Here is a 57,671-nt window from a genome sequence, read left to right on the forward strand (position 1 = left end):
TGCCAACTCGCGTTTGCTCTTTGGGCGGACCAGCTACAACCGTCCGACGCGCTTTATCAATGAAATTAGCTCAGATTTGTTAGCCTACCAAGGATTGGCCCGTCCAGTCAACACTAGTTTTAAGGCATCTTATAGCAATGGTGGCGGAACGACCTTTGGAAAAGGCATGAGTCTGTCACAAGCCCTTCAAGAGCGCAAGAGACAAGCAGCACCAAGTGCTCTCACGTCATCAAGCCTCCCCTTTGGCAATAGTAACCGAGATGCTGCTAAAGAAAGCGTCGCTTGGTCCATTGGCGACATTGCCATTCACAAGAAGTGGGGTGAAGGGACTGTCCTAGAAGTCTCTGGTAGTGGTAGTACCCAAGAGCTCAAGATCAACTTCCCAGAAGTGGGTCTAAAGAAACTCTTGGCCAGTGTCGCGCCAATTGAGAAGAAATAAGTGGAGACCAGTAAGCTAAGTCCACTGTTTCAGATTATAAACAAGCAACATCTTTTCAGAAATCTAAAGTTATTACTGAATGAGACTATTGAAAAAATATTTTGGAACTAGTGCAAAATAGATTGAGACTTTTCGCCGTGAGGAAAGCATCAGAAACGCATTAGTTTCTGGTGCTCGGTAGATTTGAGACGTAAGGCTCAAATCTAAGGTATGGAATCCCAAAGGGAGTCGCTACCGTCCGTCCTCACTTAAGGAAAGTCTCTATAGAGAAATGAATATTCAGTTAAAACCAGCAAGCTTCGTTTGCTGGTTTTGATTTTACTGGTGGCATGATATAATATACTAAGAATAGAGAAAGAGGCATGCTATGAACGAAATCAAGTGCCCCAACTGTGGGGAAGTTTTTACAGTCAATGAAAGTCAATACAGCGAACTCTTGTCACAGGTACGGACAGCAGAGTTTGACAAGGAAATTCATGAGCGAATTCGGCAAGAGTTGGCTTTGGCTGAGCAAAAGGCCCTTAATGAGCAGCAAGAGAAGTTAGCAAAGAAGGATCAAGAAATTGCTCAGTTACAAAACCAGATTCAACAGTTTGATACTGAAAAAGAATTAGCCAAAAAAGAGGTGGAGCAAACGGCAAGCCAAAGTCTGCTAGAGAAAGAAAAAGAAGTGCAAGCACTGGAGAATCAGTTGGCTACCTTGCGCTTGGAGCATGAGAATCAGCTTCAAAAAACACTGTCTGATCTAGAGAAAGAAAGAGATCAGGTCAAAAATCAGCTCCTATTACAAGAAAAAGAAAACGAGCTTTCTCTGACTTCTGTTAAGCAAAACTATGAAGCCCAACTTAAGGCAGCAAATGAGCAAGTAGAGTTCTATAAGAACTTCAAGGCCCAACAGTCGACCAAGGCCATCGGGGAAAGTCTGGAACAGTATGCGGAGAGTGAGTTTAACAAGGTGCGTAGCTTTGCCTTCCCAAATGCCTACTTTGAAAAGGACAACAAGGTCTCTGCGCGTGGGTCTAAAGGCGACTTTATCTTCCGCGAGTGCGATGAAAATGGGGTAGAGATTATCTCCATTATGTTCGAGATGAAGAATGAAGCTGACGGGACAGAGAAGAAGCACAAGAATGCCGATTTCTACAAAGAGTTGGACAAGGACCGTCGAGAAAAGAACTGTGAATATGCGGTTTTAGTGACTATGCTTGAGGCAGATAACGACTACTTCAACACAGGGATTGTCGATGTCAGCCATGAGTATGAGAAGATGTATGTCGTCCGTCCTCAGTTCTTTATCCAGATCATTGGGCTCCTGCGGAATGCGGCCCTTAATTCCCTTAAATACAAGCAGGAATTGGCGCTTGTCCGTGAACAAAATATCGACATCACCCACTTTGAAGAAGACCTGGATGCCTTCAAAGTAGCCTTTGCTAAGAACTACAATTCGGCTTCTGTCAACTTTGGCAAGGCCATCGATGAAATCGACAAAGCCATCAAGCGGATGGAAGAAGTCAAGAAATTCTTGACCACATCAGAAAATCAACTCCGACTTGCCAATAATAAATTGGATGATGTTTCCGTTAAAAAATTGACTCGGAAGAATCCAACCATGAAGGCCAAATTTGATGCCTTGAAGGAAGACTAGGAGGATCCTATGCAGATACGAAAAGCAACCATAAAAGATGCTGAAGCACTACTGGCTCTATACGAAGACTTGGGCTATCCAACGACCGCTTCTAAGCTGTCTCGACGTTTAGAAATGATTCTTTCTCAACCACATTATGGCTGTCTTCTAGCTGAAAGAAACGGAGAAATTTTAGCTTTCTTAGGTTATGCAAAGCTCTTCTTTTTTGAAGCAGATGGATCTTACTATCGTATTTTAGCTTTGTCAGTTGCAAAAGAAACAAGACGACAAGGAATTGCTAGTAGGCTAATCGATGAATTGAAAAAACAAGCGGTAAAAGAAGGAGTTGAGGCACTGGCTTTAAATAGTGGATTAACCGCTGAACGAAATGCTGCACATCAGTTTTATCAGGCAGTTGGATTTGAAAAAGTGACTGCTGGCTTTGCCTTGCATTTAAAAACTCAACATAAGTAAATCATGAAAAAATAGTAGAGGGAACGAAGTAATGTCTTCAACAAAAGGGAAAACCTTATATTTTAACGAAAAGAGCATGGACTATGTGACCTTTGGTAAAGGAAAGAAGTCTCTCGTTATCATACCAGGGTTGGGGGATGGGCTTCAGACCGTTAAAGGAAAGGCACAGCTCTTTTCTCTCTCGTATCGTCTACTTGCTAAGCGATATAAGATCTATGTTTTTTCTCGAATCAATGAGTTGAGACAGGGCTATACGACGCGGGATATGGCAGCAGATGTAGCAGAAGCAATGGAGACACTAAACCTAGATACCGCTTATGTTATGGGGATTTCACAAGGTGGAATGATTGCCCAATGGTTGGTGGCGGATTTCCCTGAAAAGGTTCAAAAGCTCATCTTAGCTGTGACCACTGCAAAACCTAGTCAACTTGCTAGAGAACGAATTGAACATTGGCAACAACTTAGTCAATCTGGAAATTTTAAGCATCTCATGCTGGATATTGCAAAGCATTCCTATACGCAAAAGAGCTATCAAAAGTGGCGGTTGCTTTATAATATTATGGGTCGCTTGGGGCGAATCAAAGATGAAAATAGAATAGCCATTCAGTCTCAGTCTTGCCTGGAACATAATAGCCGTGAGGTCTTAAAGGAAATTCAGTGTCCAACCTTTGTCCTTGGTGCGCTTGAAGATGATGTGATTGGTGTGGACGGATCCAAGGAACTGGCAAAAGCGATTTCGGGTTGTCAGCTCCTTATTCTGAAGCATTCTGGGCATGCTCTTTATGAAGAAAATAAAGCATTTCAAGAGGCTGTCTGTGGATTCTTAAACTAAAAAACGCTGGAAAAATTTCCAGCGTTTTTATTTAAATCGCAAAGAGATCGTTTAGGTTTTCTGCCATGGTTGGGTGGGTAAAGATTTGTTTTGCGATGTAAGTATAAGGGATCTTGTTGTCCATCGCCATGGTAATCAGGTTGATGATTTCGCCTGCAGCTTCTCCAAAGAGCGTCACTCCAAGAATTTCTTTGGTTTCTGGGTTAACCACGGCTTTGAAGGCACCTCGAAGGTCTGCATTGACGTGTCCGCGTGGCATAGCAGCAACTGGCAATTCTTTAACAGCAACTGGAAGTTCTTTGTCACGTGCTTCTTGCTCGGTCAAGCCGACTTGGGCAAGTGGAGGAGCAATAAAGAGTGTTGTCGCATAATTTCTACGAGTTTCGAGATTGTAGCTACCATCGCCTGTGAGGTAGTTGAAGACAATGCGGAAGTCATCGAGTGACATGTAGGTGAATTGAGGGCCACCATTGACATCTCCAACTGCAAAGACACCAGGGACGCTGGTTTCCAAATAACGGTTGACTTGGATCGCTCCACGATCAGTGACTTGGATGTCTGTGTTTTCAAGACCAAGTCCAGCTGTGTTTGGCTTACGACCTGTTGCGTAGAGAAGGATATCGAACTCAAAGTCTCCCTTATCTGTGACAACCGTTAAGCTGTTTTGGCCATCTTTGATTTCTTGGGTATGAATGCCTTGCAAGAATTGAATACCGTCTTCTTCAAGGTAGCCTTTTGCAAGAGCTGCAATACTTGGCTCGATCCGTGGCAAGAATGTTTCAGAAGCATCCAATACCGTTACTTGGCTGCCCAAGGTATTATAGAGATGAGCAAATTCCAATCCGATTGGTCCACCACCAAGGACACCCAAGCGTTTAGGTAGGTTTTCCAAACGTTGAATGCCGGTTGAATCCACGGCAAATTTACTTTCAGCCAAACCTGGAATCGGAAGGACATTTGGCACAGCACCAGTATTAATAATAATGGTTTCAGCTGTCAATTCTTCCTTTTCATCTCCAGCTTGAATTTCGATGACCTTGTTAGAAACGAAACGAGCCGTCGCGTCGATAATGTCTACGCCAGTTCCAGCAATGGTTGCGTAGTTCTTGCCGTTGAGACGAGTCGTCACTGCATTTTTCTCATTCATAGCTTGCTCAAAATCCAAGCCTTTTTCTGCTGCAACAATCAAGGTCTTGGTTGGAATACAAGCGATATTGATACAAGTACCACCGTACATAGATTTGCTCTTTTCAATCAGAGCGACTTTTTTTCCTTGGCTTGATAATTTCGCTGCGAGTGTTTTACCAGCTTTACCAAATCCAATCACAATAACATCATACATTAACATATGTTACACCTTCTTTCGCTTTCTATTGTATCAAACCCATTTTAAAAAGTCTGAAATCTGCTACGGGATTTTTTGGAAGCTCATGGGGAGGGAGAAAGAGGGACAAGAAGTCTTGTTTCATGATATAATAAAGGGTCGGTGTCCCGGATGGTCACACAAGAGTTAGAAAGAGCAAATCAGATGGACGGAATTATCAATGTTAAAAAAGAAGCAGGCATGACCTCACATGATGTGGTCTTTAAACTGCGAAAAATCTTAGGAACTAAGAAGATCGGCCATGGGGGAACGCTGGATCCAGATGTGGTCGGGGTGCTTCCGATTGCCGTAGGAAAAGCGACCCGGATGGTCGAATTTATGCAAGATGAGGGTAAAATCTACGAGGGAGAAATCACTTTGGGATTTTCTACCACGACGGAAGATGCCAGTGGTTTTAAAAAGGAGACTTTCAATCTGCCATGGAAAATATGTCCAAATATAATTTGAAAAAAATTTGGGGCAGATTAAGAGACTATACATTTTTAATATCAAGCTTTGAACTATTAGAAGTGTCTATCCATCTTCAAGATGTGCAAGATATTGCTTTCTTTGAGAACAGTTGTCCAATGCGCCAGATTCGAAAGATGGTAAGGCAAAACTCGTTGCTCAAGCCATAAAAGATATTGTATTTAATCAAGAAGTGAACGACTACTTCGATACTACCGAATCAGAAAGTAAGCTAGCTCGAATCATGTTCTCTTATTATGGAGCACTCAATGCTCAATTAAAAGGAGATGAAGCTCGTGCTCGAAGTTTGTTTGAAAGCATAGCCCATGAAAATCCAGAGCTTTTTATGTTCAGGAAGCGCAGAAATATTTAGAAGGAGAAAACTGATGTCGGAACGTAGAGCTTCACCGATTGGAAGTGTTGTTCGTGTGAGAGAAGGTGTGGAGTCACTCATGATAATAAATTGCTGTCCAGATATTAAAAAAGCAGAGGCAAAAATGAAACTAGGACCATTTGGATTGGGCTTATCAATAGGGGAGTAAAGCATGGAAATACAACTACAATTACGAGGAAACTCAGAGGGATTTATCCTTCAGTCGAAACTACCTGATGAAGAACATTGGACTGAGAGGATTGAAATCGTTCAAGAAGAGGAAGGTTATCGTCTATATGCAAAAGATGTAGAAATTCTTGTCTTGAAAGCATCAGAATACATTTCTAAAAGAAAAAGAATAGTCGCAAGAGGGTTAAATAAGGATTTGATTTATTTTGAAGAAGAAAGATTTGATCATTTATGGGAACAAGCATATTGGCATGGAGTTTTTCAATTCAATTTAAACAACTATGAAATGAAGTGTGTAGGTTCAGGTAGTAAAGGAGATATTCTACCTGTGACAAAAGATGGCATTCCGATTGCCGTTTATGCTGCAAGTAATATTGCAATTGCTGGAAAGAGAAACTTTTCTCTCTATACTGAAAATATTGACGAAATTGACAGTTTACTGATGTTTTATATAGTTGATTATATTAGGGGATATGACTTTTTAGATATTGATTCTTTATCTGCAAGATATCGTTACTTTTATCAATTCAGTGACCGCTCAGCTCTAACGAAGGAACATTTAGATATGCTTCCAGAGGGGAGAAGACCTTCCAAGTTAGAGGCGTTTATCATTTATTTTTTATCAGCTTTGCTTGTTGTGGTTGTCAGTTTGGTATCATTACGCTCTTGGTTCTTATTATTAGTAATTCTTCTGATACATTCTATTTATAATATCATAAAGAATTGGAGAAATAGAGATGAATAGTAGGGTATTTACCTATAGATTTATTATTGATGCTACATTAAAAGGAATCTTAAAAAAGGTACCAATAGCCTAATTAAAGGCATGAGAGGATGGTTTAATGATACTGGAACGAATTAAAAAAATTTATTAACCACATGATGAGAAAGGAAAATAGAAAGCAAGACATGGACGGAATTATTAATATAAAAAAAGAAGCGGGCATGACTTCGCATGATGTGGTCTTTAAACTTCGGAAAATCTTAGGCACCAAGAAGATTGGCCATGGAGGAACTTTGGATCCGGATGTGGTGGGCGTTTTACCCATTGCTGTAGGGAAGGCGACTCGTATGGTCGAGTTCATGCAGGATGAGGGCAAGGTCTACGAGGGGGAAATCACTCTGGGATATTCAACAACGACCGAGGATGCTAGTGGGGAAGTTGTCGCAGAGACTCCTGTTTTGTCTCCACTGGATGAAAAGCTTGTTGATGAAGCCATTGCTAGTCTGACAGGGCCTATCACCCAGATTCCACCAATGTACTCAGCAGTCAAGGTCAATGGGCGTAAGCTCTATGAATATGCGCGTGCTGGTCAGGAGGTCGAACGTCCAGAACGTCAGGTGACCATTTATAGTTTTGAAAGAACCAGTCCCATTTGCTACGAGGATAAACTTGCGCGTTTTACTTTCCGAGTAAAATGTAGCAAGGGAACCTATATCCGTACCTTATCGGTTGACTTGGGAGAGAAGCTTGGTTACTCCGCCCATATGTCTCATCTGACCCGAACCAGTGCTGCCGGTTTGTCACTGGATAATGCCTTGACCCTGGAAGAGCTTGCTGAAAAGGTAAGGCAAGGAGATTTGAGCTTCCTTCATCCACTTGAGATTGGTACCGGGGATCTGGAAAAAGTAGAGCTGACAGTTGAAGAGGTTGGCGAAGTCCAAGTGGGACGCTTTATTCCAGTTGAGAGCGAAGCCAGAGAGTTAGCTGCTTTTTACCAAGAGAAGTTGGTAGCCATTTTGGAAAAAAGGGAAGAACTTTACAAACCTCGCAAGGTTTTTCTGACAGAAAGTGTGTTACAATAAATTTATGAACATTTGTTATGTATCTAGTGAAAAAGAAATAAAAGCTCAAGCAGATACTGTTCTTGTCTTGGGCTATTTTGACGGTCTTCATCGAGGGCATCAGGAGCTCTTTCGGACAGCCCGCACTATTGCCGATGAGCAAGGACTTCGAGTAGCTCTTTTGACCTTTCCAGAATCTCCCAAATTGGCTTTTGCCCGTTACCAACCAGAATTACTCCTCCACCTCCAAAATCCAGAGGAGCGTTTTAAACGAATGGAAGAACTTGGAGTCGATGATCTTTATCTCATTGATTTCACCAGTGATTTTGCGGCTCATACGGCTGAAGAATTCGTTACTACCTACCTAACAAGACTTCGAGCTCGTGTCTTAGTGGCAGGCTTTGATTATAGCTTTGGTAGCGATAAGAAAGTAGCTAGTGATTTGGGAACCTATTTTAAAGGCCAAGTCATCGTAGTTCCACCTGTCCTAGACCAGGGCAAAAAAATCAGCTCGACCCGTATTCGCCAGGCCATTGCCTCTGGCCAAGTGAAAGAAGCAGCTGATCTTTTAGGCTATCCCTTATCCAACCGTGGTATCGTAGTCCATGGTGATGCACGGGGGCGAACCATTGGTTTTCCAACAGCAAATCTGGCACCGATCGATCGCACCCATCTCCCTCAGGATGGTGTTTATGTCGTCGAAGTAGAGGTGCTAGGGAAACGTCATCGGGGGATGGCCTCTGTAGGGAAAAACTCGACCTTTGATGGGACGGAACTTCGCTTTGAAGCCAATATCTTTGATTTTTCAAAAGATATTTATGGACATACGATTCGGATTTTTTGGTTAGACAAGATTCGAGAAATGGTCAAATTTGATAGTGTAGAAGCACTCGTCGAGCAACTGCGCCAGGATGAGATCATGGCTCGTAAATGGACAAATTAATTTTTGTTAGAAATTCTCCCTTAAGGGGAGAATTTTCTTTGTCTAAATTAAAAAATCACTATGCAAGCATGGAATAATTTTGTATAATAGAGTCAGCTAAGTGTGTCCAAAAAAAGAAGAGAAGAACATGATTACATTATTTTTGTCTCCGAGTTGTACATCCTGTCGCAAGGCCAGAGCTTGGTTAGAAAAACATGAGGTTCCTTTTAAGGAACACAATATTATGACGAGTCCTCTAACAACTGAGGAGTTGCGTAATATTTTAGCTCTAACTGAGAACGGTACAGACGATATTATTTCAACTCGTTCTAAAATTTTTCAGAAGTTAAATGTTGATGTAGAGGATTTATCGATTTCTGCTTTAATCAAGTTGATTGAGGAGAATCCTAGTCTTTTGCGTCGCCCAATTATTCTAGACAAGAAACGGATGCAAATTGGTTTTAATGAGGATGAAATTCGCGCATTTCTCCCTCGAGGATATCGTAAGGAAGAGTTAAGATCTGCTACATTAAGAGCGGAGATCCATTAATATGAATAAAAATTATAGTTACCCACTCGATTTATCGTGGAGCACTGAAGAGCTTGCTTCGGTGCTTTCTTTTTTTAATCAGGTTGAACAAGCCTATGAACAAAAGGCAGATGCTCGTATCTACCTAGAAGCCTATAAGGCCTTTAAGAAAGTTGTCCCAAGTATTGGCGAAGAAAAGCGTCTGGGAAAGGAGTTTGAAGAGGTCAGTGGCTACTCACTTTACCGCGCAACCAAAGCCGCGAAAGAAAAAGGGGAAGGATGGTTTTCGATTGATCAATAAATTAGAATTTGCTAAGACCATTGTCAAAGAAGCAGGAAGCTATCTAAGAGAACACTTACATGACCAGCTAGCGATTACTGTCAAAACAAATCCGACGGATTTGGTGACTCAGATGGATCAGGAAGTGCAAGCAACCCTGGTCCGTAAGATTTTGGAAGCTTATCCAGAAGATCAAATTTTTGCTGAAGAAGATGAACTTCGTGCTCCTATTCACTCCGGTAAGGTTTGGGTGATTGATCCCATTGATGGGACCAATAATTTTGTGACCCAAAAAGAAGATTTTGCTGTTATGGTTGCCTATTTTGAAGAAGGTCTTGGTCAGTTTGGCTTGATCTATGATGTCATGCGCGACCATCTCTTTTTTGGTGGAAAGGATTTTGGAGTCTTTTGCAATGACAAAGAACTAAAACCGTTTCAAAATAGGCCTATTGGGGACTTATTAGTGGCTTCTAATGTCGGCATGCTCAAGTCCAACGCTTGGGGCATGGCGGATCTGGGAGCAGAGTGCTTGGGGATTCGGGTCTACGGGAGCGCTGGTATCAGCTTTACCAAGATTCTATCTGGTGGCATTTTAGGCTACTTTAGCTATATTTGGCCATGGGACTATGCAGCAGCAGCTATTATGGGTGAGTGCCTCGGATACTCAGTCTTGACCTTGGAAGGGAAAGAACCTAGCTATGAGACCTTGGATCCTATCATGATGGTCCCAACTTGTAAACTAGATGAGATTCAACCTTTTTTGACGAAAGGAAAAGACGCATGACCTTTCCTCAAGGATTTAAAGAAAAGTATACCCAACTACTTGGAGAGGAGGCTGAGGCCTTCTTTCAAACCTTTGACGAGCCGGCCGTATCTGCCTATCGGACTAATCCATTGAAGGCGGAGCAAATCAGTGGCGATGACCCTATTCCAGGCATGCCTTGGAGTTACTATGGCAAGGTGTCGGGTAAATCCGTTGCCCATGTCACTGGACTGGTCTATTCGCAAGAACCGGCTGCCCAAATGGTAGCCCAAGTAGCTCATCCAAAACCAGGTATGAAGGTCTTGGATCTTGCGGCAGCACCGGGTGGCAAGACGACCCACTTGCTCTCTTATTTAGACAATCAAGGACTCCTCGTTTCCAATGAAATCCACAAGGGCCGCTCTAAGATTTTGGTCGAGAATGTCGAACGCTTTGGAGCCCGTAATGTCGTGGTGACCAATGAATCAGCCGATCGCTTGGCTAAGGTTTTCCCAGCCTATTTTGATTTGATTGTTTTGGATGCTCCGTGTTCTGGTGAAGGCATGTTCCGGAAGCAGCCAGATGCTATGGACTATTGGCATCCTGATTATCCAGCCCAATGTGCTGGTCTCCAGAGAGAAATCTTAACAGATGCTATCAAGATGCTGGCACCAGGTGGACAGCTAGTTTATTCGACCTGTACCTGGGCACCGGAAGAGAATGAAGAGATTGTCTCTTGGCTCTTAGAAGAATATGAGTTGGAATTGCTACCGATTGAAAAAATCAATGGCATGGTAGAGGGGATCGGCTATCCTGAAACAGCCCGGATGTATCCCCATCGTTTCAAAGGGGAAGGGCAATTTGTTGCTAAATTCCTTTATCACGGAAAGCCTGAAGTTAAGAAGATCAAGGAAGGACGTTCCAATCTAACAGCTGAGCAGAAGAAACTGTGGCAAGCTTTTGCCAAGGATTGCTTGGCTATTGACTTGGAGGGCCTCTACCAATGTTTTGGAGACCAGCTTTATCTCTTGCCGGTTGGACTTCCTGATTTGAAAAAGGTCAAGATTGCTCGCAATGGATTGCACCTTGGAACCTTTAAGAAAAATCGCTTTGAACCTAGCTTTGCTTTGGGCCTAGCTCTGAAACCAGATCAAGTGAAGAAATCGGTCAGCTTGTCGGATCCAGACTTTATGAAGTACGTGGCTGGAGAGACTATTCAGCTAGATCAAGACTACCCAAATGGTTGGTATCAGGTCTTAGCTGGAGGAAATGGTTTAGGTTTTGCAAAAGTGACTGGACGGACCTTAAAAAATTTCTTTCCTAAAGGTTTGAGATTTAGATAAATTATTAGGAAATGCCGTCTTTCTATGTTATAGTGGAAATAGAGTGATTCTTGCTAGAATACTAGAAGATAACAAGTGTTTAGAGATAAGATTTAAACGATATTTGATTATGATTCAAGGAGACTTACATTGAATAAATGCAAAAAGCTAGTCCTTGGGCTAGCAACAGTAGCACTTGCAGCTTCTCTTTCTGCCTGTGCGTCTTGGATTGACCGTGGAGAAGCGATTACAGCTGTTGGATCAACAGCCCTACAACCGCTCGTTGAAGGGGTGGTAGATCGTTATATTGAAGAGCATCCCGGTAAGATTGTCAATGTCCAAGGGGGTGGATCTGGTACAGGTCTTTCTCAGGTCCAATCAGGAGCTGTCGACATTGGAAATAGTGACCTTTTTGCAGAGGAAAAAGATGGCATCGATGCTTCTAGCTTGGTAGACCATCAAGTAGCAGTAGCAGGAACATCCATCATTGCGAACAAGGGGATTTCCGTAGACGATTTAACTACTGAACAATTGCGTAAGATTTTTACTGGTGAATATACCAACTGGAAGCAATTGGGTGGTGAGGACTTGGAAATTACCATTGTGAACCGTGCAGTAGGATCTGGTAGCCGTGCTGTATTCGATGACATCATCATGGACGGCAAAGATCCTAAACAGGCTCAGGAACAGGATTCCAACGGAATGGTGAAGAACATTGTTTCCCAGACTCCAGGTGCCATTTCTTATCTGGCCTTTACCTACGTGGATGATAGTGTCAAAACCATGAAGTTAAATGGCTATGAACCAACTAAGGAAAACGTAGTGAATAATAACTGGCCAATTTGGTCCTATGAACACATGTATACCAAGGGTGAGCCAAGTAAACTGGCAAAGAAATTCTTGGATTATATGATGACAGATGAGGTCCAGCAGGAAATCGTTGGTAAGATGGGCTATATCCCAATCAATGATATGAAAGTCAGCCGTGATCTTGACGGTAACATTACGAAGAAATAAGAAGAATTAGGTAAAACATGAACGAAGTAGCAAAAAAAATGCTCTCAAAGTCCAATAATTCTCGTTTGGAAAAATTTGGTAAAACCATTACTTTCTGCTGTATGAGTTTGATTGTCTTTGTTGTAGCTTTGATTTTGATTTTTGTAGCCCAAAAGGGATTATCGACCTTCTTTGTCAACAAGGTTAATGTCTTTAGTTTCCTTTTTGGATCCACTTGGAATCCGTCAGGGAAAGAATTTGGGGCTTTGCCAATGATCTTGGGTTCCTTCATTGTAACCCTTTTGTCTGCCTTGGTGGCGACGCCTTTTGCCATCGGTGCGGCAGTCTTTATGACAGAGGTTTCTCCAAAGGGAGCTCGTCTCTTACAACCAGCCATTGAGTTGTTGGTAGGGATCCCTTCTGTTGTTTACGGATTTATTGGTTTGCAAGTGGTGGTTCCATTTGTTCGTTCCATCTTTGGTGGGACAGGGTTTGGAATCTTGTCAGGGGTCTTTGTCCTCTTTGTCATGATACTTCCAACTGTGACCTTTATGACAACAGACAGCTTACGGGCAGTACCTCGTCACTATCGGGAAGCAAGTATGGCTATGGGAGCGACTCGTTGGCAAACCATCTGGCATGTCACCTTAAAGGCCGCTCGCTCCGGTATTTTTACGGCAGTTGTCTTTGGAATGGCGCGTGCCTTCGGTGAAGCCTTGGCTATTCAGATGGTAGTCGGAAACTCAGCGGTTGTTCCAACATCTTTAACGACTCCAGCTTCCACCTTAACCTCTATTTTGACTATGGGAATCGGAAATACCGTTATGGGAACAGTTAACAACAACGTTCTCTGGTCACTTGCTTTGGTGCTCTTGCTGATGAGTTTGGCATTCAACAGCGTTATCAAATTGATCACGAAAGAAAGAGGTAAGAAGAACTATGCACGCTAAAAAAATAGATAAGATAGCGACAGGGGTTCTCTATGCAATTGCTGGAATTATTGTCACTATTCTTGCTTCTTTGATACTCTATATTCTGGTTAGAGGGTTGCCGCATGTGTCTTGGACCTTCTTGACCAGCAAATCCTCTTCTTACCAAGCAGGTGGAGGGATTGGGATTCAGCTCTATAATTCCTTCTTCCTCTTAGTCATTACCTTGATTATTTCCTTCCCACTTTCATTAGGGGCAGGGATCTACTTATCAGAGTATGCCAAGAAGGGCCCATTGACCAATTTGGTTCGGACCTGTATTGAAATCTTGTCCTCTCTCCCATCGGTCGTAGTTGGTCTCTTTGGCTACTTGGTCTTTGTAGTGCAGTTCCAATATGGCTTCTCGATTATTTCTGGAGCCTTGGCCTTGACGGTCTTTAACTTGCCACAGATGACACGAAACATTGAAGATAGTTTGCAAAATGTCCACCATACACAAAGAGAAGCCGGCCTTGCGCTTGGAATTTCTCGTTGGGAAACCGTGATTCACGTGGTGGTACCTGAAGCCTTGCCAAGTATTATTACGGGTGTCGTACTAGCTTCTGGGCGGATCTTTGGGGAAGCAGCTGCCTTGATTTATACTGCTGGTCAGTCTGCCCCGGCCTTGGATTGGAGCAACTGGAACCTCTTTAGTGTCACCAGTCCGATCTCTATTTTCCGTCAAGCAGAAACACTAGCGGTCCACATTTGGAAGGTCAATAGTGAAGGAACCATTCCAGATGCGATTGAAGTATCTGCTGGATCGGCTGCAGTCTTGTTGATCTTCATTTTGATTTTCAACTTCGGAGCGCGTAAGCTTGGTACTTACCTCCATAAGAAATTAACCTCAGCATAAAAGGAGAAGAAATGTCAAAGTACAATTGGGATGAGAAACATATCATTACTTTTCCTGAAGAAAAAGTGGTCCTTTCGACCAAAGACTTGCATGTCTACTATGGTTCAAATGAATCCATCAAAGGCGTGGATATGCAATTTGAGAAGAATAAAATCACAGCTTTGATCGGTCCTTCTGGATCTGGGAAATCCACCTATCTCAGAAGTTTGAACCGGATGAACGATACCATTGATATTGCGCGTGTGACTGGGGAGATCTGGTATGAAGGGATTGACGTCAACCGTCCAGATATCAATGTCTATGAAATGAGAAAGCATATCGGAATGGTCTTCCAACGACCAAATCCGTTTGCCAAGTCCATCTACCGCAATATTACCTTCCCCCACGAGCGGGCAGGTGTCAAAGACAAGAAGGTCTTGGACGAAATCGTAGAAAAATCTTTGAAGCAAGCAGCTCTTTGGGATCAGGTCAAGGATGATTTGCACAAGTCTGCTTTGACGCTTTCAGGTGGTCAACAGCAACGCCTTTGTATTGCCCGGGCTATCTCTGTCAAACCGAAGATTTTGCTCATGGATGAGCCGGCTTCAGCCTTAGACCCTATCGCGACTGCTCAGTTGGAAGAAAGCATGCTAGAGTTGAAGAAGGACTATACTATTATCATCGTGACCCACAGCATGCAACAGGCAGCTCGTGCTAGCGATTATACAGGATTCTTCTATCTAGGTGATTTGATCGAGTATGATAAAACAGCCAACATTTTCCAAAATGCAAAACTGCAATCAACCAACGATTATGTATCTGGTCACTTTGGATAGGATTTGGCAACATTGAAATAACATAAGGATGAAAACATGACAGAACCAATTTTGCAAGTCAAGGACTTGTCGGTTTATTACAATAAGAAAAAGGCACTGAATAGTGTGTCACTGGATTTCACCCCTAAAGAAATCACGGCTTTAATCGGCCCGTCTGGATCTGGGAAGTCTACCTTGCTCAAAGCCATCAACCGGATGGGAGATTTGAACCATGAGGTGACAACAACAGGAACAGTCATTTACAATGGTCACAATATCTATAGTCCTCGGACAGATACAGTAGAACTTCGTAAGGAAATCGGGATGGTCTTCCAACAGCCCAACCCCTTCCCTATGTCTATCTATGACAATGTCACATACGGACTCATGATCAATGGGGTCAAGGACAAGCAAGTCTTGGATGAAGCAGTCGAAACTTCCTTGAAAAATGCCTCTATCTGGGATGAGGTCAAGGATCGTCTCCATGATTCAGCGATTGGGCTTTCAGGGGGGCAACAACAACGGGTTTGTGTGGCGCGTGTATTGGCAACCAGTCCAAAGATTATCCTCTTGGATGAGCCAACCTCAGCTTTGGACCCGATTTCTGCTGGAAAGATTGAAGAAACACTTTATGGTTTGAAGGATCGTTATACCATGCTCTTGGTGACGCGGTCTATGCAGCAAGCTAGTCGGATCTCGGATAGAACGGCCTTTTTCTTGGATGGGGACCTCATCGAGTATGATGACACCTCAAAAATCTTCTTGAACCCTGCTCGTAAGGAAACAGAAGATTATGTATCAGGGAAGTTTGGATAAGAAAGGGAAAGTAAATGTTACGTGTACAATTTGAAGAAGATTTAGAAAAGCTTCATAACCAGTTTTATGCCATGGGAAATGAAGTCTTGACCCAGATCAACCGCACGGTTCGAGCTTTTGTCACTCATGATCGTGATCTGGCACGTCAGGTTATCGAAGATGATGCAGAGATTAATGAGTATGAAGTGAAGTTGGAGCGCAAATCCTTTGAGATGATTGCCCTTCAACAACCAGTTTCTCAGGACCTTCGGATGGTGATGACAGTCTTAAAAGCTGTATCTGACGTGGAGCGTATGGGAGACCATGCGGTATCTATCGCTCGTGCAACCATCCGTATGAAGGGAGAACTTCGTAGTAAGGTTGTAGAAGAAGAAATCAGCAAAATGGGTCGAGAAGTCAAAGACTTTGTTGAAGCAACCTTGGAGCTCTACCTAAAAGGGGATGTTGAAACGGCCTATGAAGTAGCAACTCGCGATGAAAAGATTAATGAGTATTATGATCGTATTCAAGAGTTGGCAACGGAAGAAATCAAGCATAATCCTGACTTGATTATCACTGGACGTGATTACTTCCAAGTCATCAACTACTTGGAGCGTATTGGTGATTACGCTAAAAATATCTGTGAGTGGGTTGTCTACTTCGAAACTGGAAAAATTGTGGAATTATAAGAAAAGAAAGTCTGAGGTCATGATCTCAGACTTTTGTCTTTTTGTAGATCTGGTTTTGCCCCCTCTTACCTTACAGTTAGTAGGATTTATGTTAGAATAGAAGGTGAGAAAAAATGAAGAAGGAGTTACTTATGCAAGCAGTTGCACATTTTATTGATACATTTGTACCTGAGCACTATGATCTACTCTTAGATTTGAACCGCTCTAGTAAAACTTTCTCAGGGAAAGTGATCATTAGCGGAGAAGCAAAAGAGACTCGCATCTCTCTTCACCAAAAGGATTTGACCATCGAAACAGTAGAAGTAGCAGGTCAAGCCCGTCCATTTTCGGTGGATGATGACAATGAAGCAGTCTATGTCGAATTAGAAGGGACAGGTCAAGTAACGATTACCTTGACCTATTCTGGTAAGATCACAGACAATATGACAGGAATTTATCCTTCTTACTACACAGTAGATGGTGTAAAGAAGGAAGTGATCTCTACTCAGTTTGAGAGCCACTTTGCACGTGAAGCCTTCCCAAGTGTGGATGAGCCAGAAGCCAAAGCGACCTTTGATTTGGCTGTGAAATTTGACCAAGAAGAGGGAGAAATCGTTCTTTCTAACATGCCAGAAATCGATGTGGAAAACCGTAAAGAAACAGGGATTTGGAAGTTTGATACGACTCCACGTATGTCTTCTTATCTCTTGGCCTTTGCGGCTGGAGACCTTCAAGGTGTGACAGCTAAGACCAAGAATGGAACCCTAGTCGGTGTCTACTCTACCAAAGCTCACCCATTAGAAAACTTGGACTTCTCATTGGATATTGCCGTTCGTGCCATTGAGTTTTATGAAGACTATTATGGCGTGAAGTATCCAATCCCTCAATCTCTTCATATCGCTCTTCCAGACTTCTCTTCAGGAGCGATGGAAAACTGGGGCTTGGTAACCTACCGTGAAGTTTATCTCCTTGTAGATGAAAACTCGACAGCCCAAAGCCGTCAAACAGTAGCCTTGGTGGTGGCTCACGAATTGGCTCACCAATGGTTCGGAAACCTCGTGACCATGAAATGGTGGGATGATCTCTGGTTGAATGAAAGCTTCGCCAACATGATGGAATATGTCAGCTTGGATGCCATCGAACCAAGCTGGAATATCTTTGAAGACTTCCAAACAACTGGTGTGCCTGCTGCCTTGAAACGCGATGCTACAGATGGCGTTCAATCCGTCCATGTGGAAGTCAAACACCCTGACGAGATTAACACCCTCTTTGACCCAGCCATCGTTTACGCTAAGGGTAGCCGTCTCATGCACATGCTTCGCCGTTGGTTAGGCGATGATGCCTTCCGTAAAGGGTTGAAGATTTACTTTGAAAAACACCAATACGGCAACACCATCGGTCGTGACCTTTGGGATGCTCTTGGGCAAGCTTCAGGTCGTGATGTCGCATCCTTTATGGATTCTTGGTTGGAGCAACCAGGATACCCTGTTGTCTCAGCTTCTGTAGAGAACGACACCTTGATCATCCGTCAAGAGCAGTTCTTCATCGGAGAAAGAGAAGAAAAAGGCCGTAAGTGGGTTGTTCCATTGAATAGCAACTGGACAGGTATTCCAGATACCTTGGAAACTGAAGTCTTAGAAATTCCAAACTACAGTGCCTTGAAAGCAGCTAACAACGGAGCTCTTCGCTTCAATACAGAAAATACAGCTCATTATATCAGTGACTACCGTGGGGAATTGTTAGAAGACATCCTTGCTGAACTTGCTAACTTGGATAGCACTTCGAAACTACAAGTGGTTCAAGAACGCCGTCTCTTAGCGGAAAGTGGTCAAATTTCTTATGCAAGCCTCTTGCCAGTGATTGAACATTTGACAGAAGAAAGTTCCTACTTGGTCGTTTCTGCTGTTTCGAGCGTCTTGAGCGGAATCAGTCTCTTTGTGGATGAAGGAACTGAAACAGAAGTAGCCTTCCATGAGTTGTTGAAACGGATGAACCGTTACAACTTCGAACGCTTGGGACTGGAAGCTAAGCCTGGTGAAACAGAAGAAGACGAAAAAGTTCGTCAGCTAATGATTGCTAATATGATTAAGGCCAATGATGAAGCTGCACAAGCACAAGCGAGCGCTATCTTTGAAGCGCACGCAGCTGATCTAGAAAAACTTCCAGCTGCCATTCGCTTGCAAATCTTGGTCAACCAAATCAAACACCAGGAAACCAAGGCGCTTAGCCAACAATATCTGGATACCTATGTGAAGACAGTTGATGGAAACTTTAAACGCCAGTTGGCGGCTGCCCTTTCTTATACCAAGGATGAGGAAACTTTGGAAGCTCTATTGAAGGAGTGGAAGAACAAGGATGTGGTGAAACCTCAGGACTTGGCTATGAGCTGGTACTTCAATTTCTTGCACCATGACTTTACCCAAGGAAGAACCTGGACTTGGGCGCGTGAAAACTGGAATTGGATCAAGAAAGCACTCGGTGGTGATATGAGCTTTGATAAGTTTGTCATCTACCCAGCTAATTGTTTCAAGACCCGTGAACGGTTGAATGAATACAAGGCCTTCTTTGAGCCTCAATTGGATGATATGGCGATCAGCCGTAATATCAAGATGGGAATTAAAGAGATCGCGGCTCGTATCGATCTTATCGAGCGGGAGAAAGCAGCGGTTGAAACAGCCCTTCTAGCAACTAAATAAAGAAAAAAAAGCTCCTAGAGAGGAACCTACAGGTTTGTAGGCCTCTCTAAGAGTTTTTATTTTGCTTTTTTGAAATATGGGAGATGTTTGAGATTGCGATAGAGAATAACTGCGAAAACCGTTGTCAACGTGATCTTAATCAAATCTGGTAATACAAAAGGTAGGACGACCAGTTTTACGGTGAGATCCAAACTCTGGTGGGTAATGAGCATAAAACCTAAGGCACCCCCAATAAAGAGGACGACTTCCCCCAAGGCGTTAGCTAGGAAGATACGAATGGGCTGTCCCTTTTGGCCAGCGAGGCTAGAGGTAACCAAAGCACGAAGGGGAAAGAAGAAAAGGAATCCAGCAGTGGGACCGTAGAAGGAGCTGATGCCTCCGTGACCACCTGCAAAGACGGGGAGGCCAATGGCACCTAAGAGGAGGTAAATGAGAACAGAAAGGGTGGCTTCTTTTGGACGGTAGATGCTGGCGATCAATCCAATCGCTAAAGTCTGAAGCGTGATAGGAATGGGTCCAAGTGGGATTGTAAAAGGAGATAGGGCAGCAATCAGAGCTGCTCCAAGAGCAATTAATGTCATTGATTCTATTTTTTTCAAAACAGTAAACCTCGCTTTATTTTTATGGTAACTATTCTACAAAAAAGAATGCAAGCCTGTCAAGTCCTCTATTCAGCTGTGACAATTGTCTCCATCCTCATTTTAGGAAAGTTTAAGAAAAAATTTAGTCACGATTAAGGAAGAATCGGTAAACTATCCCTATCTAAACAAAGGCCTTGTTTAAATAATTTAAGGAATGGAAAGAATGCAAGCTTCGAATGAACAAAAGCAAGAAAGAACTGAAAAAATGATTGTCGTTAAGAAAAGTCCTAAGTGGTGGGCAACTGCCGCAGCAACAGGAGGACTTGTCGTAGGAATGACTGGTGGATTTGGCTTGGGAATGTTGGCGACAGCCAATACGACTCCCCAACGCCAACAAGCAGCAGTAGCTACACAAAATAGTAACCAGCCTGCCCAAAACCATCAAGGACAAAATAGCCATGGGAACGATCAAAATGGACCTTCTAACTCACAAGGTTTTGATGGCCAAAATGGTGGTCCAGGGCAAGGAGAAATGAACGGTCAACCACCTCAAGGAGGGGGCTCGCAAGGTGGTCAAGGACAAGATGGATTTGGTGGAGGACCAGGCGGTATGCCACCGCAAGATGGCCAAAACGGTGGACCAGGACAAGGAGACATGAATGGCCAACCACCACAAAATGGAGGCCCTCAAGGTCAACAAGACAAGCAACAAAATAGTAAATCGAGTAAAAAGTCCTCCAAGAAATCCTCTTCGAAAAAATCGTCTAGCAATACAAACAATTCATCAAAGGATGAGACAGGGACAGCAGGCTAAGAAAAAAGTTGAAATCGCTATCTGAATGCTACTGAATGAAGCCTGGTCATGTTATAATAGAGTAGAAAATACTCGTCATCCCTGTATGGAAGAATGAGAAGGAGAAAGTACACATGATTAAGATTTTATTAGTAGAAGACGACCTCGGTTTGTCTAATTCAGTATTTGATTTTTTAGATGACTTTGCAGATGTCATGCAAGTCTTTGATGGAGACGAAGGTCTTTATGAGGCTGAAAGTGGCATCTATGACCTCATTTTGCTAGACCTCATGCTCCCTGAAAAAGATGGTTTCCAAGTTCTGAAAGAATTGAGAGATAAGGGTGTCTCCACTCCAGTATTGATTATGACAGCCAAAGAGAGTTTGGACGATAAGGGCCATGGGTTTGAGTTAGGGGCAGATGACTATCTGACCAAGCCATTCTACCTAGAAGAACTCAAGATGCGGATCCAAGCATTGTTGAAGCGCTCTGGTAAGGTCAATGAAAATACCCTTTCTTATGGGAATGTAACCGTTAATCTTTCGACAAACTCTACGCTTGTTGAAGGGAAAGAAGTGGAGCTATTAGGGAAAGAATTTGATCTTTTGGTCTATTTCCTTCAAAATCAAAATGTTATCCTGCCCAAGACACAAATCTTTGATCGACTTTGGGGATTTGATAGCGATACGACTATCTCGGTTGTTGAAGTGTATGTTTCTAAGATTCGTAAGAAGTTAAAAGGAACAGAATTTGCAAAAAATCTCCAAACATTGCGTAGCGTGGGGTACATTCTGAAAGATGCTCAATAAAATTAAAAAAACTGTCAATGCGGATGACTTTTCTTATTTCATCCGCTATTTCGGACTCTTTACCTTGATTTTCTCAACCATGACCTTGATTATTATTCAAGTAATGCGGTCAAGTCTGTATACAACGGTTGATGAAAATTTAAAGATACTGAGTAAAGATCGTTATTCCATCATTAGCTTGGCCAATCGTACCGGAAATGGGATGGGAAGAGACGAACCAGATGATGACCGACCAGAAGATAATGAACCTGATCCCGAGGATGGCCCTAGACCATCGGTCACTTCCAATAGTACAGCCATCCTCTTGAATGATAATTTTGAAAATGTGACGACGGACAATGGTTTTCTGGATTTAAAAACAGTGACCTTTAGTCGCAGCTATTTAAACAAGATCAAGCAGATTCAAATCACCAACCATTATAAGCAAAAAGAAAGCTACCGGGCTTATTTGGTGGATATTGACCCCGATGATTATATCGATGGGGTGAAATATGCCGTGATCATGACCAATATCAGCCAGTTGGAGCAGACCAGTGAAAAACACGAGAGCCAAATCGCCTTGGTCATGATTTGCTTCTGGGGCATTTCCCTCTTTGCAAGTATCTTCCTGGCTAAAATGAGTGTGAAACCTCTCTTAGAGAGCATGAACCGGCAGAAGGCTTTTGTCGAAAATGCTTCTCATGAATTGCGGACACCTTTAGCCGTTTTGCAAAATCGTTTGGAAACCCTGTTCCGAAAGCCAGAGGCAACAATTATGGAATCCAGTGAGAATATCGCCTCCTCTTTGGATGAGGTTCGCAATATGCGCTTACTGACGACCAATCTCTTAAACTTAGCCCGTCGGGATGATGGGATTAAACCTGAGTTTTGTGAAATCCCTCCCTCTTTTTTCGACCAAACCTTTGCCAATTATGAAATCATTGCCGAGGAAAATGATAAAATTTTCGAGTATGAGAATCATGTCGAAAGGAGTCTGGTGTCTGACAAGGTCCTACTGAAACAGCTGATGACCATTTTGTATGACAATGCCCTCAAATACACAGAGGAAGAAGGAAAGATACGGTTTGTCGCCCAATTCAAGGATCGCTATCTCTATCTTCGGGTAGAGGATAATGGACCAGGGATTGCAGACGAAGATAAAAAGCGGATATTTGATCGATTCTACCGAGTGGATAAGGCGCGTACGCGTCAAAAGGGTGGTTTTGGGTTAGGACTGTCCTTAGCCAAGCAAATCGTAGAAGCCTTTAATGGCACCATTACTGTTCGAGATAACAAGCCGAAAGGTGCTATTTTCGAGGTTAAACTAGCAACCAAGTCAGATAGTAAAAAGAAATCAACTTCTAAATCAACGAAAAACAAGTAAAGCTGAGGAATCTTTAACTTAGATGAAGCAAAAGACTTCTAAAACTTTCCAAAGGTGAGAAGGGACGTCAGCGAACTTCTACGAAGTTCCATGACTTAGTTTTGAACCTAAGGTTTCAAAACTCCCCTGTGCTTGAAACATAACTGTTTCAAGCACTTTTCTCACGGCGGAAAGTTTCAGAACCTACATGGATGGCGCTCATAATAAGGAGTTGTTCTTATTTTTTAGAATGACTTGGATTATTTTATATAACATAAGTTTTTTGATAATTTAGGCTGAGGAATCCTCAGCTTTTTTAGCTATTTCAAATAATCGCTATTTTTGCCTGACTAGTGTATAATAGAAAAAAAGAAAGAGGTGTCGTATGGCTTCAAAAATGTTACACACTTGTTTGCGAGTGGAGAATTTAGAAAAATCAATTGCCTTTTATGCAGATGCGTTTGGCTTTAAGGAATTGCGTCGCAAAGATTTTCCTGAATACAAATTTACGATTGTTTATCTTGGTTTAGAAGGGGATGACTATGAGTTAGAATTAACTTACAACTATGATCATGGTCCTTACGTCATTGGAGATGGCTTTGCCCATGTTGCCTTGAGTACGCCAGACCTTGAAGCCCTTCATGCGGAGCATAAGGAAAAAGGTTACCAAGTAACAGATCCTAAAGGCTTGCCAGGAACGCTTCCAAACTATTACTTTATTGTGGACCCAGATGGCTACAAAGTAGAAGTGATTCGTGAAAAGTCCTTATAATCAGCATCATAAAACTTGTGACAAAGAGCAGATGTGACTACACCTGTTCTTTTTTTCTGCTTGAAAGTTGCCGGCTCAAAGTGACAGGAGATAGGACTGAGCTACTTTAATTTCCCTACTATATTTTAGGCTTTATTTTCTAGATTCTAGAGTTTTCTACTGTTTTTTGGTGATAAAATTGCTATAATAAGAGTATGAAGAAATCCTACTTGAAAATACTTATTCTCATCATTCTGAATCTCCTTTTTATCGGGGGGATTTATCTTGCTTATCAGAAGATTGAGGAAGCACGCGCTATCAAAAATTATAATCAACAGTTTTCCAAAGCAATCCAGGAAGAAGAAGCAGTTGAAAAAGACAAAGATACCATTCTTCAAAAAGGAATGGTCGGTCAATCTTATGTTGCTGCCTACTACCCGAATAATAACGAAGAACCCATCGCAGTAGTCAAAGAGAGAATTTTGGCTGACGTAGGCTCTCTTCCCCAAGAAGAGAAGAAGAATCAGCAAGCAAAAGAGCTATTGTTCTATCATACCGAACGCTCAGAAGACCCATTTGTCGGGGTTCACCCTTATCAGGTGAAGAAGACCCAGTACAAGTGGAAAAACGGCAAGTTCATCAAAGATGGGATCGACAAACTTCCCCTCCTTTATCTAACGGATGAGGGGACGGTCTTCCAATTCTCCCAATTGTTTACGGATGCTGATCTAGCCAAAGAAACCCTCTTAACTGAGTTGCGCTCTCAGCTGGTTTTCCTACAGTTAGGGGAAGATCGAATTGAAGAGCTGATGCAAGCTGTCTCAGCAAGTGATATGGCAAGCTGGCAGTTCACCTACAATCAAGGGGTTCTTTCTATCACCCTTCCAGTTACTATTGAGGGCATGGAAACCTTCGATATGCCCCTTTCGAAGCTCTATGATGTGATTGATTCTGCTCGCCTGAATCCTGGAGATCGTGATGCTTATGAGGCCTACCAAACCCAACGTCACGCTAAAATGGTTGCCTTGACTTTTGATGATGGTCCAGATCCATCGACGACTCCTCAAGCCCTGGATATCCTCAACAAGTACCATGTTAAAGCGACTTTCTTTATGCTTGGGAAGAATGTCTCTGCCTATCCAGAAGTGGCTAAACGGGTCCGTCAGGAAGGACATGAAATCGGGATCCATACTTGGAACCACCCTGTCTTAACTAAGTTGCCTTTGGAGTCAGCTCAAAAAGAAATCATGGATACCAAAGAAGTGATTCAAAAGGTGACTGGAGTGCAAACGAAGATTACTCGTCCTCCTTATGGTTCGATTAATAGTGCCATTCAATATGCAGTGGATCAAGCCTTTATCATGTGGGATGTGGACACCTTGGATTGGAAGAGTCATAACACCGAAGCGATCTTAGCAGAGGTGAAAAAACAAGTCAAACCAGGATCAATTATCCTGATGCATGATATTCACCAAACTTCGATTAATGCTCTCCCAGCTGTGATCCAATACCTTCAATCGCAAGGCTACACTATCGTCACGGTTGATGAACTCTTAAACCACCAAGTGGAAAGTCATCGCCTCTATTACAATCGGAATTAAAAAAATCGTTCGTAGAAATACGAACGATTTTGAATATAGACAAACTATTGTTTTACATAAAAAAACTGGATGATTATCAAAAAATGACTTTTATTTTTTAGTCATTTAAGAATATGAATAACTTTCCGCTGTGAGAAAAGTGCCTGAAACACTATTGATTCAGGCACTCGGGAGTTTTGAGACCTTAGGCTCAAAACTAAGTCATGGAACTTCTTCGAAGTTCGCTGACGTCCGTACTCACCGAAGGAAAGTTTTAAAAATGACTTTATCTTCAATCTGAATCGTTCGTAATGTTACGAACGATTTTCTTATTCTTCCCCTATATAGAGTTGAGCTCCCTTGAGGATTAAAGGACGAACAGGGGTTAATTTTTTCAAACTTTTTAATTCTTCTGGATGGCTAACCAAGGTGATGACATAGCCTTCTTTGCCCATGCGTCCGGTACGCCCAGATCGGTGGATGTAGGTTTCGGCATCTCTTGGGACTTCATAGTTGACGACACATTCTAGTGAGTCGATATCGATTCCCCGCGCTACCAAATCTGTTGCCAGAAGGAGTGTCAGCTGATGATCCTTAAAGCGTTCCAGAATGACTTTCCGGAATTTGACGTTGACGTCACTAGCAAGTGAGACAGCGCTAACTTCTCGGTACTGGAGTTTTTCTTCAGCGCTCCCTAGGTCGGACAAGCTATTGAAGAAAACGAGGCCACGAAAGTCTTCGACATTGGAGAGTTTTCTGAGGAGTTCGACCTTTTCTCGCTTGTCCACTTCCATATAGAAGTGCTGGATATTGTCCAAGCTTTGCCCTTCTACCTGAATGGTCAGGGTATTGGGCTCGATTTGCTCTGCATCAAACTTAGTCGTTGCACTCATATAGATAAATTGATGATCTCGCGGCGCGTAGTGGCAAATCTTGTCGACAAAGTGATACTGAGAGTCGCTGAAAAGTTGGTCAAATTCGTCCAGGATGATGGTATCGACATTCATCATCTTGATTTTCTTGAGCTTGATCAACTCAAAAATACGGCCTGGAGTTCCGATGAGAATTTCGGGTCCTTTTTTGAGACGTTCGATTTGCCGTTTTTGACTAGAGCCAGAAAGGAAAAGTTGAGCACTGAGTCCAAGAGGCTCTGCCCATTGTTTAGTGACATCAAAGATTTGTCCGGCCAACTCTGTATTGGGGGAGAGGATCAGCAATTGTTGCGCTTTTTTAGGTTTTAGCTTGAGAAGACTAGGGAAGAGATAGGCCAGAGTCTTCCCAGTTCCTGTCGGGCTGACTCCAAGTACGTTCTCCCCTTGGGTGATCGGCTCAAAGAGGCGTTCTTGGATTTCAGTGAGTTGCTCAAAGCCGAGGGTTTTGAGTTGCTCTTGCCAGAGCGGTGGGAATGCTAGTGTCATATTAGTTTTCGTCCTTAAAGTGTATTCCAGCATCTTGGCGCATAGCGTAGAGAGCTTGGTGGACCATCTGTCCGGTTTGAAGCCAAGTCTGGTAAAGTATCTGGTCGCCCTCTGTCATCATGCTAGCAAAGGCCTGGGCTTCTTCTAGCATGTTATGAGGGGCGGGAGTGATTGGAAGCTGGTAGCTGTTTCCAGAATGATCTTGAAAAACTACCTCGTTAACGGCTTCAATGCCACTCAGAAAGAGGGTACCGTCTGTCGTATAGATTTCCGCAGGAAGATTACTGGTCACATCTTTGCCGGCTTGAATGCCAATGACAAAGTCAGAATAAACTAAGCTACCCTGACCGTTCAAATCGATTGAATTCGGCAATTGCCGCGCCCGATAGGTTACTGATTTAGGTTGACCAAAGAGGCCGATTGCAAAGTAGAGAGGGTAGACACCCAAATCCATAAGGGCTCCACCTGCAAACTGGTCGGAGAAAATATTGGGAGTATTCCCCTTCAAGAGCTCGGGCATCTTAGAAGAATATTTGGCATAGGTCATGTGGCCACCCAAGATGGTCTTGTCTTTGAGAAAGTCTTGGGTGGTCGCAAAGGCTTTTTCATGATAGTTGCGAGCGGCTTCAAAGACATAGACCTGGTGTTCGTTAGCTAATTTGACCAGCTCTTTCCATTCCTTGGGAGTGGTGACAGCTGGTTTTTCAAGGATGACATGTTTCTTAGCCAAGAGGGCTAACTTTGCCTGAGGATGGTGGAGTGAATTGGGACTAGCAATGTAGATGACATCTAGGTCACTATCTAAAAAGGCAATCAGGTCATCATAGAGGGCCACTTGTCCATAAGGTTGGGTGAAACTACGAGCTTTCTCCAAGGTCCGTGAATAGACCGCTCTTAACTCATACTGGTCTGTTTCTTTAGCTGCAGCAAGGAAGGAGTGGGAAATGGCACTGGTGCCGATGATACCGAGTTTCAGCATGGCAGCTCCTTTCAATCAGGTATTTACTGGTTTCATTATATCATGTTTCATCCTAAAAAGATGGAATGGGCTTTTCTAATTGGGATGGAGGATAGGAGGGAAGTTCTTCTTGGAAGGTTGATGAAAATCCTTAGAAAAAAGGTTTAAGTCGTGGTCAAGAGACCGCTTTTGTGATAGAATAAATAAGATTATAGAAAATGGAGAAGAAGATGCGAAACAGACCAATTATTATCGGTGTAACAGGTGGTTCTGGTGGGGGGAAAACCAGTGTTTCTCGTGCAATTTTGTCCCACTTTCCAGATGAAAAGATTGCTATGATTGAGCACGATTCTTATTACAAGGATCAAAGCCATTTAACCTTTGAAGAGCGGATTCAGACCAACTATGACCATCCTTTTGCCTTTGATACAGACCTCATGATTGAGCAAATCAATGAGTTGTTGGCTGGCCGTCCAGTTGATATTCCTACTTATGACTACGCAGAGCACACGCGTAGTTCTAAGACCTATCGTCAAGAGCCTCAGGATGTCTTTATCGTTGAGGGGATTTTGGTCTTGGAGGACAAGCGTCTTCGTGACTTGATGGATATCAAGATTTTCGTTGATACCGACGATGATGTGCGGATCATTCGCCGGATCAAGCGAGATATGGAAGAGCGCGGTCGGAGTTTGGACAGCGTCATCGAGCAGTACTTGGGAGTGGTGAAGCCGATGTACCATCAGTTTATCGAGCCAACCAAGCGTTATGCGGATGTTATCATTCCAGAAGGCGTGACCAATACTGTAGCCATTGATTTGATTACGACCAAGATTGAGAAGATTTTGAGCGAATCACGTGAAGGATAAGATAACAAGTGAGAGAGGTTAGGAAGTAGTGTCCCAGCCTCTTTTCCATGACAAATAGGGAGAAATATGAAAAAGTTAAGAAGGGAGTTTCACTCCAGAAGTAAGGCCTTTGCCTGCCTACTGACCATGTGTGCAGGCTTTTCAGATGCCTACACCTTTATCGAAAGAGGAGGGACCTTGGCCGCGGGCCAAACGGGAAACGTGGTCTTTCTATCTGTTGGTTTAATTGGCCATGAAATCGCGGATGTGGAGGTCAAACTAGCCACCATGTTGGCCTTTATGATCGGGATTTTCTTGATGACCGTCTTTCAACGCTTCTTTAGTCATTCGGTTTGGCGGCTCAGTACCTTGGTGCCCTTGGTCCTGACGACCTTGGTGGCTGGCTTTCTGCCAAAAGAAGTGCCCAATGTTCTGATTGTGCCTTTCTTTGGACTGAGCTTGGGGATTGTAGCCATTTCCTTTGGAGAAGTCGATGGCTATGCTTACAACCATTCTTTTATGACAGGGAATCTCAAGAAGACCATGGTCGCATATGGAAATTTTGTACGGGAGCGGAAGATGGAGTTTTTCTGGGAGTCTCTCTTTATGACTTCTTTGATTGGGAGCTTTGTCGGAGGGGCTATTCTTTCGACCTTCCTCATCCAATATTATGGACTTCGGACCATTTGGTTTGTTTCCCTTGTTCTGACCATCTTTCTGACATATCGGGCTATTCAATATGTTCGGAGAGACGCTTAAATGAATTTTTACAAAGTCAGAGACCTTGCTCCCTGGCTTTTTTATTGAGAACATTTGCTTGGTACTTCTGATGTCTAGTCGGGTTTTTATCAAGGCTTGCTCCGTGGTAAATACTTAATTTTCTAGCCAAAGTTTGGTATAATAAAGGTTATGAATACGCAAGAAAAAGAATCAAATTACAAACTCTTACTAGCCCAGTTAGAAGCTCTTTTAGAAGGAGAGAGCAATGCCTTAGCCAATTTAGCCAATGCCAGTGCTCTGCTCAATCAAGCTCTACCTCATTCAGTCTTTGCAGGTTTTTACCTCTATGATCAAAAAGAGTTGATTTTAGGCCCCTTTCAAGGACAGGTATCTTGTGTCCGTATCGCTCTAGGAAAAGGTGTCTGTGGAGAAGCAGCGGAGAAAAGAGAGACGCTGGTCATCGAGGATGTGACCCAGCATGCCAATTATATCTCTTGTGACAGTCGGGCCATGAGTGAGATTGTGGTCCCTATGGTCTTGAAGGACCAGTTGCTGGGAGTGTTGGATCTAGATTCGGACCGGGTGGGAGATTATGACGACCTGGATCGCCTTTATTTGGAACGTTTTGTAGCCATCTTGCTCGAAAAAACAAATTGGAATTTTAGGATGTTTGGAGTAGTAGACTAATGTATCAAGCCCTCTATCGTAAATACCGAAGCCAGACCTTTGGCCAGCTTGTAGGGCAGGAGGTTATTGCGACGACCCTACGACAAGCTGTCGAACAGGGAAAAATTAGCCATGCCTATCTCTTTTCTGGCCCTCGTGGGACGGGGAAGACCAGTGTGGCGAAAATCTTTGCCAAGGCCATGAACTGCCCCAATCAAAAAGGGGGAGAGCCTTGTAACGAATGCTATATCTGTGAAGCCATTACTAATGGCAGTTTAGAGGATGTCATCGAGATTGACGCTGCTTCTAATAATGGGGTGGATGAGATCCGCGATATCCGCGATAAATCGACCTATGCGCCTAGCCTGGCCCCTCATAAGGTCTATATTATCGACGAGGTCCACATGCTCTCGACGGGAGCCTTTAATGCCCTTCTCAAGACCTTGGAAGAACCGACAGAAAATGTGGTCTTTATCCTAGCAACAACGGAATTGCATAAGATTCCAGCAACCATCCTTTCGCGGGTTCAACGCTTTGAGTTCAAATCCATCAAGACGCCAGCCATTCAAAACCACCTAAAAGCTGTTTTGGATAAAGAAGGCATTGATTACGAAGAAGAAGCTGTAGCCATTATTGCCCGTCGGGCAGAAGGTGGGATGCGGGATGCCTTGTCCATTTTGGACCAGGCCCTCAGCCTGACAGCTGGTGCCCAATTGACCACTGCGACGGCAGAAGAAATCACAGGCTCCATCAGTCAGGAAGCTTTGGATCTCTATGTGGCAGCCTTGTCGGCACAAGATGCAACAGCTGCCTTGGACCAGTTGAACCTCATTTTTGATAATGGGAAAAATATGGCCCGCTTTGTGACAGATCTCTTACAGTATTTACGGGATCTTCTAATCGTTCAGACAGGTGGAGAAAATCTCCATGTCAGTGAACGATTTAACCAGAATCTAGCCATTCCGCAAGCCACCCTCTTTGCTTGGATTGATCTTGCGACAAGGAGCTTAGCGGATATTAAAAACAGCCTGCAGCCCAAGATCTATACAGAGATGATGACCATTCGCTTGGCAGAATACAAGGGTGAGGGCTCTTCAGCTAGTCAAACGGCTCTTCCAGCAGATTTCTTGGCACAAATGGACCAACTCAAAAGAGAAGTGGAGTTACTGAAAAGTCAATTAGCTCAAGTAGGGAGCGGGGCTCCTGTAGCCAAGTCGGCTCCAGCCCGTCCTCAGAAGTCCAGCAAGGGCTATCGAGTGGATCGCAATAAGGTTCAAGCCATCTTACAAGAAGCGGTTGAAAATCCAGATTTAGCCCGTAACAATCTCATCCGCCTGCAAAATGCTTGGGGGGAAATTATTGAAAGCTTAGCAGGGGCAGATAAGGCCTTGCTGGTTGGTTCTCAACCGGTTGCAGCCAATGAACGCCATGCGATTCTTGCTTTTGAGTCTGCCTTTAATGCCGAACAGACAATGAAGCGAGATAACCTCAATACCATGTTTGGCAATATTTTAAGCAATGCAGCCGGATTCTCACCTGAAATTTTGGCCATTTCCATGGAGGAGTGGACCCAGGTCCGGGCGGAATTCTCGAAGAAAGCGCGTGGTCACAAGGAAGAAGTCGAGGTAGCAGAAGATTCTGTCATTCCGGAAGGTTTCGATTTCCTCTCTGACAAAATTACTGTTCAGGAAGACTAGGATGTGCTTTTTCCAGAAAATCGTGGTAGAATATCAATATGAATAAACGTCAATTTTGGACTATGGCTATCTTTACAGCCTTTGAAACCTATTTTTTCAATGATGCAGTGATGAGAGAAAGCTACCTGGCAGCTATCTTCTGGGCTCTCTTAATACTGAGAAATTTGCAAGTCAGCTATATCTTAGGGAAATTGGTCGAAAGTATCGATCAACAGCTCAATCAGAAAAAACGAGATAAGTATAAAAAATAAGCACCGAGAGGTGCTTATTTTTTTGAGCTGTTGGTCTGTTTTACAGGTCCCACTGTTTGAGGGAAATTTCGCCACTGTTGAGCCAGCGTTCTTGGCCGTCCTCCAGTTGGACTAGAAGTTGTCCACTGTCTGAGATATCCTTAGCCAGGCCTTGGTAGCTGGTCTGATTTTGTTCGAAGCGGACTTCCTTACCTAGGACCAGTGAGCGTTGTTTGTAGAGGTAGATCAACTCCTCTTCTGGAGTGGTGAAAAATTCCTTCCAAATCTCAGCAATCAGTTCATTGCGACTAATGGGAGGCTGGGAGTCAAAGAGGGAACCAGCCTTGTCTTTCAGTTCCGTAGGAAAATTGGTGATGGCAAAATTGAGACCCACACCAATGATGACATCTGTGATAAGGCCTGTTTCGATGGAGCTGATAGCTTCAGTCAGAATGCCTCCGACTTTTTTCCCCTTGTAGTAGATGTCATTGACCCACTTGATATCGACATCCAATAAGGCTAGATTTTTCAGAGCCTTGTAGATAGCAGCCGAGACCATGAGGGTATAGGCGGGAGCTTGATCGAAAGGGAGGTTGGGTTTAAGGTGGAGAGACATGTAGATTCCCCCTTGAGAAGGACAGAAGTAGTCACGCCCAAAACGACCCTTACCAGCTGTTTGGAAAGGAGCCAGATACAGGGTAGCGGATTGGCCACCCGCTTCCATGGCATTCTTAGCGTCTAACTGGGTGGATTGGCACTGGGGATTATAGGTGACTGTCAATGGACTAAGCTCCTCGATGACTTGGGGGATTAGGAGGTCTCCAGCAAGGATCTTGTAGCCTCGATTTTTAACAGACTCAATCTCGATGCCTTCTTTTTCTAGACGCTGGATGGCCTTCCAGATAGAGGTGCGAGACAGGCCCATTTCCTGGGCTAGTTGCTCGCCGTTGACATAATCCTGGGCTTGGGCCAAAGTTTGGTATAAAATTTCGTGTGTTTTCATAGTTTCTTATTTTCGAAAAGGATGGAAGATCATCCATTCTTGGTACTTTCTCTTAAGGTGAGTTTGGTTCCTAGCATGGTGAGGGTCGGTATTTCTCTCGGTGCTAGGACTTGCTTATTGAGGACGTCCATAGCGGTACGTCCCATTTCTTCTGTAAAAACAGTGATGGTCGAGAGGGGAGGAAAGACTTGCTTGGCTAAACTGGTATCATTAAAGGAGATGAGTTGGATGTCATCAGGGACCTTGATGCCGGCTTCTTGAAAGGCGCGGAGAGCCCCAATGGCCAAACTATCACTGGCAACAAAATAGGCATCTGGAAAGGGTGAGCCAGACTGAAGCTTAGAGGAAATGAGGTCATAGCCTGATTGAGCTGTAAAACTACCTGTGAGGATGAGTTCAGGGTGGTAAATGTTTCTTTCAATACAATAGTTTCGATAGGCTCTTCGCCGAGGATCGGGTATACTTTCCAATAGGTCAGTCGTTTTTTCCTCACCGGTTAGGAGACCGATCGTTGTACACCCTTGTTTTCGTAAATAGTGAAGGGCAGTCTGTACAGCATTTTCAAATTCAGTCGTGACACAAGGATGTCCTTGGTTAAGAGTGTTACTATCGACAAAAACCAGAGGTTTGGTCAACCTTTCTAGATCGACAATCTGAACTCTACTAAACTTTCCAATACAAAGGACCCCAACAACTTCCTCCCCTAATCGAAAGGGAATATCATTGAAATAGCGGAGGATGCCATAGTCGAGGTCCTGTGCTCTTTTTTCAATGCCTAAACGGATGTTGTAGTAGTAAAGGTCGTCCAGCTCTCCCTCTTCACTTTTCCATTGGATGATGACAATTTGTTGTTTTTCTTTCTTAAAGTTCCCACTTTTCTGATGTCTGGTGTAGCCTAGTTCGTCAGCAACGGTCAAAATTCTGTGGCGGGTTTCCTCCGTTACAGAAAGACTAGTATCTTGATTCAGCACACGTGAGACAGTGGCGATGGATACGTTAGCGAGACTGGCAATATCCTTTAATGTAGCCATAAGTTTTCTCCTTCTGTCTTCTAGTATATCATAGCTTTGGCCTGGTTAGTGAATTTTACTAAAATTTTAGTAAAATAATTGATTTACTTGATGAAAAGGGTTACACTAAAGATAAATAACTATATAAGTGAGGTAATCTCAATGAATACTCAAGAACTTCGGAACGCTTTTCAAACAGTCTTTGGAGCAGAAGCGGATCATACTTTTTTCTCACCAGGTCGGATCAATCTTATTGGTGAGCACACAGACTATAACGGGGGTCATGTCTTCCCTGCAGCTATCACCCTTGGTACCTACGGAGCAGCTCGCAAACGCGAGGACAAGCTTCTTCGTTTCTTCTCTGCTAACTTTGAAGACAAGGGCATCATTGAAGTTCCTCTTGAAAACCTTCAGTTTGAAGAGGAACACAACTGGACCAACTATCCAAAAGGCGTTCTTCATTTCTTGCAAGAAGCTGGTCACACCATTGATGTGGGGATGGATGTCTATGTCTACGGTAATATTCCAAATGGATCTGGTCTCTCTTCTTCAGCCTCACTAGAGATGCTGACGGGCGTCATTGCAGAAACCATCTACGGTTTGACAGTGGATCGAGTGGACTTGGTTAAAATTGGAAAACAAACAGAAAACCACTTTATCGGAGTCAACTCGGGCATCATGGACCAGTTCGCTATTGGGATGGGAGCTGACCAACGGGCCATTTATCTGGATACCAACACCTTGGAATATGACTTGGTGCCACTTGATTTGAAAGACAATGTCGTCGTGATTATGAATACCAACAAACGTCGGGAATTGATTGATTCAAAATACAATGAACGCCGTGCGGAATGTGAAACAGCTGTCTCAGAATTGCAAGCTAAACTAGACATCCAAACATTGGGTGAATTGAATGTCTGGGATTTTGATACCTATAGCTACTTGATCAAGGATGAAAATCGCATCAAACGAGCTCGCCATGCTGTCCTCGAAAACCAACGGACTCTCCAAGCTCGTAAGGCTCTGGAAGAAGGAGACTTGGAAGCTTTTGGACGATTCATGAATGCTTCCCACGTATCCTTAGAACACGATTATGAGGTAACTGGACTTGAGTTGGACACCTTGGTGCATACAGCTTGGGAACAAGAAGGGGTGCTTGGTGCTCGTATGACGGGAGCCGGCTTTGGTGGGTGTGCCATCGCCCTTGTCAACAAGGATAAGGTCCAAGACTTTGAAGAAGCTGTCGGCAAACGCTATGAGGAAATCGTTGGCTATGCGCCAAGTTTCTACATTGCAGAGGTTGCTGCGGGGACACGGGTGCTTGATTAAAAAGGAGATAGGATGACAGAACTGGTATTAGATGCATTTGTCACAGCCGTCATTGCGGCAAGTGACTATGAAGAGATGGATCGGATTTATCTAAAAAACCGCGTTAGGAGTCGCATTGGAGAAGAAGGGCTAGACCTACCAGCTCATCAGGCTGACTTGATCGCACTCAAAGATCAGCTGGTGGAAATCGCTGTTGCGAATAGCAAAATCCAAGATAGCATGGCCGCAAAGGACAGTTTGGGAGCGGAGTTGATGGATTGGATTACCCCCAGTCCTAGTCAGGTCAACCGCTATTTCTGGGAGACTTACCCTCAGTCCAAGGAAGACGCGATTGCTGATTTCTACGCCCTCTCTAAGCGCAATGATTACATCAAGGTCAAGGCAATTGCGCAAAATATCGCTTTTGAGGCAGAAACTCCCTATGGCTCCCTTGAAATCACCATCAATCTGTCAAAACCTGAAAAAGATCCTAAAGACATCGCAGCGGCGAAGCTGGCTAAAGCTAGTCATTATCCGGCCTGCCAACTGTGCTTTGAAAATGAAGGCTATCAAGGTCGCCTAGACCATCCTGCCCGTGCCAATCATCGGATCATCCGCTTTGACATGGACGGTCATGATTGGGGATTTCAATATTCCCCTTATGCCTACTTCAATGAACACTGCATTTTCCTCGATAGCCAGCATGTTCCTATGGCCATTAGCCGCAAGACCTTTGAGCGACTCTTGACCATTGTAGAGACTTTTCCAGGCTATTTTGCGGGGTCTAATGCAGATCTGCCCATTGTAGGGGGGTCTATCCTGACTCATGACCACTACCAAGGCGGACGGCACACATTCCCTATGGAGGTAGCAGGACTTGACCAAGCCTTTACTATTCCTGGATTTGAAGGGGTTCAAGTGGGCATCGTTCGTTGGCCAATGTCAGTCTTGCGTCTGAAGTCTGAAAATAAGGGAGAGCTGATTGACTTGGCGGACCATATCTTAGAAAGCTGGCGGAGTTACTCGGATCCAGCTGTGCAGATCTTGGCCTCTTCGAATGGGGAGGCCCACCATACCATTACGCCGATTGCACGGATTCGCGAGAGCAAGTTTGAGTTGGACTTGGTCCTTCGGGATAATCAGACTTCAGATGAGCATCCCGATGGCATTTACCACCCACACGCGGACGTCCAACATATCAAGAAGGAAAATATAGGTCTGATCGAAGTCATGGGCTTGGCGATTCTTCCACCACGTCTGAAAGAAGAACTCAAACTGGTCCAGCATTACCTCCTTGGTCAAGTAAATGGGGTAGCCAAGTACCATCAAGAATGGGCAGACGACTTGAAAACTCAGCACCCTGACCTTAGCTCAGAAGAAGAATCTCAGGAAGTGGTTCGCGTATCTGTTGGTAATATTTTTGCGCGTGTCCTTGAGGATGCTGGTGTTTACAAGCGGACAGAAGAAGGACAGGTTGCCTTTAGACGCTTTGTAACTAGTCTTGGGAAAAGCAAATCCTAAGAAATTTTGCTACAATAGAAGAAGTGAAATGAACGAGAAAGAGGGAGAGGGAAAAAATGGCAATTTTAGTATTGGGAGGAGCTGGCTATATTGGTTCCCATATGGTGGACCGCTTGGTCAATGAAGGACAGGAAAAAGTCGTCGTGGTCGATAGCTTAGTCACAGGCCACCGTGCAGCGGTGCATCCAGATGCCGTCTTTTACCAAGGAGACCTGGCGGATAAAGACTTTATGCGCACTGTTTTTAAGGAGCATGCAGATATTGATGCGGTCATCCACTTTGCGGCCTACTCACTGGTCGCTGAATCCATGGCAGATCCATTGAAATATTTTGACAACAATACAGCAGGCATGGTCAAACTCTTGGAAGTCATGCATGAATGTGGGGTGCACTACATCGTCTTTTCTTCAACTGCTGCAACCTACGGCATTCCAGAAGAAATTCCGATTCTTGAAACCACTCCGCAAAAACCAATCAACCCTTATGGCGAAAGCAAGCTCATGATGGAAACCATCATGCGTTGGGCTGATCAAGCCTACGGCATCAAGTATGTACCCCTTCGTTACTTTAATGTTGCGGGTGCTAATCCAGACGGATCCATCGGGGAAGACCATGGACCAGAGACCCATCTCTTACCGATCGTCTTACAAGTGGCCCAAGGAAAACGCGAGAAGATCTCTATTTTTGGAGATGACTACCAGACACCAGATGGCACCAATGTTCGGGACTATGTCCATCCATTTGACTTGGCGGATGCCCATCTTTTAGCAGTGGAGTATCTGCGAAAAGGGAATGAATCGACTGCATTTAACCTGGGCTCGTCAACTGGATTCTCCAATCTTCAAATCGTAGAAGCAGCCAGAAAGGTGACGGGACATCCAATTCCACTTGAGCTGGCTAATCGTAGACCAGGAGATCCTGATACCCTGATCGCATCATCTGAGAAGGCGCGTGCCATCCTCGGTTGGCAACCAAAATTTGACAATATCGAAACCATTATCCAAACAGCCTGGGCTTGGCATTCCAGCCACCCAGACGGCTACAATGATCGATAAGAAGAAAACTCAAGTCAGTTGGCTTGAGTTTTTGTGTATGGGAATATGCTATAATGAAGTAAATAGAAGGATGCACACAACTAATGTAACCTAATGGGTCAACAAGGATAGTAGGAGCAACAATGACAAAATATTTGGTGCAAAAATTTCTCTGGTTTCGAGAGCGTGGATTCGTACAAATCACCCAGAAGACCTTGGTCTCTCTCTTTCCATTTTTACTTTTTTCAGCAATTGTTCGAGTGATTTCCCAGTCCTTCTTTTCAGATAGAGGATATATAAATATGCTTTTTTCTGTCTCGGATTGGTTCCCAGGGTTTCAGCTCACGGGTCAGGTCTTGTCCAATCTATCGAATTTTACAGGAGGTTTGGCTGGCCCTTTAGCAACCTATTTTGCAGGGAAATACACAGCTGGACATTATGGAAGAAGCACAGGTACGGCTGGTGTGACAGCTCTTTTAGTCAGTTTTATTGTTAGTTCCCAGGGATTATTGCTGGGATCATTTCGTGATGGACAATTGTCTCACATCAATCTACCTGCGACGACCAATATTGTGTTAGCGATTTTTTTAGGTTATCTAATTGGCCAGATTTTTCGCCTATCCAAAGCCAGTGACGACCAAATCGTGAATAAAGACTTCATTTATCAACCCAAGACTGTGCGTCCGATTTTCTTGTCTCTGCTCTTAGGAGTCAGTTTAAATGGCCTCTTAGTTCTGAGCAATCAGTACCGTGTTTTTCAAACACTTGGGCAGTTCTTCAGTTCTCTAACTGTCAGCAGTCATCATCTCTTGTCGACCTTTGTCATGGGACTCTTTAGTGGTCTATCTGCTTGGGTAGGCAATAGTCAAGCCTTTGCCTTAAACTCGATTGCGGATGACAGTTTTGCTTTGGAAAATCTGACTTATGCTGTTACCAATCATACAACGACAGGAATTCCTTATCTTTATACCTTGACCAATTTGTACCGCAGTTATGGCATGGTGGCAGGAGTAGGTGCAGTCCTAGCATTCTTGGTTGCGATCTTATTGGTTTCACGAAGTCAAAAGGACAAGAAGGTTAGTTTTCTTAGTATCTTTCCAAGCCTCTTTAACAATGGCGCCCCTTTTATGGTAGGAATCCCGGTTCTTCTCAACCTGCTATATGTGATTCCTTTCTTATTGATTCCCTTGGTGAATATGGCAATTGTAGCTCTGGCTTTGTGCTTTAAACTGATGCCAGCAGCTGTCTATCCAGTGCCAGATGGGACACCTAGCCTTCTCTATGCCTTTATTGGGACAGGAGGAAGCATGAGGGCTTTAGCTGTGAGTCTCTTTTGCTTTGCCCTAGATGTGGCCCTCTATATTCCCTTTGTCCGCATGGGCAACCAAGTTCGGAAAGATTTGCTAGAAGAAGGAGGAAGCCATGAAAATCTCTAAAAAAACAGTGCTTGTCTTCACCTTGGTCTGCCTTTTCTTGATTGGCTTGGCTGTGCCTTCTTATAGCTGGACTCGAAAAAATGTCCAGAAAATCGAAAAATTCTATAATTCAAAACTATCGCCAATTATTATGATTCCTGGAAGTTCCGCGACGGAAAATCGTTTTGATGGCTTGGTGGCCAAGCTCAACCAAGATCGGCAAGGGACCAAGCACAGCTTGCTCAAGGTTAAGATCTGGAATGATGGTAGGATGACTTATAGTGGGAGTATTGATACCAAAGACAATGAACCGATTATCGTCATTGGTTTTGAAAACAACAAGGATGGCTACAGCAATATTAAAAAACAAGCCAAGATGGTTAACCAAGCCTTTGAAGCTCTACAATCGAAATACAACTTCAATAACTTTAAAGGATTAGGTCACTCAAATGGAGGCTTGATCTACACAGCCTTTATTGAAAATTATTTAGGGGATTATGATGTGGATCTTAAGACGCTCATGACTATTGGGACCCCTTATAACTTTACCGAGATCAATATCAAAAATAAATCAGAGATGTTGGCGGACTTTATCAAGGCTAGAGAAGCTATCCCAACAACCCTTCATATGTATTCAGTAGCAGGCACTATCACCTATGACTCGGATGAGTTGGTTCCGGATGCTAGTGTGTCAGCTGGGAAGTACATCTATCAAAACCAAGCGGAGACCTACACGGAGATTACCGTTACGGGAGAGGATGCCCAGCATTCGGATCTTCCAACCAATGATGAAGTGGTCGCCTTGATCAAGCAGCATATCGAAAGTCAGGACAATCCGGGTCGTCGAGAGCAAAAGGACCCAAATTAGATCAAAATGAAATGGAATAAGAAGGTTTTACACAAATCATCAGGTGTAGCCTTCTTTTTTGGTATAATATAAAGAGAAAAGAACAAATGTCAAGGATGACACAAAAGGAGAAACTTATGAAACGAAAAGAGAAATTAGGAGCATTTATTCTACTACTAGCAGGACTTATTACGGTTGGTTGTAGCAAACGGACTCCTCGACATTCTAGTCAGTTGAAAAACAGCTCGGAAACATCGTCGATATCATCTTCCGGTAAAAAAGTTACTAAAAAAGAGGTGAAAAAGGATTACAAGAAGTTGTACCAGCCTATATTTGAGGATTACCAAAAGATTTTGACCTCGCCAAAGGATACAGCAAGCATCGCAAGTCTTTCTCAAAAATTACATGCCACAGAGCGTCCAATCAATAGTTGGGCAATCGAGAATGCAGTTAACCAAGCAGATGAAATGCGTTATGCCTTTGCAGATTTAAATAACGATGGGATAGAGGAACTTCTGATTGCGGACCTAAATTTGAGTGGCAAATATTTCTTAACCGGTCTTTACTATTTGCAAGCTGGGAAACCTATCCTTTTGGCAGAAGGGTTCGTGGCAGGTCATGGTGGAGCAAGAAATGCTACGCTTGTCTATAAAGGAGGAGAAGTCCTAGAGCTTAGCTGGTCTTCAGGAACGGGTCAAGGTTATGGAACTCTTTATCAGCTTAATGCTAAGCAAGAGCAAGTAACTATCCTCCAAGAAAAAGAGATTCAAATACAAGCAAATGATATTGCTGCTGATTTTGGAAAAAATGCATCGGATCAAATTGACTTAAGAGGCCTTGATTGGCAGGAATTTGAAGTTCCTGGTCGCACAACTAAATCAGAAACACAACTAAAAGCTCCTTGGAACGCTAACAAATCAGCGAAATTGGAAGCTTTTATAAAGGACTGGGGAGAAAAACTAGGACAACCCAATTACCAAAAGGGAATCGCAGGAGGAGACGTTGGGGCCGATCATCTCTATATTCTTGGGGATGGACCAAGTGAGAAAATGAATGCCGAGTATACGGATACAGGTCTAGGAAATGCCCAGTACCTAATTGTAGAGCGTTATAGCAATTGGGACAAATACCCGGATGTTCATAGTTACTTTTTCGCTATCACCAATACGGGAGAGCCTATCGTCTTTCATTCAGATACAACTAATGGAGGACAAATGTATCTTAAACCGACAGAAAATGCTGAACTCCAGGCAGAGTTCAAACGCTTAGTGGAAGAAGAGTAAACAATAAAACGTAAGTGAGTTTGGGCTATCCCAAACTCTTTTTCTTATATATAATATCAAATCAAAATCGTTGACAGATGTAATATCTAGTATTACAATGTTATGATATGATTACACTCTTATAAAAAGTGAGATAAGGATCTTAGCTTTTAAGGAGATGGTGAGGAAGAACATGATTGAATACAAACATGTAGCCTTGCGCTACACGGATAAGAACATTTTAAAAGATGTCAATCTCCGTATTGAAGATGGAGAATTCATGGTGCTAGTGGGTCCTTCAGGATCTGGAAAGACCACCATGATCAAGATGATTAACCGTCTCTTGGAACCGACTGATGGCAATATATACATGAATGGAAAACGGATCAAGGACTATGATGAACGGGAGTTACGTCTTTCTACTGGTTATGTTTTGCAGGCCATTGCTCTCTTTCCAAATCTAACGGTTGCTGAAAATATTGCACTGATTCCTGAGATGAAGGGCTGGAGTAAGGAGCAAATCACCTCTAAAACAGAAGAACTCTTGGACAAGGTGGGTCTGCCTGCTGCAGAGTATGCAAAGCGCATGCCTAGTGAGTTATCGGGTGGGGAGCAACAACGGATTGGCATTGTGCGAGCTATCATTGGGGAACCAAAAATTCTATTGATGGACGAGCCTTTTTCAGCCTTGGATGCCATCTCTCGCAAGCAGTTGCAGGCTCTTACCAAAGAATTGCACAAAGAATACGGTATGACCACTATTTTTGTGACCCATGACACAGATGAGGCTTTGAAACTAGGCGACCGGATTGCAGTGCTGCAAGAAGGAGAGATTGTACAAGTAGCGGATTCTAAAACCATCCTAGCCCAGCCAGTCAACGACTTTGTCGCAGATCTATTTGGAGGTGCTCACCATGTCTAAACTACATACAACCTTTCAAGAACGCCTTGGAGACTGGCTCACTGCACTGGGACAACATTTGCAACTGTCGTTACTGACCTTGCTCCTTGCGATTTTTCTGGCGGTCCCTCTAGCTATTTATTTAAGTACACGAAAGAGAGCCAGCAACTGGGTTTTACAGGTAGCTGGGATCTTCCAGACTATTCCTTCCATGGCCCTTTTGGGGCTCTTCATTCCCATCATGGGGATCGGAACACTTCCGGCCTTGACAGCTCTCGTCATCTATGCCATTTTCCCCATCCTTCAAAATACCATCACCGGTTTGCAGGGGATTGACCCAAGCCTTGAAGAAGCGGGAATATCCTTTGGGATGACCAAGTGGGAGCGACTCAAGAAGTTTGAGATTCCCTTGGCCATGCCTGTCATCATGTCTGGGATCCGGACAGCAGCTGTGATGATTATCGGGACGGCTACCCTAGCTGCCTTGATTGGAGCAGGGGGACTCGGTTCCTTTATCCTTCTAGGGATCGATCGCAATAATGCCAGTCTAATTTTGATTGGTGCCCTGTCCTCTGCCTTCTTAGCCATCGCCTTTAATCTTCTTCTCAAATGGATGGAAAAGGCCAAATTGCGGACCATCTTTGCGGCTTTTGCGGTAATGGTTATCGGATTGGGAGTATCTTATACGCCGAGTCTTCTTGCCAAACCGGAAAAAGAAAACCTGGTCATTGCTGGGAAGTTGGGTCCTGAACCGGAAATTCTAGCCAATATGTACAAGATTTTGATCGAAGAAAAGACAGACATGACAGTGACTGTTAAACCAAATTTTGGCAAAACCACTTTCCTATATGAAGCTCTGAAAAAAGGGGATATTGCAATCTATCCAGAGTTTACAGGGACCGTGACCGAAAGTCTCCTCAAGCCGACGCCGCAAGTCAACCATGATCCAGAAGCAGTCTATCAAGCAGCCCGAGATGGGATCAAGAAACAAGACAACCTGGCCTTGCTCAAACCCATGGCTTATCAAAATACCTATGCTGTCGCAGTGCCCAAGAAAATTGCCCAAGAGTATGGCCTCAAGACCATTTCAGATTTGAAAAAGGTGGAAGGACATCTCAAGGCAGGATTTACCTTGGAGTTTAATGACCGAGAGGATGGGAACAAGGGCTTGCAGAAAGTTTACGGACTCCATCTACAAGTCTCCACCATGGAACCAGCCCTTCGCTACCAGGCTATCCAGTCTGGTGATATCCAGATCACAGATGCTTATTCAACGGATGCCGAGCTTGCTCGCTATGACCTCGTGGTCCTCCAAGATGACAAGCAACTCTTCCCGCCATATCAAGGGGCACCACTCATGAAAGCTGAATTACTCGAAAAACATCCGGAGTTGGAAGCTGTTCTTAATAAACTAGCTGGAAAAATCACAGCAGAGCAAATGAGCCAGATGAACTACCAAGTCGGAGTAGAAGGCAAGTCAGCTAATCAAGTGGCGCGTGACTTTTTGACTCAGGAAGGGATGATTGAGAAATAAAGTCACTTAAACTAGAAATATAAGTCACGTTATTTAAGTTACTTTCTAATTTTATCTCCATGAACCGGATCAATTGAGTTGTTGAAGGTTAGCAAGAAGGACTAGAATTAATGATTTACAAACCACTAGAGGTTGGGCATGTTGCCCACCTCTTTTTGTGATGTACTAGAGTAGTTTTTGAGACTTGTAGGGGCAATATCCTCTAGCCTTGAGGAGCTTTTAATACCCGAACGTTTTCAAGAAAAATTCAGAAAATTCTTGACTTCTGATGAAATCGGTGTATGATTAGTTGTGAACTGTTGAACAATCATTTTCAATATAGTTCCTGATGTCGACTAAGGGATCTGTGAAAGGGGAGGCAGTTTAAAACAAAAATCTATAGAGCGTTGCGTCCGAAAGTCTAAATAGACACGGCTCTTTAAAAACAAAAGGAGAAAAAATGAATACTTATTTCCAAAAGAAACTCGCAAATGCCAAATTGACTCTTGGTGAGATGTCAGGTGGTTATCACAGGATGGTTGCCGGGATGAAGAAGCTTGGCTTTCTTGGGAGCTTAAAAGCAATCTGGGAGGACCTCTTTGCCCATCGAAGTCTTGGAGCCTGGATCTACCTCCTGGTTTTGGGGAGTTTCCCACTGTGGTTGGAGCTTATATACGAGCACCGCATAGTAGATTGGACTGGGATGATTTGTAGTTTAACAGGGATTATCTGTGTGATCTTCGTATCGGAAGGTCGGGCTAGTAACTATCTCTTCGGTTTGATCAATTCTATTATCTATCTGATATTGGCCCTACAAAAAGGCTTTTACGGTGAGGTTTTGACAACCCTATACTTCACAGTCATGCAGCCGATTGGCCTTTTGGTATGGATTTATCAAGCTCAATTCAAAAAAGAACAACAAGAATTTGTTGCCCGTAAATTAGATAAGGTCGGATGGACCAAGTATCTATCTATTAGCGTGCTTTGGTGGTTAGTTTTCGGGCTTATTTATCAGTCAATTGGGGCCAATCGTCCGTATCGGGATTCCATTACGGATGCAACAAATGGGGTCGGCCAACTCTTAATGACAGCTGTTTACCGTGAACAGTGGATTTTCTGGGCAGCGACCAACGTTTTCTCTATCTACCTTTGGTGGGGAGAGAGCCTTCAAATTCAAGGGAAATACTTTATCTACTTAATCAATAGTCTGGTTGGTTGGTACCAATGGAGCAAGGCGGCTAAGAAAGCTTAATAACTGTTTGAATTAATTTATCAAGAGGACCGAGAGGTCCTCTTTGTTTGAAAAATCGAGCTCTTTTTGTGATATACTAGAGTAGTTTTTGAGACTTGAAAATAATGTGTTTTCTAGTTCAAATTTATAAAAAGAAGAGGAGAGAACATGGATATCTTTCTTAAGAGCATATCGGGGATCCTGGTCATTCTGGGGATGATATTAGTGGGCTTTGTCATAGGTGAAAAAGGCTGGTTTGATGACAAGTCACGTGGCTTGATCGCAAAATTAGTTACTCAAATCGCTCTGCCCTGCTATATGCTTTATACCATTACACAGCGCTTCACGTCGGGAGATCTGCTTAAAATGTTTCCGGCATTGCGGTTTCCGGCCCTGTCTATGGTTATTTTGCTTGGCATTGCAACAGCAGTAGCTAAGATCTTTGCAGTGAGACAGGCCCGTCGTGGCCTCTTTATTTCCATGTTCTTTAACTCCAATACGATTTTTGTGGGGCTCCCCATTAACCAAGCCCTCTTCGGGGATGCTAGTATTTCTTATGTTTTGATCTATTACATGTGTAATACGACCTTTTTCTGGACTTTGGGGACCTACTTGATCCAGCGGGATGGCGAAGTAGAAGCTCGGTTTGATCTCAAAAATAGTGTGAAAAAAGTTCTTTCACCTCCTCTGATAGGCTTCATCTTGGGACTAGTCATGGTGATGCTGCAGATAAAGCTCCCTGCATTTCTAGCCAGTGATTTGCAGTATCTGGGCAATTTAACAACCCCCTTATCCATGATTTTCATCGGTTTGTCGGTATCTCATGTAGGCGTGAAGCAGTTGGTGCTTGGAAAAGATCAGCTACTGATTCTATTAGGGCGATTCCTGGTTGCTCCTCTCTTGATGGCGACCATTGTTTACTGGTTCCCTCTTCCAAGCTTGATGAAGCAAGTCTTTATCATCCAGTCAGCTATGCCAGTGATGACCAATGCCCCAGTCGTTGCCAGACTCTACGGAGCCGATAGTGATTACGCAGCAGTCATGGTGACAGAGACGACCCTTGTTACCATGGTGGTCATTCCGATACTCATGGTGTTGATGGCTTGATCGTTTAAAAAAAGTGAAGCAAAAGTCTTGCTTTTATTTTTATTTGTGTTATACTTGTTCTCGTATTAGATACAAGTTATCTAAAGGAGTTTATATGGATACAAAATTTTCAGTAGCTTTACATATCCTAACCATGATTAGTGAGAGCAAGGATACCTTAAGTTCTCAAGCACTAGCAACTAGCGTTGGCACCAATGCGAGTTACATTCGAAAGGTAATCGCCTTATTGAAAAATGCTGGACTAATCCAGTCTCATCAAGGAAAAACGGGCTACCAAATCAGTAAGTCCCCAAAGGAAGTGACCTTACTTGAAGTTTATTTTGCAACACAAGAAGTCAGCCACATCAGCTTATTTCCCGTTCACCAAAATAGCAATCCTGATTGCCCAGTAGGGAAACATATCCAGGCTGCCGTCTCACCACTATTTGCAAGCGCTGAAGCTCAACTTGAGAAGGAACTAGCCCAGCAAACCTTAGAAGATGTCATTAACAATCTTTATAAAGATGCCAAACAAAAACGAAACTGATTTGCATGCAGATCAGTTTTAAAAAGACTATACTTGTATCTTTGTCAGATACAACAAAAAAATAGAAAAGAGAAGACAATGAAAGCTGCACAACATACATCATACAACAAAAAGAATATCACACTGAAGAACACAGAAATCGAAAAACCAAGTATCACAGACAAAGAAGTTTTGATCAAAGTCACCGCTGCTGGTGTTAATCCTCTGGATAACATGATTTCCCGAGGAGAAGTCAAGATGATCGTCCCTTATAAACTACCACAAACTGCAGGTAATGAAGTGGTCGGTATCATTGAAGAGACCGGTATACAAGTCAAAAATCTCAAAGTCGGAGACCGAGTTTTTGGACGTTTACCACTTGATCATATTGGGGCCTTTGCAGAATACGTAGCTGTCGATAGCCAAGCCTTAGCCAAGGTTCCAGACTATCTGTCAGACGAGGAAGCTGCTGCTGTGCCTTTGACTGCCTTGACTATTATGCAAGCCTTAGAACTCATGGGTGCTCAAGCTGGCAAAACCATCTTTATCTCTGGTGGTACAGGCGGTGTCGGCGGTATGGCCATTCCGATTGCTAAGGCTAAAGGTTTGACAGTCATTACCAATGGGGCTGGAGATAGCGCTGAGCGTGTATTGAAGCTAGGAGCAGACCGCTTTATCGATTACAAAACAGAGGATTATACAAAAACTGTTAGCCAGGTTGATTATGTCCTCGATACCCTTGGGGGTGCTGAGACTGAAAAACAAATGTCTATCATGAAAAAAGGTGGTCAGCTTGTTTCCCTCCGTGCTATGCCAAATGGTGACTTTGCCAAACGGATGAACCTGCCAAAATGGAAACAGATCCTACTTGGACTAGCCGGTCGCAAATTTGATAAGATGGCTGACAAATACGGCGTTCACTACCATTTTATCTTTGTAGAAAGCAATGGTGCTCAATTACAAGAGGTAGCAGACCTCTTTAGCAAATTGGAAATCAAACCATCTATCGATACAGTCTATCCATTTGAAGAAGTGAATCGCGCCTTAGACAAGGTCGCTAATGGTCGCTCACGTGGAAAAACAGTCCTCAGCCTTAAGAAATAAAAAGGAAAATACAATGTCATATCTTACAACTAAAAATCAATACATCACTGTCGACGGGAACAAAATCGCCTATCGCGAACTCAGCAAAGGCAAATCAAAATTACCTCTTCTGATGCTGGTCCATTTGACAGCAACCCTCGACAACTGGGATCCAAAACTCTTGGACTTGATTGCTGAAAAGCACCATGTGATTGTGGTCGACCTTCCTGGTGTCGGAACCAGTCAAGGAAAAGTGGCCCCAACCATTCCTGGAATGGCTGATCAGACAATTGCCTTTATAGAAGCTCTTGGTTACGATAAAATCAATCTCCTAGGTCTTTCTATGGGAGGTATGATTGCCCAAGAAATGGGCCGAATCAAGCCTAATTTGGTCAACCGTCTCATCTTGGCAGGAACAGGACCTCGAGGAGGAAAAGAGGTCGATAAGGTCACAGGGAAAACATTTAACTATATGTTTAAAGCTGGACTCGAGCGCATCGATCCTAAACGCTATATCTTCTATAACCATGATGAACAAGGAAAAAACGAAGCCTTGAAAGTTCTCGGACGAATGGGAATCCGAACCAAGGAATTTGCGGACAAAGACATGAGTGTGCCTGGTTTCTTGACTCAACTCAAAGCCATTAAACGTTGGGGGAAAGATTCTCAAGACGACCTAGGATTTATCACCCAACCAACCTTAATCGTCAACGGGGACAAGGATATGCAAGTTCCAACGGAAAATTCTTATGACATGCATGAGAAAATAAAAGATAGTAAGCTTATCATCTATCCAAATGCTGGTCACGGTTCGATCTTCCAATATGCAGAGGAGTTTTCAAAAGAACTCATTGCTTTCTTGGAGGACTAATATGGTCAAAACCATTCTAATAACAGGTGCTACTGACGGTATTGGTAAACATTTGGCAAAGAAACTGGCCAGTGAAGGTCATCAGGTCATCCTCCATGGTCGAAATCCTCAAAAACTGGAATTGGCGCTTCAAGAGGTTCGAGCTGTTTCCTTGAGAGGCAAAGTTTCGAGCTACCTGGCAGATTTTTCAAAATTAGAGGATGTTTATCGATTTGTGGAGGAAATCAAGCGTGACTTTCAAAGGATCGATGTCTTGTTTAACAACGCAGGACTGTATGCAGGAAAAGAACGAAAAGCGAGTGCTGAAAATGTCGAGATGACTTTTATGTTATCCGTTCTCGTTCCCTATCTGTTAACAACTGAGCTAAGTCCCTTGTTAGAAAAATCGGCTGACGGCCGTGTCATTAATACCTCTTCCTATATGCATCATTTTGCCAAGGTCAAGGATTTGGACTTTGGATTTGAGAAAGAATACAATCCAGGATTAGCCTATAATAATTCGAAGCTCTATATCATTTGGATGACACGTTATCTGGCAAGAGATTTCTTTTTAAGAGGTTCAAATATCACTATTAATGCCTATCATCCTGGTCTTATCTCGACTAACTTAGGGAATAATTCTAGTGATGAAAAGACGAAAAAGTCTCTCTTCGGGCGCTTGATGAAGTCTCTTTCAAAAGATCTAGATCAGGGAATCGAAACAGGTTATTATCTCACCTTATCAGAGGAAGTCAGGGGCTTGACAGGCTACTATTTTGAGGAAAAGAAAGTGAAGTCGGTATCTGAAAAAGGCTACACATTTGAAAAAACACAGAAATTAATGGATTACTGCCAAGAAAAGATTAAACTGTTTAAAGAAAAGCAGGATTTTTAATTCCTTACTGATTTCGTAACTACAAAAAAACACAAGTTTTCATTGATAAAACTTGTGTTTTTCTTAGATAAGGGCTAATAAAATGGTAAGAATCAGAGCAATTCCGATCCGAATGACATGGTGGGCTAGATGGAAGTTTTCTTTGTGCTTGCCATTCCAATAGGCTCCGTAGCAAATCAAGCTAACTCCGATCAGCCAAATGAATAAAGCAACAATTGGCAAAAGGAAGTAGAGGATGAGAGAGAAGGTCGCAAGGTTACTTCCTAGAAAAAGTAGGTAAATTCCAAGGGTCTTTTTGCCCTTTTTAAATTCGGAAAGGCTGACCAATAAATGAATAAGAGCAAAAGCAAGGGCAAATAAGGCTGTAAAAAAGCCGAGAAGAATGGGGAGGAGCATAGTTTTCCTTTCTATGATATATGATGTAAAGTCGCACCTTAGTTAGAAGCGACGTTTAAAATCTCCAAATAAATCTGGATGACTTCTTGTTCGGTGTAAGTCTTGCCTTTTTTCAACCACCAGCTGAGGGTTTCAATGAAGTTGGTTACGACCAGGTGTTTGAGATAGGAGTGGGGGATGTTGGGGTGAGATTGAATAAGTTTCTCAGCTACCATGGGGTAGACGTCATGTTCCAGTTCTTTTCGCAGCTGCCGGATAAAATAATCGTTTTTTGAAAGCAAGAGACTGGTTACATGGTCTTGATTTTTCTTAAAATGCTGAAAGATATGGGCTAGGTAGTCTTGTGGAGAGAGGTGTTGAGCACGCTCAAACAAATGGTGAAAGAGCTTTTGGCAGAGCTCATCCAGTAGTAACTCTTTGCTCTCATAATGGCTGTAAAAGGTTGATCGCCCCACATCGGCTAAGTCAATGATTTCTTGAACAGTGATGGCCTCGTAGTCTTTTTGGTTGAGTAAGTGTAAAAAAGCCTGATAGATAGCTTTTCTAGTTTTGGTAATACGACGATCCTGTGTTGTCATATGGACACTTTGAACAAATTGTTCAGTAACGTACATCCTAAACAGTTTGCCCCTATCCTTTCTTTTTAGAGTTAGAGATAATACTAGTGAGAAGATAATACTATTACTATTATACCAAAGGAAGGTAAAAAAATGAGTTCAAAACGTGCTGTTTGGCTGGCTTTTTTCTTGAATCTAAGTTTTGCCATTGTTGAGTTTATTGCAGGGGGAATCTTTGGTTCCAGTGCTGTTCTCGCTGATTCTGTCCATGACTTGGGGGATGCTCTAGCCATTGGCCTCTCGGCCTTTCTAGAAACGATCTCCAATCGTCAAGAAGATAGCCGCTATACCCTAGGCTACAAGCGTTTTAGCTTATTAGGGGCTTTAGTAACGGCAGTCATTCTGATGACCGGGTCTGGTATGGTGATTTTAGAAAATGTAAGCAAGCTTTTCCACCCTCAGCCCGTCAATGACGAAGGGCTTCTTTGGTTGGGAATGATTGCTATCAGTGTCAATGTTCTGGCGAGTCTGGTTATTCGCAAGGGGCAAACTAAGAATGAATCCATTCTCAGCCTGCATTTTTTGGAAGATACCTTAGGTTGGTTGGCTGTCATCTTGATGGCCATTGTCCTCCGATTTACTGACTGGTATATCCTAGATCCCCTCTTGTCTCTTGCTATTTCCTTCTTTATTCTGTCCAAAGCCATTCCACGTTTTTGGAGCACGCTCAAGATTTTCCTGGATGCTGTGCCAGAAGGGGTAGATATCAATCAAGTTAAGGGTGATTTAGAGCAGTTGGACCATGTCGCAAGTATCAATCAGCTTAATCTTTGGACCATGGATGGACTAGAGAAAAATGCTATTGTTCATGTTTGTCTCAATCAGATGGAGCAGATGGAAGTCTGTAAAGAGTCTATCCGAGACTTGCTCAAAGAGAGGGGGTTTCAAAATGTCACCATCGAAGTGGATGAAGATCTGGCAACCCACCGCTCCCACAAGCGAAATATCGAAGAGCTGGAAGCCAGTCAAAGTCATGGACATGATCACCACCACCATCACCATCATTAATGGACATCGATCATTCCTTTGTTGAGGATATTTTAGAAATCATCGATTTAATATATTGACTCCCAATTCAAATTGTGATAGACTACTCATATTTATGAAAGGATCGAGTATATGTTACAACTACAACGTATTTCAAAAGTTTATTATACGGGGAATCAAGAGTTTCACGCTTTAAAGGATATCTCGATTCGTTTCCGTGAAAATGAGTTCGTCTCGATTCTCGGACAATCGGGTTCAGGGAAAACCACCCTCTTAAATATCATCGGTGGACTCGACCAATACACATCGGGTGATTTACTCATCCAAGGAAAATCAACCAAGCAATTTAAAGACCGCGATTGGGATAGCTACAGAAACCACACTATCGGATTCGTCTTCCAATCCTATAATCTGATTGGTCACCAAACGGCACTCTCAAACGTCGAAATTGCGATGACGCTCTCTGGCGTTTCTAAATCGGAACGCAAGAGGCGTGCCATCGAAGCACTTGAACGCGTTGGCCTAAAAGATCATTTATATAAGAAACCAAGCCAAATGTCTGGCGGACAAATGCAGCGAATCGCGATTGCGCGTGCTCTTGTCAATAATCCTAAAGTCGTTTTAGCCGATGAGCCAACAGGAGCGCTCGATTCTGAGACTTCTGTTCAAATCATGGAGTTATTAAAAGACATCGCCAAGGAACGTCTAGTGATCATGGTGACGCATAACCCAGAACTGGCGAAAACCTACTCTACACGTATCGTACAAGTATTAGATGGAAATATCTTAAGCGACTCGAATCCATACGAACCAACCGAAGAACCCAAACAAGGGGACATTCATTTCACAAAGACAAAGATGAGCTTTCTGACGGCTTTGGCCCTTTCGTTTAATAACCTATTGACGAAGAAAGGTCGGACATTTCTGACTGCCTTTGCTGGTTCCATTGGGATTATCGGGATTGCCTTGATTTTGGCCCTCTCAAATGGTGTGAGCGACTATGTGAAAAAGGTGCAAGAAGACACTCTCGTCTCTTTGCCTTTGACGATTAGCGAGCAGAACCAGAGTAATCTGATGGCAACCTCTCCAGATTTGAGTGAAAAGCCTTATAGGGATAAAAACGAACTCGGTGTCAATACGCTTTTAACGAATCTATTGAAAAAACAAATCGGGAAAAATGACCTCGCGTCCTTCAAAACCTACTTGGATAAACACGCTTCAGAAGTCGCACAACTTACAAAAGATATTCGTTACCAGTACAATTTACAACCCTATATTTACGCCAGTGACACCTCCAACGGTCCAAAGAGTATTCTTCCGTCTAACCTCGCGGACGAAGTCGATACGGCCAACCAAACAATTAAAGGCTATTTGCAAAACATCGACTACTGGAGCCAACTGTCAAGCGACCAGGAGATGCTTAAGGCGCAATATGATGTGCTAGAAGGTCGCCTTCCGAAGGATAAATCTGAAATCGTCCTGATCGTGGATGAAGAGAACCAAATCAGTGACCTCCTCCTTTATAGCTTACGCATCAAAGACCCTAGCGAATTAAACGATGCGAAGAAACTGGATGAACTCAAATCCCAAACCTATCAGTATAGGGATTTCATTGGAAAAACTTTCAAAGCTGTTGTCAACACGAACCGCTTCGTCAAAGAAAACAACCAATGGATAAATAAAATTAACGACGAAGCCTATATGAAGACGCAAATCGAGAATGGCATCGAGCTTAAAATCGTCGGCGTTCTTCGTCAAAAAGAAGGCACAAGTTCTGGTGTGAACTCTCCTTCTGGCGGTGTGGCTTATACAAGCGCCCTGATCGATTACACTTCTGAACAAATTCAAAACAGTGACATCGTGAAGGAGCAAGAAGCTAACCCAACTATCAATGTATTTACTGGAAAAGAATTTGCTAAAGATCCAAAACCATTCAATTCGGCTGATTTAACCGAAGAAGAAAAAATACAGTTGGTCAAATTGACGCCTGAACAACAAGCACAATATATCCAACAATACAACGAAAACTCGGCTGCCACTTATGAGGAAAATCTCGCGAAATTGGGTGTCATCGACAAATCCAAACCGGCTGCCATCGAGTTCTACACCTCTTCCTTCCAACAAAAACAAGAGTTGAAGGACTTCATCAACGCTTACAACACGGCGAAAAAAGACGCTGGCGAAGACGACAAAGTGCTCGCCTACTCCGACGATATTCAAACCATCATGTCTTCGATTACGACAATGGTGGGCGTGATTACAACCGTACTTGTCGGTTTCGTAGCCATCTCGCTCATCGTATCATCGATTATGATTGCGATTATCACCTACATCTCGGTTCTCGAACGTACAAAAGAAATCGGAATCTTACGTGCAATGGGGGCATCGAAGAAAGACATCCGTCGCATCTTCACCGCCGAAACAGCCATCGAAGGATTTATTTCCGGAGTGCTCGGTATCGCCATTACACTACTTGCAACACTTCCAATCAATGCCGTCGTTGCGAAAATGACCAACGTGGAAAACGTGGCGCAGTTACCATGGGAAGCAGCGCTCATCCTGATCGGTATCTCCATTGTCCTTACCATGTTAGCTGGTCTCATCCCTTCACGCATCGCCGCAAAGAAAGACCCTGTGGAATCTTTACGTAGCGAATAAAAGCTGTAAACAATAAAGTGGATAGAAGAATGTTTCTTTATCCACTTTTTCTATTGTGTAGAAATTCTTAGAAAGGGATTCAAACCTTCTCTTCTTACATGAAAGATGGTCATTTCAAATAGATGTTGTTTTCAAAGAATAATACAGTATCGGATTGGACATAAAAAGATATTTGTTCCACTTTCTTTGAATGATTTCTTTTAATAGCTTGTGTATTTACCTAGAAAATTAGTTTCTTCTTCCAAATGATTTATAAAAGAGTTTCCTAAAGAAATCCTTTTCATGGTAAAATAGTGGAAAGCATATAGTAAGGAGTAGTAATGAGTAAAAGAGCTGTGTTGATGATGACTTTTGGGTCACCAGAAGAGATTACCTATGAAGGAGTAGCGGAATTTTTCACAAATATACGCCGTGGGGTTCGTCCTGAACCACATGAAATTCAGACTTTATATGACAATTACGTCCGAATCGGTGGAACCCCACTCCAAAGGATAACTAGAGAAGAAGTGGACATGGTTGCTACTACTCTTGGAAATCAAGCGTCGGTTTACTTTGCTAATAAATTTTCCCGCCCTTTTATCACTGATGTAATCAAAGAGATGGAGAATGACGGAATTGAAGAATGTTTGTGCTTGATTTTAGAGCCTCATTATTCTTACTATTCTGTCATGGGGTATGAGAAATTTTTAGAAAGTGAGCAGATAAAGTTCCAAATTATCAAGGACTGGTACCGCGAACCTGACCTACTCCACTATTGGGCTGATGAAATCCAAAAGATTTTAGATCAGATTGGAGACGACAGTTATAAGGTGATTTTTTCAGCCCACAGTGTTCCAGTTTTGGCAATAGATTTCGGTGACCCCTATATCGACCAGATTTATGACAATAGTCGCATGATTGTAGAGATTTTAGGGCTTGAAGAGGATCAGTACACCAATACTTGGCAGAGTGAGAGTGATATAGGTATTCCTTGGATTAAACCAGATGTCTTAGAATATCTGCGAGATGAGAGTGAACACCCGAACCACTATATTTTTGTTCCGATTGCCTTTATTAGTGAGCATATTGAAGTTCTTTTTGATAATGATGTGGAGTGTAAGGAGCTATGTCAGGAGCTCGGAGTGGTTTATCACCGACCTCCTATGCCAAATAGCGATTCACGACTGATTAAAGCCCTTCTGTCAACTATTCAGTCTCATATAGATGGTGACTATAGTGACTATCAACCTCAGCTAGAGACTTTTGATGAGTTGGAAGCTCCTTCAAGTATAGGTCAGATTTTGGAAGCAGAAAAAGATATTCAGATGCCTGATTTCGTCAAAAAATTGATTGCTAAAAAAGGTCGAGAGAATGTCAAGATGCCCTATCTAGTTAAGAAAATGCTTGAAAAGAAGTATGGAAAAAAATATGATTAAATGATGGAGTTTGAAAGCAGGAAGTGGGCTAGTGCTCGACAAAAAGTGTATACTATAGGTAAGTAAGCAATAGAAAGTAGGTTGTTCCTATGAAGAAAACAGTCTATACAAAAGCTGGGCAAGTGGGCCTTGTAGAAGTGGAGCGTCCACACATAGAAGCACCGGATGATGTCATTCTCCGCATCGTTCGTACCTGTGTCTGTGGATCTGATCTCTGGCGCTACCGCAATCCAGATATTGAAGCGGGTCATCAAAATAGTGGCCACGAAGCTATTGGGATCGTTGAAGAAATCGGAGAAGCTATTACAACGGTGAAACCGGGAGACTTTGTCATCGCCCCTTTCACTCATGGTTGTGGGGAGTGTGATGCATGTCGTGCTGGCTATGATGGGACCTGTGACCACCATATCGGCACCAACTGGTCTGATGGGGTTCAAGCGGAGTACATGCGCTTCGAATACGCCAACTGGGCCCTTGTCAAAATCCCTGGGCAACCATCAGATTATACCGAAGCTATGCTCAAATCCTTCTTGACGCTAGCAGATGTCATGCCGACAGGCTACCATGCAGCGCGTGTGGCTCATGTAAAACGAGGCGATAAAGTGGTTGTCATCGGGGACGGAGCCGTGGGGCAATGCGCTGTGATTGCTGCCAAGATGCGAGGAGCATCGCAAATTGTCCTCATGAGTCGGCATGAAGACCGTCAGCAAATGGCTTTGGAATTTGGTGCAACAGCTGTTGTAGCAGAGCGTGGGGAAGAAGGCATTGCCAAGGTTCGTGAAATCCTTGGTGGAGGAGCGGATGTTGCCCTTGAATGTGTCGGTACTGCAGCAGCCGTCGATCAAGCCCTTGGGGTTCTTCACAATGGAGGGCGCTTAGGATTTGTCGGTGTCCCTCACTACAATAACCGTGCTCTTGGTTCGACCTTTGCGCAAAACATTTCTGTTGCAGGAGGGGCAGCTTCCGTAACAACTTATGACAAACAGTTCTTGCTCAAGGCTGTTCTTGATGGCGACATCAATCCAGGACGCGTCTTCACCCATAGCTATAGCTTGGACGAGATTGATCAAGCCTATAAAGACATGGATGAACGCAAGACTATTAAGGCCATGATTGTGATTAACTAACGAAAAAATCTAGTAGAAATTATCTACTAGATTTTTTTTGTAGTGAAATCAATTCTTATTTCAAATTCGACATCACTTGTTTCTTGGTGAAGGTGCGCTCTTGTTTGTTGGATAGTGCCTTGAAGTGAATATCACCTTTTTCATTTTGAACTGACTCATAAGCGAAATCGCCATTCTTGCAATCTCTTCTTGACACCGGCTAGATGGACTTATATAATGTTACAAACAAGTTTGGAGGTAGCTGATGATCCATAAACATGAAATACCTATTTTAGAGTTTGATGACAACCCACAGGCAGTCATTATGCCGACTCATGAGGGGTTAGATCTGCATTTGCCTGATAAATGCGTTTATGCTTTCTTAGAGGATGAGATTGACCGCTTTGCCAAAGCTGCTGGAGCCAAACAAGTAGCTAGTTTTGTCTCAGCTACCAAGACCTATCCGGTTTATGTCATGGAGCACCAAGGAGAGGAAATCTGCTTGGCGCAAGCGCCAGTTGGATCTGCAGCAGCTGCCCAATTCATGGATTGGTTGATTGGCTATGGGGTGAAGAAAATCATTTCTTCAGGAAGCTGTGGCGTCTTGGTGGATATAGAAGAAAATGCCTTTTTAATCCCTACAAAAGCCTTGCGAGATGAGGGAGCTAGTTACCATTATGTGGCGCCTTCTCGCTATATAGAAGTGGATCGTCGCGCACTGAATGCTATTGAAAGGGTCCTAAAACAAGAGTCCATTCCCTATCAAGAGGTCATGACTTGGACGACGGACGGCTTTTATAGAGAAACGCCCGACAAGGTAGCCTATCGCATTGAAGAAGGGTGTAGTGTTGTGGAGATGGAGTGCGCCTCATTGGCAGCAGTAGCCCAGCTTCGTGATGCGGTTTGGGGCTTGCTCCTATTTACCGCAGATTCTCTTGCAGACCGGGAAAATTATGACCAGCGTGACTGGGGATCTGAAGCATTCGATAAAGCCTTAGAATTGTGCCTAGAAATGGTTCATCACTTGTAGGTCTATTCACTTTTTATGGTACAATGAAGCTATGTTAGTCAAATTATTTTTAAAACAATGGCAGTCCAAGATGAAAAGCCTGTCTCCAGCAAGGAGGATCTTTTTCAGCTTTGTCTTGGTTATCTTAATTGGCTCCCTCTTATTGAGTCTGCCTTTTGTCCAGCAAGCAAACTCAAAAGCAGGTTATGTCGACCACCTTTTTACAGCAGTCTCCATGGTCTGTGTGACAGGGCTCTTTACCCAATCAGTAGCCTCGACCTACAATGCCTGGGGGCAGTTGATCTGTATGCTCTTGATTCAGATCGGTGGCCTGGGGATCCTGACCTTTATCGGTCTCTTCTTTATGGAAAGTCGTCAAAAGCTCAGCTACAAGGACCGACAGACCATTCGGGACAGCTTTAGCTTTAGCAATAACCAGAGCTTGGCCCGTTTTGTCCGTTCTATTTTCATAACCACCTTTACCATCGAAGGACTG

Annotated in this window: 58 protein-coding genes and 1 pseudogene (2 of these 59 running past the window's edge); 51 read left to right on the forward strand and 8 right to left on the reverse strand. The window is 43.3% G+C overall.

Annotated features, from left to right (window positions below):
- The 4 genes from pcrA to L0M85_RS01190 form a co-directional block, all read left to right on the forward strand.
- A protein-coding gene (pcrA, locus tag L0M85_RS01175) for a DNA helicase PcrA (RefSeq protein ID WP_238656201.1) crosses the window boundary here: on the forward strand, positions 1–439 show its end. Its footprint begins 1,847 nt before the window's first position; the window shows 439 of its 2,286 coding nt (coding positions 1,848–2,286); the start codon falls outside the window, past its left edge; it ends in the stop codon at positions 437–439.
- A gap of 367 nt (positions 440–806) precedes the next feature.
- Positions 807–2,081, forward strand: a complete 1,275-nt coding sequence (locus L0M85_RS01180) for a DUF2130 domain-containing protein (RefSeq protein WP_201087650.1) — start codon at positions 807–809, stop codon at positions 2,079–2,081.
- A gap of 9 nt (positions 2,082–2,090) precedes the next feature.
- Positions 2,091–2,534: a GNAT family N-acetyltransferase gene (locus tag L0M85_RS01185; RefSeq protein ID WP_238656203.1), complete on the forward strand. Its 444-nt coding sequence runs from the start codon at positions 2,091–2,093 to the stop codon at positions 2,532–2,534.
- 31 nt (positions 2,535–2,565) lie between these two features.
- Entirely contained in the window at positions 2,566–3,366 is an 801-nt protein-coding gene (locus L0M85_RS01190; protein ID WP_238656205.1) for an alpha/beta hydrolase, read from the forward strand.
- Between the two features lie 31 nt (positions 3,367–3,397).
- Here the strand turns inward: L0M85_RS01190 and L0M85_RS01195 are convergent, their stop codons facing one another.
- Complete coding sequence (locus L0M85_RS01195; RefSeq protein ID WP_023917755.1) at positions 3,398–4,714, reverse strand: FAD-containing oxidoreductase; 1,317 nt, start codon at positions 4,712–4,714, stop codon at positions 3,398–3,400.
- 180 nt (positions 4,715–4,894) lie between these two features.
- On the opposite strand from L0M85_RS01195, the pseudogene truB (L0M85_RS01200) reads away from it, so the two are divergent.
- The 17 genes and pseudogenes from truB (L0M85_RS01200) to L0M85_RS01280 all read left to right on the forward strand — a co-directional run.
- A pseudogene (truB, locus tag L0M85_RS01200) lies at positions 4,895–5,140 on the forward strand (tRNA pseudouridine(55) synthase TruB); the annotation flags it as partial.
- Positions 5,141–5,309: 169 nt separating this feature from the next.
- Positions 5,310–5,570, forward strand: a complete 261-nt coding sequence (locus L0M85_RS01205) for a hypothetical protein (protein ID WP_238656208.1) — start codon at positions 5,310–5,312, stop codon at positions 5,568–5,570.
- Between the two features lie 13 nt (positions 5,571–5,583).
- A complete protein-coding gene (locus L0M85_RS01210) occupies positions 5,584–5,739 on the forward strand; it encodes a hypothetical protein (RefSeq protein ID WP_185761515.1) in 156 nt (51 codons plus the stop codon).
- Positions 5,740–5,742: 3 nt separating this feature from the next.
- Positions 5,743–6,504 (forward strand): hypothetical protein, encoded by a 762-nt coding sequence (locus tag L0M85_RS01215; RefSeq protein ID WP_048689987.1) that lies wholly within the window; start codon positions 5,743–5,745, stop codon positions 6,502–6,504.
- A gap of 164 nt (positions 6,505–6,668) precedes the next feature.
- Entirely contained in the window at positions 6,669–7,565 is an 897-nt protein-coding gene (gene truB / locus L0M85_RS01220) for a tRNA pseudouridine(55) synthase TruB (RefSeq protein WP_048689984.1), read from the forward strand.
- Positions 7,566–7,569: 4 nt separating this feature from the next.
- The gene (locus L0M85_RS01225) at positions 7,570–8,487 is read left to right on the forward strand and encodes a bifunctional riboflavin kinase/FAD synthetase (protein WP_238656210.1); all 918 of its coding nucleotides are present in this window, start codon (positions 7,570–7,572) and stop codon (positions 8,485–8,487) included.
- Between the two features lie 127 nt (positions 8,488–8,614).
- A complete protein-coding gene (locus L0M85_RS01230) occupies positions 8,615–9,016 on the forward strand; it encodes a Spx/MgsR family RNA polymerase-binding regulatory protein (RefSeq protein WP_040803090.1) in 402 nt (133 codons plus the stop codon).
- A 1-nt stretch (position 9,017) separates the two neighbouring features.
- Positions 9,018–9,296, forward strand: a complete 279-nt coding sequence (locus tag L0M85_RS01235) for a UPF0223 family protein (RefSeq protein WP_048689976.1) — start codon at positions 9,018–9,020, stop codon at positions 9,294–9,296.
- Entirely contained in the window at positions 9,286–10,059 is a 774-nt protein-coding gene (locus L0M85_RS01240; RefSeq protein ID WP_238656212.1) for an inositol monophosphatase family protein, read from the forward strand. Before L0M85_RS01235 ends, L0M85_RS01240 begins: the two co-directional genes overlap by 11 nt.
- Complete coding sequence (locus L0M85_RS01245; protein ID WP_238656214.1) at positions 10,056–11,360, forward strand: RsmB/NOP family class I SAM-dependent RNA methyltransferase; 1,305 nt, start codon at positions 10,056–10,058, stop codon at positions 11,358–11,360. The genes L0M85_RS01240 and L0M85_RS01245 overlap by 4 nt, the downstream gene beginning before the upstream one ends.
- 129 nt (positions 11,361–11,489) lie before the next feature.
- Positions 11,490–12,356 carry a phosphate ABC transporter substrate-binding protein PstS family protein gene (locus tag L0M85_RS01250; RefSeq protein WP_048689967.1) on the forward strand — a complete coding sequence of 289 codons (867 nt, stop codon included), beginning with the start codon at positions 11,490–11,492 and terminating at the stop codon, positions 12,354–12,356.
- A gap of 17 nt (positions 12,357–12,373) precedes the next feature.
- On the forward strand, positions 12,374–13,285 hold the full coding sequence (gene pstC / locus L0M85_RS01255) for a phosphate ABC transporter permease subunit PstC (RefSeq protein ID WP_238656216.1): 912 nt from the start codon (positions 12,374–12,376) through the stop codon (positions 13,283–13,285).
- Positions 13,275–14,159: a phosphate ABC transporter permease PstA gene (gene pstA / locus L0M85_RS01260; RefSeq protein ID WP_006596570.1), complete on the forward strand. Its 885-nt coding sequence runs from the start codon at positions 13,275–13,277 to the stop codon at positions 14,157–14,159. Before pstC ends, pstA begins: the two co-directional genes overlap by 11 nt.
- Before the next feature lie 11 nt (positions 14,160–14,170).
- The gene (gene pstB / locus L0M85_RS01265) at positions 14,171–14,974 is read left to right on the forward strand and encodes a phosphate ABC transporter ATP-binding protein PstB (protein ID WP_238656218.1); all 804 of its coding nucleotides are present in this window, start codon (positions 14,171–14,173) and stop codon (positions 14,972–14,974) included.
- A 36-nt stretch (positions 14,975–15,010) separates the two neighbouring features.
- Positions 15,011–15,769 carry a phosphate ABC transporter ATP-binding protein PstB gene (gene pstB / locus L0M85_RS01270; protein WP_048717263.1) on the forward strand — a complete coding sequence of 253 codons (759 nt, stop codon included), beginning with the start codon at positions 15,011–15,013 and terminating at the stop codon, positions 15,767–15,769.
- A gap of 14 nt (positions 15,770–15,783) precedes the next feature.
- Positions 15,784–16,437, forward strand: coding sequence for a phosphate signaling complex protein PhoU (gene phoU, locus L0M85_RS01275; RefSeq protein ID WP_006596567.1), 654 nt, complete (start codon positions 15,784–15,786; stop codon positions 16,435–16,437).
- Positions 16,438–16,568: 131 nt separating this feature from the next.
- Positions 16,569–19,112 (forward strand): M1 family metallopeptidase, encoded by a 2,544-nt coding sequence (locus L0M85_RS01280; protein ID WP_238656220.1) that lies wholly within the window; start codon positions 16,569–16,571, stop codon positions 19,110–19,112.
- 56 nt (positions 19,113–19,168) lie between these two features.
- Here L0M85_RS01280 and L0M85_RS01285 read toward each other — a convergent pair whose 3' ends face one another.
- The gene (locus L0M85_RS01285) at positions 19,169–19,711 is read right to left on the reverse strand and encodes a biotin transporter BioY (RefSeq protein WP_042361035.1); all 543 of its coding nucleotides are present in this window, start codon (positions 19,709–19,711) and stop codon (positions 19,169–19,171) included.
- 205 nt (positions 19,712–19,916) lie between these two features.
- Between L0M85_RS01285 and L0M85_RS01290 the strand changes: the two genes are divergently transcribed.
- From L0M85_RS01290 to L0M85_RS01310, 5 genes are all read left to right on the forward strand, one after another.
- A complete protein-coding gene (locus L0M85_RS01290) occupies positions 19,917–20,507 on the forward strand; it encodes a hypothetical protein (protein WP_023022846.1) in 591 nt (196 codons plus the stop codon).
- A 113-nt stretch (positions 20,508–20,620) separates the two neighbouring features.
- Positions 20,621–21,295, forward strand: coding sequence for a response regulator transcription factor (locus tag L0M85_RS01295; RefSeq protein WP_023022847.1), 675 nt, complete (start codon positions 20,621–20,623; stop codon positions 21,293–21,295).
- The gene (locus tag L0M85_RS01300; RefSeq protein WP_023022849.1) at positions 21,285–22,658 is read left to right on the forward strand and encodes a HAMP domain-containing sensor histidine kinase; all 1,374 of its coding nucleotides are present in this window, start codon (positions 21,285–21,287) and stop codon (positions 22,656–22,658) included. The genes L0M85_RS01295 and L0M85_RS01300 overlap by 11 nt, the downstream gene beginning before the upstream one ends.
- A 364-nt stretch (positions 22,659–23,022) precedes the next feature.
- The gene (locus L0M85_RS01305; protein ID WP_023022851.1) at positions 23,023–23,409 is read left to right on the forward strand and encodes a VOC family protein; all 387 of its coding nucleotides are present in this window, start codon (positions 23,023–23,025) and stop codon (positions 23,407–23,409) included.
- A gap of 209 nt (positions 23,410–23,618) precedes the next feature.
- Positions 23,619–24,989, forward strand: coding sequence for a polysaccharide deacetylase family protein (locus tag L0M85_RS01310; protein ID WP_238656222.1), 1,371 nt, complete (start codon positions 23,619–23,621; stop codon positions 24,987–24,989).
- 308 nt (positions 24,990–25,297) lie between these two features.
- Here L0M85_RS01310 and L0M85_RS01315 read toward each other — a convergent pair whose 3' ends face one another.
- Complete coding sequence (locus L0M85_RS01315) at positions 25,298–26,386, reverse strand: DEAD/DEAH box helicase (RefSeq protein ID WP_140813883.1); 1,089 nt, start codon at positions 26,384–26,386, stop codon at positions 25,298–25,300.
- 1 nt (position 26,387) lies between these two features.
- The gene (locus L0M85_RS01320; protein WP_238656224.1) at positions 26,388–27,365 is read right to left on the reverse strand and encodes a Gfo/Idh/MocA family oxidoreductase; all 978 of its coding nucleotides are present in this window, start codon (positions 27,363–27,365) and stop codon (positions 26,388–26,390) included.
- A 209-nt stretch (positions 27,366–27,574) separates the two neighbouring features.
- On the opposite strand from L0M85_RS01320, the gene udk reads away from it, so the two are divergent.
- From udk to L0M85_RS01345, 5 genes are all read left to right on the forward strand, one after another.
- Entirely contained in the window at positions 27,575–28,210 is a 636-nt protein-coding gene (gene udk, locus L0M85_RS01325; RefSeq protein ID WP_006597323.1) for a uridine kinase, read from the forward strand.
- 66 nt (positions 28,211–28,276) lie between these two features.
- A complete protein-coding gene (locus L0M85_RS01330) occupies positions 28,277–28,948 on the forward strand; it encodes a YoaK family protein (protein ID WP_238656226.1) in 672 nt (223 codons plus the stop codon).
- A 150-nt stretch (positions 28,949–29,098) separates the two neighbouring features.
- Positions 29,099–29,596: a GAF domain-containing protein gene (locus L0M85_RS01335; RefSeq protein ID WP_238656228.1), complete on the forward strand. Its 498-nt coding sequence runs from the start codon at positions 29,099–29,101 to the stop codon at positions 29,594–29,596.
- The gene (gene dnaX, locus L0M85_RS01340; RefSeq protein WP_223363351.1) at positions 29,596–31,272 is read left to right on the forward strand and encodes a DNA polymerase III subunit gamma/tau; all 1,677 of its coding nucleotides are present in this window, start codon (positions 29,596–29,598) and stop codon (positions 31,270–31,272) included. The genes L0M85_RS01335 and dnaX overlap by 1 nt, the downstream gene beginning before the upstream one ends.
- Before the next feature lie 38 nt (positions 31,273–31,310).
- Complete coding sequence (locus L0M85_RS01345) at positions 31,311–31,523, forward strand: DUF3272 family protein (RefSeq protein WP_048690913.1); 213 nt, start codon at positions 31,311–31,313, stop codon at positions 31,521–31,523.
- Positions 31,524–31,563: 40 nt separating this feature from the next.
- Here L0M85_RS01345 and birA read toward each other — a convergent pair whose 3' ends face one another.
- Complete coding sequence (gene birA, locus L0M85_RS01350) at positions 31,564–32,505, reverse strand: bifunctional biotin--[acetyl-CoA-carboxylase] ligase/biotin operon repressor BirA (RefSeq protein WP_125335439.1); 942 nt, start codon at positions 32,503–32,505, stop codon at positions 31,564–31,566.
- Positions 32,506–32,534: 29 nt separating this feature from the next.
- Positions 32,535–33,536, reverse strand: coding sequence for a LacI family DNA-binding transcriptional regulator (locus tag L0M85_RS01355; protein WP_061563830.1), 1,002 nt, complete (start codon positions 33,534–33,536; stop codon positions 32,535–32,537).
- A gap of 141 nt (positions 33,537–33,677) precedes the next feature.
- On the opposite strand from L0M85_RS01355, the gene L0M85_RS01360 reads away from it, so the two are divergent.
- From L0M85_RS01360 to L0M85_RS01425, 14 genes are all read left to right on the forward strand, one after another.
- Positions 33,678–34,844: a galactokinase gene (locus L0M85_RS01360; protein WP_238656229.1), complete on the forward strand. Its 1,167-nt coding sequence runs from the start codon at positions 33,678–33,680 to the stop codon at positions 34,842–34,844.
- A gap of 12 nt (positions 34,845–34,856) precedes the next feature.
- On the forward strand, positions 34,857–36,344 hold the full coding sequence (gene galT / locus L0M85_RS01365; protein WP_238656231.1) for a UDP-glucose--hexose-1-phosphate uridylyltransferase: 1,488 nt from the start codon (positions 34,857–34,859) through the stop codon (positions 36,342–36,344).
- Between the two features lie 56 nt (positions 36,345–36,400).
- A complete protein-coding gene (gene galE / locus L0M85_RS01370; protein ID WP_238656233.1) occupies positions 36,401–37,399 on the forward strand; it encodes a UDP-glucose 4-epimerase GalE in 999 nt (332 codons plus the stop codon).
- A 122-nt stretch (positions 37,400–37,521) separates the two neighbouring features.
- Positions 37,522–38,814, forward strand: coding sequence for a PTS transporter subunit EIIC (locus tag L0M85_RS01375; RefSeq protein ID WP_238656235.1), 1,293 nt, complete (start codon positions 37,522–37,524; stop codon positions 38,812–38,814).
- The gene (locus L0M85_RS01380; RefSeq protein WP_238656237.1) at positions 38,801–39,661 is read left to right on the forward strand and encodes an alpha/beta hydrolase; all 861 of its coding nucleotides are present in this window, start codon (positions 38,801–38,803) and stop codon (positions 39,659–39,661) included. Before L0M85_RS01375 ends, L0M85_RS01380 begins: the two co-directional genes overlap by 14 nt.
- Positions 39,662–39,777: 116 nt before the next feature.
- Positions 39,778–40,923 carry a DUF4767 domain-containing protein gene (locus tag L0M85_RS01385; RefSeq protein WP_238656239.1) on the forward strand — a complete coding sequence of 382 codons (1,146 nt, stop codon included), beginning with the start codon at positions 39,778–39,780 and terminating at the stop codon, positions 40,921–40,923.
- Positions 40,924–41,095: 172 nt separating this feature from the next.
- The gene (locus L0M85_RS01390; protein ID WP_238656242.1) at positions 41,096–41,824 is read left to right on the forward strand and encodes an ABC transporter ATP-binding protein; all 729 of its coding nucleotides are present in this window, start codon (positions 41,096–41,098) and stop codon (positions 41,822–41,824) included.
- Positions 41,817–43,337 (forward strand): ABC transporter permease/substrate-binding protein, encoded by a 1,521-nt coding sequence (locus tag L0M85_RS01395; protein WP_238656244.1) that lies wholly within the window; start codon positions 41,817–41,819, stop codon positions 43,335–43,337. The genes L0M85_RS01390 and L0M85_RS01395 overlap by 8 nt, the downstream gene beginning before the upstream one ends.
- 439 nt (positions 43,338–43,776) lie before the next feature.
- Positions 43,777–44,568, forward strand: coding sequence for a nicotinamide riboside transporter PnuC (gene pnuC / locus L0M85_RS01400; protein ID WP_061563839.1), 792 nt, complete (start codon positions 43,777–43,779; stop codon positions 44,566–44,568).
- Between the two features lie 147 nt (positions 44,569–44,715).
- Positions 44,716–45,654 carry an AEC family transporter gene (locus L0M85_RS01405; RefSeq protein WP_238656246.1) on the forward strand — a complete coding sequence of 313 codons (939 nt, stop codon included), beginning with the start codon at positions 44,716–44,718 and terminating at the stop codon, positions 45,652–45,654.
- Positions 45,655–45,748: 94 nt separating this feature from the next.
- Positions 45,749–46,180, forward strand: a complete 432-nt coding sequence (locus tag L0M85_RS01410) for an Rrf2 family transcriptional regulator (protein ID WP_238656248.1) — start codon at positions 45,749–45,751, stop codon at positions 46,178–46,180.
- A 78-nt stretch (positions 46,181–46,258) separates the two neighbouring features.
- A complete protein-coding gene (locus L0M85_RS01415) occupies positions 46,259–47,263 on the forward strand; it encodes an NADP-dependent oxidoreductase (protein ID WP_238656250.1) in 1,005 nt (334 codons plus the stop codon).
- A gap of 13 nt (positions 47,264–47,276) precedes the next feature.
- Positions 47,277–48,113, forward strand: coding sequence for an alpha/beta hydrolase (locus tag L0M85_RS01420; RefSeq protein ID WP_238656252.1), 837 nt, complete (start codon positions 47,277–47,279; stop codon positions 48,111–48,113).
- A 1-nt stretch (position 48,114) separates the two neighbouring features.
- Positions 48,115–48,987: an SDR family NAD(P)-dependent oxidoreductase gene (locus tag L0M85_RS01425; RefSeq protein WP_238656254.1), complete on the forward strand. Its 873-nt coding sequence runs from the start codon at positions 48,115–48,117 to the stop codon at positions 48,985–48,987.
- 63 nt (positions 48,988–49,050) lie between these two features.
- On the opposite strand, the gene L0M85_RS01430 is transcribed toward L0M85_RS01425, so the two are convergent.
- Positions 49,051–49,383, reverse strand: coding sequence for a glucuronide permease (locus L0M85_RS01430; RefSeq protein WP_238656257.1), 333 nt, complete (start codon positions 49,381–49,383; stop codon positions 49,051–49,053).
- A 38-nt stretch (positions 49,384–49,421) separates the two neighbouring features.
- Positions 49,422–49,961: a TetR/AcrR family transcriptional regulator gene (locus L0M85_RS01435; RefSeq protein WP_221761781.1), complete on the reverse strand. Its 540-nt coding sequence runs from the start codon at positions 49,959–49,961 to the stop codon at positions 49,422–49,424.
- A gap of 132 nt (positions 49,962–50,093) precedes the next feature.
- Between L0M85_RS01435 and L0M85_RS01440 the strand changes: the two genes are divergently transcribed.
- The 6 genes from L0M85_RS01440 to L0M85_RS01465 form a co-directional block, all read left to right on the forward strand.
- Positions 50,094–51,008, forward strand: coding sequence for a cation diffusion facilitator family transporter (locus L0M85_RS01440; protein WP_125335468.1), 915 nt, complete (start codon positions 50,094–50,096; stop codon positions 51,006–51,008).
- A 111-nt stretch (positions 51,009–51,119) separates the two neighbouring features.
- Positions 51,120–53,645, forward strand: coding sequence for an ATP-binding cassette domain-containing protein (locus L0M85_RS01445; protein WP_238656259.1), 2,526 nt, complete (start codon positions 51,120–51,122; stop codon positions 53,643–53,645).
- A 320-nt stretch (positions 53,646–53,965) separates the two neighbouring features.
- Positions 53,966–55,060, forward strand: a complete 1,095-nt coding sequence (gene hemH / locus L0M85_RS01450) for a ferrochelatase (RefSeq protein ID WP_125335472.1) — start codon at positions 53,966–53,968, stop codon at positions 55,058–55,060.
- A gap of 89 nt (positions 55,061–55,149) precedes the next feature.
- Positions 55,150–56,187, forward strand: coding sequence for an alcohol dehydrogenase catalytic domain-containing protein (locus tag L0M85_RS01455; protein WP_125335474.1), 1,038 nt, complete (start codon positions 55,150–55,152; stop codon positions 56,185–56,187).
- Between the two features lie 244 nt (positions 56,188–56,431).
- Positions 56,432–57,196: a nucleoside phosphorylase gene (locus tag L0M85_RS01460; protein ID WP_125335476.1), complete on the forward strand. Its 765-nt coding sequence runs from the start codon at positions 56,432–56,434 to the stop codon at positions 57,194–57,196.
- Between the two features lie 31 nt (positions 57,197–57,227).
- A protein-coding gene (locus tag L0M85_RS01465; protein WP_125335478.1) for a potassium transporter TrkG crosses the window boundary here: on the forward strand, positions 57,228–57,671 show its 5' portion. 939 nt of this gene lie beyond the right edge of the window; only the first 444 of its 1,383 coding nucleotides appear in the window; the start codon lies at positions 57,228–57,230; its stop codon lies beyond the right edge, outside the window.

The sequence above is a fragment of the Streptococcus sp. DFI.7.26 genome (genome assembly GCF_022240605.1).
In the GTDB taxonomy this organism is placed as follows: Bacteria; Bacillota; Bacilli; order Lactobacillales; family Streptococcaceae; genus Streptococcus; species Streptococcus xiaochunlingii.

Bases quoted from the DNA above. Each gene is read 5' to 3' on its own strand.
- L0M85_RS01215 (WP_048689987.1), top strand. From the start codon at position 5,743: ATGGAAATACAACTACAATTACGAGGAAACTCAGAGGGATTTATCCTT.
- pstC (WP_238656216.1), top strand. From the start codon at position 12,374: ATGAACGAAGTAGCAAAAAAAATGCTCTCAAAGTCCAATAATTCTCGT.
- L0M85_RS01230 (WP_040803090.1), top strand. From the start codon at position 8,615: ATGATTACATTATTTTTGTCTCCGAGTTGTACATCCTGTCGCAAGGCC.
- birA (WP_125335439.1), bottom strand. From the start codon at position 32,505: ATGAAAACACACGAAATTTTATACCAAACTTTGGCCCAAGCCCAGGAT.
- L0M85_RS01235 (WP_048689976.1), top strand. From the start codon at position 9,018: ATGAATAAAAATTATAGTTACCCACTCGATTTATCGTGGAGCACTGAA.
- L0M85_RS01375 (WP_238656235.1), top strand. From the start codon at position 37,522: ATGACAAAATATTTGGTGCAAAAATTTCTCTGGTTTCGAGAGCGTGGA.
- L0M85_RS01385 (WP_238656239.1), top strand. From the start codon at position 39,778: ATGAAACGAAAAGAGAAATTAGGAGCATTTATTCTACTACTAGCAGGA.
- L0M85_RS01440 (WP_125335468.1), top strand. From the start codon at position 50,094: ATGAGTTCAAAACGTGCTGTTTGGCTGGCTTTTTTCTTGAATCTAAGT.
- L0M85_RS01300 (WP_023022849.1), top strand. From the start codon at position 21,285: ATGCTCAATAAAATTAAAAAAACTGTCAATGCGGATGACTTTTCTTAT.
- L0M85_RS01335 (WP_238656228.1), top strand. From the start codon at position 29,099: ATGAATACGCAAGAAAAAGAATCAAATTACAAACTCTTACTAGCCCAG.
- galE (WP_238656233.1), top strand. From the start codon at position 36,401: ATGGCAATTTTAGTATTGGGAGGAGCTGGCTATATTGGTTCCCATATG.
- L0M85_RS01280 (WP_238656220.1), top strand. From the start codon at position 16,569: ATGCAAGCAGTTGCACATTTTATTGATACATTTGTACCTGAGCACTAT.
- L0M85_RS01395 (WP_238656244.1), top strand. From the start codon at position 41,817: ATGTCTAAACTACATACAACCTTTCAAGAACGCCTTGGAGACTGGCTC.
- L0M85_RS01185 (WP_238656203.1), top strand. From the start codon at position 2,091: ATGCAGATACGAAAAGCAACCATAAAAGATGCTGAAGCACTACTGGCT.
- pnuC (WP_061563839.1), top strand. From the start codon at position 43,777: ATGAATACTTATTTCCAAAAGAAACTCGCAAATGCCAAATTGACTCTT.
- phoU (WP_006596567.1), top strand. From the start codon at position 15,784: ATGTTACGTGTACAATTTGAAGAAGATTTAGAAAAGCTTCATAACCAG.
- L0M85_RS01190 (WP_238656205.1), top strand. From the start codon at position 2,566: ATGTCTTCAACAAAAGGGAAAACCTTATATTTTAACGAAAAGAGCATG.
- L0M85_RS01195 (WP_023917755.1), bottom strand. From the start codon at position 4,714: ATGTTAATGTATGATGTTATTGTGATTGGATTTGGTAAAGCTGGTAAA.
- L0M85_RS01445 (WP_238656259.1), top strand. From the start codon at position 51,120: ATGTTACAACTACAACGTATTTCAAAAGTTTATTATACGGGGAATCAA.
- truB (WP_048689984.1), top strand. From the start codon at position 6,669: ATGGACGGAATTATTAATATAAAAAAAGAAGCGGGCATGACTTCGCAT.
- L0M85_RS01355 (WP_061563830.1), bottom strand. From the start codon at position 33,536: ATGGCTACATTAAAGGATATTGCCAGTCTCGCTAACGTATCCATCGCC.
- L0M85_RS01225 (WP_238656210.1), top strand. From the start codon at position 7,570: ATGAACATTTGTTATGTATCTAGTGAAAAAGAAATAAAAGCTCAAGCA.
- L0M85_RS01430 (WP_238656257.1), bottom strand. From the start codon at position 49,383: ATGCTCCTCCCCATTCTTCTCGGCTTTTTTACAGCCTTATTTGCCCTT.
- L0M85_RS01460 (WP_125335476.1), top strand. From the start codon at position 56,432: ATGATCCATAAACATGAAATACCTATTTTAGAGTTTGATGACAACCCA.
- L0M85_RS01180 (WP_201087650.1), top strand. From the start codon at position 807: ATGAACGAAATCAAGTGCCCCAACTGTGGGGAAGTTTTTACAGTCAAT.
- L0M85_RS01345 (WP_048690913.1), top strand. From the start codon at position 31,311: ATGAATAAACGTCAATTTTGGACTATGGCTATCTTTACAGCCTTTGAA.
- L0M85_RS01295 (WP_023022847.1), top strand. From the start codon at position 20,621: ATGATTAAGATTTTATTAGTAGAAGACGACCTCGGTTTGTCTAATTCA.
- L0M85_RS01315 (WP_140813883.1), bottom strand. From the start codon at position 26,386: ATGACACTAGCATTCCCACCGCTCTGGCAAGAGCAACTCAAAACCCTC.
- galT (WP_238656231.1), top strand. From the start codon at position 34,857: ATGACAGAACTGGTATTAGATGCATTTGTCACAGCCGTCATTGCGGCA.
- L0M85_RS01420 (WP_238656252.1), top strand. From the start codon at position 47,277: ATGTCATATCTTACAACTAAAAATCAATACATCACTGTCGACGGGAAC.
- dnaX (WP_223363351.1), top strand. From the start codon at position 29,596: ATGTATCAAGCCCTCTATCGTAAATACCGAAGCCAGACCTTTGGCCAG.
- L0M85_RS01380 (WP_238656237.1), top strand. From the start codon at position 38,801: ATGAAAATCTCTAAAAAAACAGTGCTTGTCTTCACCTTGGTCTGCCTT.
- pstA (WP_006596570.1), top strand. From the start codon at position 13,275: ATGCACGCTAAAAAAATAGATAAGATAGCGACAGGGGTTCTCTATGCA.
- L0M85_RS01455 (WP_125335474.1), top strand. From the start codon at position 55,150: ATGAAGAAAACAGTCTATACAAAAGCTGGGCAAGTGGGCCTTGTAGAA.
- L0M85_RS01410 (WP_238656248.1), top strand. From the start codon at position 45,749: ATGGATACAAAATTTTCAGTAGCTTTACATATCCTAACCATGATTAGT.
- udk (WP_006597323.1), top strand. From the start codon at position 27,575: ATGCGAAACAGACCAATTATTATCGGTGTAACAGGTGGTTCTGGTGGG.
- L0M85_RS01290 (WP_023022846.1), top strand. From the start codon at position 19,917: ATGCAAGCTTCGAATGAACAAAAGCAAGAAAGAACTGAAAAAATGATT.
- pstB (WP_048717263.1), top strand. From the start codon at position 15,011: ATGACAGAACCAATTTTGCAAGTCAAGGACTTGTCGGTTTATTACAAT.
- L0M85_RS01210 (WP_185761515.1), top strand. From the start codon at position 5,584: ATGTCGGAACGTAGAGCTTCACCGATTGGAAGTGTTGTTCGTGTGAGA.
- L0M85_RS01390 (WP_238656242.1), top strand. From the start codon at position 41,096: ATGATTGAATACAAACATGTAGCCTTGCGCTACACGGATAAGAACATT.
- L0M85_RS01415 (WP_238656250.1), top strand. From the start codon at position 46,259: ATGAAAGCTGCACAACATACATCATACAACAAAAAGAATATCACACTG.
- L0M85_RS01405 (WP_238656246.1), top strand. From the start codon at position 44,716: ATGGATATCTTTCTTAAGAGCATATCGGGGATCCTGGTCATTCTGGGG.
- L0M85_RS01435 (WP_221761781.1), bottom strand. From the start codon at position 49,961: ATGACAACACAGGATCGTCGTATTACCAAAACTAGAAAAGCTATCTAT.
- hemH (WP_125335472.1), top strand. From the start codon at position 53,966: ATGAGTAAAAGAGCTGTGTTGATGATGACTTTTGGGTCACCAGAAGAG.
- L0M85_RS01360 (WP_238656229.1), top strand. From the start codon at position 33,678: ATGAATACTCAAGAACTTCGGAACGCTTTTCAAACAGTCTTTGGAGCA.
- L0M85_RS01305 (WP_023022851.1), top strand. From the start codon at position 23,023: ATGGCTTCAAAAATGTTACACACTTGTTTGCGAGTGGAGAATTTAGAA.
- L0M85_RS01320 (WP_238656224.1), bottom strand. From the start codon at position 27,365: ATGCTGAAACTCGGTATCATCGGCACCAGTGCCATTTCCCACTCCTTC.
- L0M85_RS01330 (WP_238656226.1), top strand. From the start codon at position 28,277: ATGAAAAAGTTAAGAAGGGAGTTTCACTCCAGAAGTAAGGCCTTTGCC.
- L0M85_RS01245 (WP_238656214.1), top strand. From the start codon at position 10,056: ATGACCTTTCCTCAAGGATTTAAAGAAAAGTATACCCAACTACTTGGA.
- L0M85_RS01425 (WP_238656254.1), top strand. From the start codon at position 48,115: ATGGTCAAAACCATTCTAATAACAGGTGCTACTGACGGTATTGGTAAA.
- pstB (WP_238656218.1), top strand. From the start codon at position 14,171: ATGTCAAAGTACAATTGGGATGAGAAACATATCATTACTTTTCCTGAA.